This window comes from Streptomyces sp. NPDC048636 (assembly GCF_040650655.1).
Taxonomy (GTDB): Bacteria; Actinomycetota; Actinomycetes; order Streptomycetales; family Streptomycetaceae; genus Streptomyces.
Genome location: NZ_JBEZHR010000007.1, coordinates 57,083 through 114,322 on the forward strand (window position 1 = coordinate 57,083; position 57,240 = coordinate 114,322).

General features: G+C 71.7%; 50 protein-coding genes, 4 tRNA genes and 1 pseudogene (2 of these 55 only partly in view). 23 read left to right on the forward strand and 32 right to left on the reverse strand.

Translation table 11 applies throughout. The features are described 5' to 3' along the window. Together AB0C66_RS20330 and AB0C66_RS20335 are read left to right on the forward strand one after the other, a co-directional pair. Positions 1–166, forward strand: the final stretch of a protein-coding gene (locus tag AB0C66_RS20330; RefSeq protein WP_362440123.1) for a hypothetical protein. 218 nt of this gene lie to the left of the window's left edge; 166 of the gene's 384 nt are visible here — the last part of the coding sequence; its start codon lies beyond the left edge, outside the window; its stop codon occupies positions 164–166. 503 nt (positions 167–669) lie between these two features. Further along, on the forward strand, positions 670–1,107 hold the full coding sequence (locus tag AB0C66_RS20335; RefSeq protein WP_362440126.1) for a peptidase inhibitor family I36 protein: 438 nt from the start codon (positions 670–672) through the stop codon (positions 1,105–1,107). A 283-nt stretch (positions 1,108–1,390) separates the two neighbouring features. On the opposite strand, the gene AB0C66_RS20340 is transcribed toward AB0C66_RS20335, so the two are convergent. Further along, complete coding sequence (locus AB0C66_RS20340; protein WP_362440129.1) at positions 1,391–2,506, reverse strand: ABC transporter permease; 1,116 nt, start codon at positions 2,504–2,506, stop codon at positions 1,391–1,393. Between the two features lie 99 nt (positions 2,507–2,605). Here AB0C66_RS20340 and hrpA point away from each other — a divergent pair, with 99 nt between their 5' ends. From hrpA to AB0C66_RS20355, 3 genes are all read left to right on the forward strand, one after another. Beyond that, positions 2,606–6,532, forward strand: coding sequence for an ATP-dependent RNA helicase HrpA (gene hrpA, locus AB0C66_RS20345; RefSeq protein WP_362440132.1), 3,927 nt, complete (start codon positions 2,606–2,608; stop codon positions 6,530–6,532). A gap of 171 nt (positions 6,533–6,703) precedes the next feature. Then, positions 6,704–6,778: transfer RNA gene (locus AB0C66_RS20350), tRNA-Asp, on the forward strand. 117 nt (positions 6,779–6,895) lie between these two features. Continuing rightward, positions 6,896–7,141: a DUF6274 family protein gene (locus AB0C66_RS20355; protein WP_362440135.1), complete on the forward strand. Its 246-nt coding sequence runs from the start codon at positions 6,896–6,898 to the stop codon at positions 7,139–7,141. A gap of 451 nt (positions 7,142–7,592) precedes the next feature. On the opposite strand, the gene bldC is transcribed toward AB0C66_RS20355, so the two are convergent. Continuing rightward, entirely contained in the window at positions 7,593–7,799 is a 207-nt protein-coding gene (bldC, locus tag AB0C66_RS20360) for a developmental transcriptional regulator BldC (protein WP_003949541.1), read from the reverse strand. 470 nt (positions 7,800–8,269) lie between these two features. Beyond that, a complete protein-coding gene (locus tag AB0C66_RS20365) occupies positions 8,270–9,106 on the reverse strand; it encodes a hypothetical protein (protein ID WP_362440138.1) in 837 nt (278 codons plus the stop codon). Between the two features lie 176 nt (positions 9,107–9,282). Here AB0C66_RS20365 and AB0C66_RS20370 point away from each other — a divergent pair, with 176 nt between their 5' ends. Together AB0C66_RS20370 and AB0C66_RS20375 are read left to right on the forward strand one after the other, a co-directional pair. After that, complete coding sequence (locus tag AB0C66_RS20370; protein ID WP_362440141.1) at positions 9,283–10,440, forward strand: Glu/Leu/Phe/Val dehydrogenase dimerization domain-containing protein; 1,158 nt, start codon at positions 9,283–9,285, stop codon at positions 10,438–10,440. Positions 10,441–10,804: 364 nt separating this feature from the next. Continuing rightward, positions 10,805–11,059, forward strand: coding sequence for a DUF3073 domain-containing protein (locus AB0C66_RS20375; protein WP_362440144.1), 255 nt, complete (start codon positions 10,805–10,807; stop codon positions 11,057–11,059). Between the two features lie 102 nt (positions 11,060–11,161). On the opposite strand, the gene purM is transcribed toward AB0C66_RS20375, so the two are convergent. From purM to purS, 6 genes are all read right to left on the reverse strand, one after another. Further along, a complete protein-coding gene (purM, locus tag AB0C66_RS20380; RefSeq protein WP_362440147.1) occupies positions 11,162–12,238 on the reverse strand; it encodes a phosphoribosylformylglycinamidine cyclo-ligase in 1,077 nt (358 codons plus the stop codon). 43 nt (positions 12,239–12,281) lie between these two features. Beyond that, positions 12,282–13,841 carry an amidophosphoribosyltransferase gene (gene purF, locus AB0C66_RS20385; protein ID WP_362440150.1) on the reverse strand — a complete coding sequence of 520 codons (1,560 nt, stop codon included), beginning with the start codon at positions 13,839–13,841 and terminating at the stop codon, positions 12,282–12,284. A gap of 192 nt (positions 13,842–14,033) precedes the next feature. Then, the gene (locus tag AB0C66_RS20390; RefSeq protein WP_362440152.1) at positions 14,034–14,822 is read right to left on the reverse strand and encodes a sterol carrier family protein; all 789 of its coding nucleotides are present in this window, start codon (positions 14,820–14,822) and stop codon (positions 14,034–14,036) included. Between the two features lie 120 nt (positions 14,823–14,942). Further along, a complete protein-coding gene (gene purL / locus AB0C66_RS20395; RefSeq protein WP_362440155.1) occupies positions 14,943–17,192 on the reverse strand; it encodes a phosphoribosylformylglycinamidine synthase subunit PurL in 2,250 nt (749 codons plus the stop codon). Between the two features lie 85 nt (positions 17,193–17,277). Continuing rightward, the gene (gene purQ, locus AB0C66_RS20400) at positions 17,278–17,958 is read right to left on the reverse strand and encodes a phosphoribosylformylglycinamidine synthase subunit PurQ (RefSeq protein ID WP_362440158.1); all 681 of its coding nucleotides are present in this window, start codon (positions 17,956–17,958) and stop codon (positions 17,278–17,280) included. Further along, a complete protein-coding gene (gene purS / locus AB0C66_RS20405; protein WP_362440160.1) occupies positions 17,955–18,239 on the reverse strand; it encodes a phosphoribosylformylglycinamidine synthase subunit PurS in 285 nt (94 codons plus the stop codon). The genes purQ and purS overlap by 4 nt, the downstream gene beginning before the upstream one ends. Positions 18,240–18,554: 315 nt before the next feature. Here purS and AB0C66_RS20410 point away from each other — a divergent pair, with 315 nt between their 5' ends. The 8 genes and pseudogenes from AB0C66_RS20410 (at position 18,555) to AB0C66_RS20445 (ending at position 23,383) form a co-directional block, all read left to right on the forward strand. Continuing rightward, on the forward strand, positions 18,555–18,872 hold the full coding sequence (locus AB0C66_RS20410; RefSeq protein ID WP_362440163.1) for an Lsr2 family protein: 318 nt from the start codon (positions 18,555–18,557) through the stop codon (positions 18,870–18,872). A gap of 102 nt (positions 18,873–18,974) precedes the next feature. After that, positions 18,975–19,046, forward strand: a tRNA-Gly gene (locus tag AB0C66_RS20415). A gap of 78 nt (positions 19,047–19,124) precedes the next feature. Next, positions 19,125–19,200, forward strand: a tRNA-Gly gene (locus tag AB0C66_RS20420). 140 nt (positions 19,201–19,340) lie between these two features. After that, positions 19,341–20,291, forward strand: a pseudogene (locus tag AB0C66_RS20425) (ABC transporter ATP-binding protein); the annotation flags it as partial. Positions 20,292–20,499: 208 nt separating this feature from the next. Then, positions 20,500–21,147 carry an ABC transporter permease gene (locus tag AB0C66_RS20430; protein ID WP_362440166.1) on the forward strand — a complete coding sequence of 216 codons (648 nt, stop codon included), beginning with the start codon at positions 20,500–20,502 and terminating at the stop codon, positions 21,145–21,147. An 85-nt stretch (positions 21,148–21,232) separates the two neighbouring features. After that, a complete protein-coding gene (locus tag AB0C66_RS20435; protein ID WP_362440169.1) occupies positions 21,233–22,459 on the forward strand; it encodes a histidine kinase in 1,227 nt (408 codons plus the stop codon). After that, the gene (locus tag AB0C66_RS20440; protein WP_362440172.1) at positions 22,456–23,094 is read left to right on the forward strand and encodes a response regulator transcription factor; all 639 of its coding nucleotides are present in this window, start codon (positions 22,456–22,458) and stop codon (positions 23,092–23,094) included. The genes AB0C66_RS20435 and AB0C66_RS20440 overlap by 4 nt, the downstream gene beginning before the upstream one ends. 216 nt (positions 23,095–23,310) lie before the next feature. After that, positions 23,311–23,383, forward strand: a tRNA-Gly gene (locus AB0C66_RS20445). A 52-nt stretch (positions 23,384–23,435) separates the two neighbouring features. On the opposite strand, the gene AB0C66_RS20450 is transcribed toward AB0C66_RS20445, so the two are convergent. The 5 genes from AB0C66_RS20450 to AB0C66_RS20470 all read right to left on the reverse strand — a co-directional run bounded on the left by AB0C66_RS20450 (position 23,436) and on the right by AB0C66_RS20470 (position 29,939). Next, the gene (locus AB0C66_RS20450; protein WP_362440175.1) at positions 23,436–24,356 is read right to left on the reverse strand and encodes a phosphoribosylaminoimidazolesuccinocarboxamide synthase; all 921 of its coding nucleotides are present in this window, start codon (positions 24,354–24,356) and stop codon (positions 23,436–23,438) included. 77 nt (positions 24,357–24,433) lie between these two features. Continuing rightward, the gene (locus AB0C66_RS20455; RefSeq protein ID WP_362440178.1) at positions 24,434–25,945 is read right to left on the reverse strand and encodes a N,N-dimethylformamidase beta subunit family domain-containing protein; all 1,512 of its coding nucleotides are present in this window, start codon (positions 25,943–25,945) and stop codon (positions 24,434–24,436) included. 278 nt (positions 25,946–26,223) lie between these two features. Continuing rightward, complete coding sequence (locus tag AB0C66_RS20460) at positions 26,224–28,134, reverse strand: hypothetical protein (protein WP_362440181.1); 1,911 nt, start codon at positions 28,132–28,134, stop codon at positions 26,224–26,226. Between the two features lie 271 nt (positions 28,135–28,405). Further along, positions 28,406–29,674 (reverse strand): phosphoribosylamine--glycine ligase, encoded by a 1,269-nt coding sequence (purD, locus tag AB0C66_RS20465; protein ID WP_362440184.1) that lies wholly within the window; start codon positions 29,672–29,674, stop codon positions 28,406–28,408. 64 nt (positions 29,675–29,738) lie between these two features. After that, positions 29,739–29,939: a DUF397 domain-containing protein gene (locus AB0C66_RS20470; RefSeq protein WP_362440187.1), complete on the reverse strand. Its 201-nt coding sequence runs from the start codon at positions 29,937–29,939 to the stop codon at positions 29,739–29,741. A 204-nt stretch (positions 29,940–30,143) separates the two neighbouring features. Between AB0C66_RS20470 and AB0C66_RS20475 the strand changes: the two genes are divergently transcribed. Next, the gene (locus tag AB0C66_RS20475) at positions 30,144–30,875 is read left to right on the forward strand and encodes an SLATT domain-containing protein (RefSeq protein ID WP_362440190.1); all 732 of its coding nucleotides are present in this window, start codon (positions 30,144–30,146) and stop codon (positions 30,873–30,875) included. Between the two features lie 39 nt (positions 30,876–30,914). Here AB0C66_RS20475 and AB0C66_RS20480 read toward each other — a convergent pair whose 3' ends face one another. The 6 genes from AB0C66_RS20480 to AB0C66_RS20505 form a co-directional block, all read right to left on the reverse strand. Further along, positions 30,915–31,565, reverse strand: a complete 651-nt coding sequence (locus AB0C66_RS20480; RefSeq protein WP_362440193.1) for a hypothetical protein — start codon at positions 31,563–31,565, stop codon at positions 30,915–30,917. Between the two features lie 114 nt (positions 31,566–31,679). Then, positions 31,680–32,255, reverse strand: coding sequence for a hypothetical protein (locus AB0C66_RS20485; protein WP_362440196.1), 576 nt, complete (start codon positions 32,253–32,255; stop codon positions 31,680–31,682). Positions 32,256–32,260: 5 nt separating this feature from the next. Then, positions 32,261–32,851: a SigE family RNA polymerase sigma factor gene (locus AB0C66_RS20490; protein WP_362440199.1), complete on the reverse strand. Its 591-nt coding sequence runs from the start codon at positions 32,849–32,851 to the stop codon at positions 32,261–32,263. After that, positions 32,848–35,313: a dolichyl-phosphate beta-glucosyltransferase gene (locus AB0C66_RS20495; RefSeq protein ID WP_362441077.1), complete on the reverse strand. Its 2,466-nt coding sequence runs from the start codon at positions 35,311–35,313 to the stop codon at positions 32,848–32,850. Before AB0C66_RS20495 ends, AB0C66_RS20490 begins: the two co-directional genes overlap by 4 nt. 161 nt (positions 35,314–35,474) lie before the next feature. After that, on the reverse strand, positions 35,475–36,167 hold the full coding sequence (locus AB0C66_RS20500; protein WP_362440202.1) for a GntR family transcriptional regulator: 693 nt from the start codon (positions 36,165–36,167) through the stop codon (positions 35,475–35,477). Between the two features lie 181 nt (positions 36,168–36,348). Further along, on the reverse strand, positions 36,349–37,710 hold the full coding sequence (locus tag AB0C66_RS20505; RefSeq protein WP_362440205.1) for an aspartate aminotransferase family protein: 1,362 nt from the start codon (positions 37,708–37,710) through the stop codon (positions 36,349–36,351). 262 nt (positions 37,711–37,972) lie between these two features. Here AB0C66_RS20505 and AB0C66_RS20510 point away from each other — a divergent pair, with 262 nt between their 5' ends. From AB0C66_RS20510 to AB0C66_RS20525, 4 genes are all read left to right on the forward strand, one after another. Continuing rightward, positions 37,973–38,608 carry a DJ-1/PfpI family protein gene (locus AB0C66_RS20510; RefSeq protein WP_362440208.1) on the forward strand — a complete coding sequence of 212 codons (636 nt, stop codon included), beginning with the start codon at positions 37,973–37,975 and terminating at the stop codon, positions 38,606–38,608. Then, positions 38,605–39,093 carry a MarR family transcriptional regulator gene (locus AB0C66_RS20515; RefSeq protein WP_362440211.1) on the forward strand — a complete coding sequence of 163 codons (489 nt, stop codon included), beginning with the start codon at positions 38,605–38,607 and terminating at the stop codon, positions 39,091–39,093. The genes AB0C66_RS20510 and AB0C66_RS20515 overlap by 4 nt, the downstream gene beginning before the upstream one ends. Before the next feature lie 155 nt (positions 39,094–39,248). Beyond that, positions 39,249–39,692 (forward strand): hypothetical protein, encoded by a 444-nt coding sequence (locus AB0C66_RS20520; RefSeq protein WP_362440214.1) that lies wholly within the window; start codon positions 39,249–39,251, stop codon positions 39,690–39,692. A gap of 51 nt (positions 39,693–39,743) precedes the next feature. Continuing rightward, positions 39,744–41,606, forward strand: a complete 1,863-nt coding sequence (locus tag AB0C66_RS20525; RefSeq protein WP_362440216.1) for a DUF4328 domain-containing protein — start codon at positions 39,744–39,746, stop codon at positions 41,604–41,606. Between the two features lie 112 nt (positions 41,607–41,718). Here AB0C66_RS20525 and AB0C66_RS20530 read toward each other — a convergent pair whose 3' ends face one another. Next, entirely contained in the window at positions 41,719–43,002 is a 1,284-nt protein-coding gene (locus AB0C66_RS20530; RefSeq protein WP_362440219.1) for an adenylosuccinate synthase, read from the reverse strand. Positions 43,003–43,159: 157 nt separating this feature from the next. Here AB0C66_RS20530 and AB0C66_RS20535 point away from each other — a divergent pair, with 157 nt between their 5' ends. Further along, positions 43,160–44,215 carry a hypothetical protein gene (locus tag AB0C66_RS20535; RefSeq protein WP_362440222.1) on the forward strand — a complete coding sequence of 352 codons (1,056 nt, stop codon included), beginning with the start codon at positions 43,160–43,162 and terminating at the stop codon, positions 44,213–44,215. Between the two features lie 45 nt (positions 44,216–44,260). Here the strand turns inward: AB0C66_RS20535 and AB0C66_RS20540 are convergent, their stop codons facing one another. Beyond that, positions 44,261–44,785, reverse strand: coding sequence for a MarR family transcriptional regulator (locus tag AB0C66_RS20540; RefSeq protein WP_362440225.1), 525 nt, complete (start codon positions 44,783–44,785; stop codon positions 44,261–44,263). A 92-nt stretch (positions 44,786–44,877) separates the two neighbouring features. On the opposite strand from AB0C66_RS20540, the gene AB0C66_RS20545 reads away from it, so the two are divergent. Next, positions 44,878–45,795, forward strand: a complete 918-nt coding sequence (locus tag AB0C66_RS20545; protein ID WP_362440227.1) for an ABC transporter ATP-binding protein — start codon at positions 44,878–44,880, stop codon at positions 45,793–45,795. Continuing rightward, positions 45,792–47,441: an ABC transporter permease gene (locus AB0C66_RS20550; protein WP_362440230.1), complete on the forward strand. Its 1,650-nt coding sequence runs from the start codon at positions 45,792–45,794 to the stop codon at positions 47,439–47,441. Before AB0C66_RS20545 ends, AB0C66_RS20550 begins: the two co-directional genes overlap by 4 nt. 183 nt (positions 47,442–47,624) lie before the next feature. On the opposite strand, the gene AB0C66_RS20555 is transcribed toward AB0C66_RS20550, so the two are convergent. From AB0C66_RS20555 to AB0C66_RS20600, 10 genes are all read right to left on the reverse strand, one after another. Further along, positions 47,625–48,848 (reverse strand): cytochrome P450, encoded by a 1,224-nt coding sequence (locus AB0C66_RS20555; RefSeq protein WP_362440233.1) that lies wholly within the window; start codon positions 48,846–48,848, stop codon positions 47,625–47,627. Between the two features lie 25 nt (positions 48,849–48,873). Further along, positions 48,874–49,074 (reverse strand): hypothetical protein, encoded by a 201-nt coding sequence (locus tag AB0C66_RS20560; protein WP_362440235.1) that lies wholly within the window; start codon positions 49,072–49,074, stop codon positions 48,874–48,876. Between the two features lie 54 nt (positions 49,075–49,128). After that, positions 49,129–50,061: an alpha/beta hydrolase gene (locus AB0C66_RS20565; RefSeq protein ID WP_362440237.1), complete on the reverse strand. Its 933-nt coding sequence runs from the start codon at positions 50,059–50,061 to the stop codon at positions 49,129–49,131. Next, on the reverse strand, positions 50,058–51,293 hold the full coding sequence (kynU, locus tag AB0C66_RS20570) for a kynureninase (protein ID WP_362440240.1): 1,236 nt from the start codon (positions 51,291–51,293) through the stop codon (positions 50,058–50,060). Before kynU ends, AB0C66_RS20565 begins: the two co-directional genes overlap by 4 nt. After that, complete coding sequence (locus tag AB0C66_RS20575; protein WP_362440243.1) at positions 51,286–52,179, reverse strand: tryptophan 2,3-dioxygenase family protein; 894 nt, start codon at positions 52,177–52,179, stop codon at positions 51,286–51,288. The genes kynU and AB0C66_RS20575 overlap by 8 nt, the downstream gene beginning before the upstream one ends. A gap of 209 nt (positions 52,180–52,388) precedes the next feature. Then, positions 52,389–52,802: a DUF3151 domain-containing protein gene (locus AB0C66_RS20580; RefSeq protein WP_362440245.1), complete on the reverse strand. Its 414-nt coding sequence runs from the start codon at positions 52,800–52,802 to the stop codon at positions 52,389–52,391. A 144-nt stretch (positions 52,803–52,946) separates the two neighbouring features. Beyond that, positions 52,947–54,587 (reverse strand): MFS transporter, encoded by a 1,641-nt coding sequence (locus tag AB0C66_RS20585; protein ID WP_362440248.1) that lies wholly within the window; start codon positions 54,585–54,587, stop codon positions 52,947–52,949. Positions 54,588–54,744: 157 nt separating this feature from the next. Next, positions 54,745–55,770 carry a class II fructose-bisphosphate aldolase gene (gene fbaA / locus AB0C66_RS20590; RefSeq protein WP_362440251.1) on the reverse strand — a complete coding sequence of 342 codons (1,026 nt, stop codon included), beginning with the start codon at positions 55,768–55,770 and terminating at the stop codon, positions 54,745–54,747. A 203-nt stretch (positions 55,771–55,973) separates the two neighbouring features. Continuing rightward, positions 55,974–56,513, reverse strand: coding sequence for an orotate phosphoribosyltransferase (pyrE, locus tag AB0C66_RS20595; RefSeq protein WP_362440254.1), 540 nt, complete (start codon positions 56,511–56,513; stop codon positions 55,974–55,976). 54 nt (positions 56,514–56,567) lie between these two features. After that, positions 56,568–57,240, reverse strand: partial view of an aldose 1-epimerase gene (locus tag AB0C66_RS20600; protein WP_362440257.1) — the 3' portion only. It continues 140 nt past the right edge of the window; only the last 673 of its 813 coding nucleotides appear in the window; its start codon lies beyond the right edge, outside the window; it ends in the stop codon at positions 56,568–56,570.

Genomic DNA, 57,240 nt, shown 5'->3' on the forward strand with positions numbered 1-57,240 from the left:
GGCCCTTCTAGCCCGAGAGCTGCGAACCAGCCGTGGGCTACCTCCCCGAACAGACATCCCAACAAGCGAAGAGGTGGAGAGCGACGTAAACGCGGCCGTCGGAGCCTTCAAACGCGCCGTGCGGGAGGTGCTCGACGCTCCGGACGCGTCCGCAGGCAGAGCCTAAGCATGGTCGAGTCCTACGTTCGCCAACGAATACCCGGACCGTCACTCGTACGGGTTGGCGTACGCCAACCCGTACGCCAACAGCAGCAGACAACCACGATCAACGGAGCACCCCCAGGCACCCCACGACCGGGCCCAGCCGGGCCCCGGCACGGCCTGAAAAGCGGAAGGTCGCCGGTTCGACCCCGGCCCCAGCCACTGCCGCAGAAAGGCCCCGACGGGTTCTCCCGTCGGGGCTTTTTCCGTGCTCACTACGCCACCGCCTTGGCGCGGGACGGCCGCCTCGGACGACGACTCGGAAAATCGGTTGATCAAGAACGGACCGCCTTCCTAAAGTCCTGAACGGCCCCCTTCGGTCAGACCATGCGCGACGCAAGTCGCTTCCGAAGGTGGTCCATCCAGGAGCTCCGCGCCCATCGGCCGCGGCGCTCCGCCCGGAGCCGCCCGGCAATGCGGCGCCAGGGGTACGACCAGTGCCTCATGAGTAAGTTGGGGGAACAAGACATGGCAGGTTCGAAGACGAAGGTCCTCATGGGCCGCCTCGGCCGCGGCGCGGTCCTCGGGTTCGCCGCGACGACCGCGATCGTCGCCCTGGGAGCCGTCCCGGCTCATGCGCAGGAGCGCTCCGCGGTCGAAGCCCAGGGCTGGAGCTGCGACTCGGGCCGCATCTGCATGTACGAGGATGCCAGCTACACCGGGAGCAAGTACGTCAGCTGGAAGCCCACCGGCACCAACAAGAAGTACCAGATCGACGGTTGGGACGGTGACAACGAGATCACGTCGCTGATCAACAACACCGGCTACAACGTCCGGATCTACGACAACGACGACTACTCGGGCTACTCGATCTGCGTCAGGCCGCACACGTCCATCAACAACCTGAAGCGCGGCTGGGTCTTCAACGACAAGGCCGAGAGCGCCAAGACCGTCGCCCGCTGCTGAGCGGAAGTCGTCGGCCGAAGCCCCCTCCGGGATCGTTCGGAGGGGGCTTCCCTCGTCGCCCACGCCGCCGCGGCACGGTTGCCTTTCCGATGATCGGAATGGGGTAGAGTTGATCTCGCAACGCCGCCCCGACGGGCAGCGGTTGATGCGTCGGTCGTCTAAGGAAAGATGCTCGCCTCCAAGCGAGAGATGTAGGTGCAAGGCCTGCTCGGCGCTCCGGTGAAGGTCCCCCTCCGCACAGACGGAGGGGGACCTTCTGCTGTTCCGGACCACCGGCCGTCCGTCACGTCCGCGACGGACGCTCCGGTGCCGCCCTCGGCGGCCGGGCACCCGGGTGCCCATGGCGCCAGATCCAGAAGACCGCCATCGAGACCACCGACCACCCCGCCAGCACCAGGAACGGGAACGCGTGCTGGTGGCCGCCGAAGTAGATCGCCGTGTGCTGGGCGTTCACCGAGGCGCCCGGCGGCAGCCAGCGGCCGACGCGGCCCAGGAGGGACGGGAGCAGCGGCCAGGAGACCGCGCCGCCCGACGAGGGGTTGCCCAGCAGCACCATCAGCCCCCAGGTCGGGATCAGCGCCCAGCGTCCGAAGAGCACGTTGAACATCGAGAAGACCAGCCCGGACGTGAACATGGTCAGGGCCAGGATCGACCAGGACTCCAGGAACGGGAGGTCCAGCGTGCCCAGCCCCCAGTCCACGACCGCCGCGATGGAGAAGCCGCCGAGCACCGCGTAGGCGATCATGAAGCCGATACGTTCGAGCGGTCTCAGCCCCGAGGCGTTCACGCTCAGCTGGACCGCGCCCAGGAAGCCGATGATCACGGCGGCGAGCGTGATGTAGAAGACCGCGAGACCGCGCGGGTCGCCCTCTTGCAGCGGTTTGAGGTCCCTGACCCGGACCGGGACATCGGCCGCCCGGCCCACCTTCCCGGCGGCCGACGTGAGCACCTGGGCGACGGTCGCGCCGGCCGCGGAGGAGACGTCCAGTTCGACGCCGCGGCCGTGCATCCGCAGCACCGCGAAGACCTTCTGGTCCTCGATGGCCCGGTGGGCCGCGGCGAAGGAGGGGTACTCATGCAGCCGGAGCGAGGCGCCCAGGGCCTTCTCCATACCGCCGATGAACGCCATCCGGGAGGCGGTGCCCCGGTCGGCGGGGATCACCGCGGTGGGGATCTGGCGCGGGGTGGGGTTGGCGAACGCGAAGGTGTACGAGCCCGCGAAGAGCCCCGCGCCCGCCGAGATGATCAGCACGATGACGGTGGCCGGGAGAAAGGCCGAGTGCGTGAAGCGCGCCCAGGCCGACGACGCGGAGCGCTTCGCGGCCTCGGCCGCCTCCCCGGGGCCGGGCCGCCGCCCGGGGTCCGGGCCTCCGGCCCTGTCCGCCTTGTCATCCGCCATGCGCTCACGCTAAAGCGGCATCACGGGCATATCGCGCAACACGGCCCGAACGGAAATGGTTCGCCAGCCGATTTCCCGAGGTGAGATCCTGGGGTCCGTATGTCCACCACGCCTGCCCCCGCCCTGCCCGCCCTGCTGGACCGGCTTCCCGAGCTCATGCTGCGTGACCAGCAGCGGCTGGGTCGCCGGCTCGACGGCGCGCGCCGGATCCGTAAGCCCGAGGCCCGTACGGCCGTCCTCGGCGAGATCGCCCAGGAGATCGAGCGCGCCGAGCTGCGGGTCGCGGACCGCCGTGCCGCGGTGCCGGACATCACCTATCCGGAAGAGCTGCCGGTCAGCCAGAAGAGGGACGACATCCTGGCGGCCGTGCGCGATCACCAGGTGGTGATCGTCGCGGGCGAGACCGGCTCCGGCAAGACCACCCAGATCCCCAAGATCTGTCTGGAGCTGGGACGCGGGGTGAAGGGGCTCATCGGCCACACCCAGCCCCGCCGTATCGCCGCCCGTACGGTCGCCGAGCGGATCGCCGAGGAGGTCGGGACGCCGCTGGGCGAGTCGGTCGGCTGGAAGGTCCGCTTCACCGATCAGGTGAGCCCGGACACCCACATCAAGCTGATGACCGACGGCATTCTGCTCGCCGAGATCCAGACCGACCGCGAGCTGCGCCAGTACGACACGATCATCATCGACGAGGCCCATGAGCGCAGCCTCAACATCGACTTCCTGCTCGGCTATCTCGCCCAGCTCCTCCCCCGCCGCCCCGACCTCAAGGTCGTGATCACCTCCGCGACCATCGATCCCGAGCGCTTCTCCCGCCACTTCGGCGACGCGCCGATCGTGGAGGTCAGCGGGCGTACGTATCCGGTCGAGGTGCGCTACCGGCCGCTGCTGGAGGAGGGCGGCGAGGACAGCGACCGCGACCAGATCACCGCGATCTGCGACGCGGTCGACGAGCTCCAGGCCGAGGGCCCCGGCGACATCCTGGTGTTCCTCTCCGGTGAGCGGGAGATCCGGGACACCGCCGACGCGCTGAACAAGAAGCAGCTGCGGTCGACCGAGGTGCTGCCGCTGTACGCGCGGCTGTCCCACGCCGAGCAGCACCGGGTCTTCCAGCGGCACACCGGCAGACGGATCGTGCTCGCCACGAACGTCGCGGAGACCTCGCTGACCGTCCCCGGTATCCGCTATGTGATCGATCCGGGTACCGCCCGGATCTCCCGCTACAGCCACCGCACCAAGGTCCAGCGGCTGCCGATCGAGCCGGTCTCGCAGGCCAGCGCCAATCAGCGCAAGGGCCGCTGCGGCCGTACCAGCGACGGCATCTGCGTCCGGCTGTACTCCGAGGACGACTTCCTCACCCGCCCGGAGTTCACCGACGCCGAGATCCTGCGGACCAACCTCGCCTCCGTCATCCTCCAGATGACCGCCGCCGGGCTCGGTGAAATCGAGAAGTTCCCGTTCATCGACCCGCCGGACCGGCGCAACATCAAGGACGGCGTCCAGCTCCTGGAGGAGCTGCACGCGCTGGACGGCAAGCAGAAGGATCCGCGCAAGCGGCTGACCGCGGTCGGCCGCAAGCTGGCCCAGCTGCCGGTGGACCCGCGGCTGGCCCGGATGGTGCTGGAGGCGGACCGTAACGGCTGTGTGCGCGAGGTCATGGTGATCGCGGCCGCGCTGTCCATCCAGGACCCGCGCGAACGCCCCTCCGACAAACAGCAGCAGGCGGACCAGCAGCACGCCCGCTTCAAGGACGAGTCGAGCGACTTCCTGGCCTTCCTCAACCTGTGGAAGTACATCAGGGAGCGGCAGCGGGAGCTGTCCTCGTCCGCCTTCCGCCGGATGTGCCGTCAGGAGTTCCTCAACTACCTGCGGATACGCGAATGGCAGGACATCTACAGCCAGCTGCGCACAGTCGCCAGGACGATGGACATCCAGCTGTCCGAGCAGGACGCGGCGCCCGATCACATCCATACGTCGCTGCTGGCGGGGCTGCTGTCGCATGTGGGCCTCAAGGACACCGACAAGAACGAGTACCTGGGCGCGCGCAGCGCCAAGTTCGCGGTCTTCCCCGGGTCGGCGCTGTTCAAGAAGGTGCCGCGCTGGGTGATGTCGGCCGAGCTGGTGGAGACGTCCCGGCTGTGGGCGCGGGTCAATGCCAAGATCGAGCCGGAGTGGATCGAGCCGCTCGCCGAGCACCTGGTCAAGCGCACCTACAGCGAACCGCACTGGGAGCAGAAGCAGGCGGCGGTGATGGCGTACGAGCGGGTCACGCTGTACGGCGTACCGATCGTCGCCCAGCGGAAGGTCAACTACGGCCGGATCGACCCGGAGACCTGCCGCGACCTGTTCATCCGTAACGCCCTGGTCGAGGGCGACTGGCGGACCCACCACCAGTTCTTCCAGGACAACCGGAAGCTGCTGGGCGAGGTGGAGGAGCTGGAGCACCGGGCCCGCCGCCGCGACATCCTGGTGGACGACGAGACCCTCTTCGACTTCTACGAGCAGCGCATCCCCGAACACGTGGTGTCCGGCGCCCACTTCGACTCCTGGTGGAAGCACAAGCGCCGCGAGGAGCCGGAGCTTCTCAACTTCGAGAAGTCGATGCTCATCAACGAGCGGGCGCAGGACATCACCAAGGACGCCTATCCGGACTCCTGGCGGCAGGGGAAGCTCAAGTTCCCGGTGACGTACCAGTTCGAGCCGGGCGCGGACGCGGACGGGGTGACCGTCCATATCCCGCTCCAGGTGCTCAACCAGGTCACCGCGGACGGCTTCGACTGGCAGATCCCGGGGCTGCGCGAGGACCTCACCACCGAGCTGATCCGGTCGCTGCCCAAGCCGGTACGGCGCAACTACGTCCCGGCGCCCAATTACGCCAAGCGGTTCCTGGAAAGCGCTGTCCCCCTCCAGGAACCGCTGACCGCGGCGCTCGGCCGGGAGCTCCAGCGGATGGTGGGCGTACGGATCGAGCCGGAGGACTGGGACTGGTCGAAGGTCCCGGACCATCTGAAGATCACCTTCCGGGTGGTCGACGAGCGGCGCCGCAAGCTGGCCGAGGACAGGGACCTGGAGGCGCTGAAGCAGCGGCTGAAGCCCAAGACCCGGGCGGCGATCTCCAAGGCGTTCGAGACCTCGAAGCAGTCGGCCGGGACCGAGCAGCGCAGCGGGCTGACCCGGTGGACGATCGGGGCCCTGTCGCGCACCTTCGAGACCCGCCGCGGGGGCCAGCCGGTCAAGGCGTATCCGGCGCTGGTGGACGAGGGCGCGTCGGTGGCGGTGCGGCTCTTCGACACCGAGGCCGAGCAGCGGGAGGCGATGTGGCGGGGCACCCGTCGGCTGATCCTGCTCCAGCTGCCGGCCAGCCCGGCCAAGTTCGTCCAGGGCAAGCTGTCCAACCAGGCAAAGCTGGCCCTCTCGGCCAGTCCGCACGGCAGTGTGCCCGCCCTCTTCGAGGACTGTGTGGCGGCGTCGGCCGACCGGCTGATCGCGGCGCGTGGCGGCCCGGCGTGGGACGAGGAGTCCTTCCGCAAGCTCTTCGACGCGGTGCGCGCCGATCTGATGGACGCCACGCTGGACACCGTCCGCAAGGTCCAGGAGGTGCTGGCCGCCTGGCAGTCGTGCGAGCGGCGGCTGAAGGCCACCACCAGCCCGGTGCTGCTGTCGTCCCTCCAGGACATCCAGGAGCAGCTCTCACGGCTGATCACGCCGGGCTTCGTGACCGCCCACGGGGTGCGCCGCCTCCCGGACCTCATGCGCTATCTGGTCGCCGTGGACCGGCGGCTCCAGCAGCTCGCGGCCAACGCCGAGCGGGACCGCACCCGGATGGCGAAGGTCCACGAGATGCAGGACGAATACGCCTGGCTGCTGGAGCAATTCCCGGCCGGGCGTCCGGTGCCCCAGGAGGCGCTGGAGATCCGCTGGATGATCGAGGAGCTGCGGGTGAGCTACTTCGCCCATGCCCTCGGCACCGCCTATCCGGTCTCCGACAAGCGGATCGTGAAGGCGATCGACGCGGCGGCGCCCTGACCGCGAGGGGTGTCCCGCGGGGGTGTTCCGAGGGGCCGCTCGGGTGCTGCTCAGGGGCCGCCGGAGGGGCGCCGGGCGCGAGTTCGACCGCACCCCCTGACCTGCTGTAGAGTCTGGGACGCAAGCGCACAACAGCGCGGCGCGGACGGCAGGTCCGTAGGCGCCACTGTTGGTCCTGTGGAGCAGTTTGGAGTGCTCGCCACCCTGTCAAGGTGGAGGCCGCGGGTTCAAATCCCGTCAGGACCGCCTCATCGAAGGCCCGGATTCCCAGTGGATCCGGGCCTTTTGGCATCTTGACGGCCACTCGCGGCCGGCGGTACCCAGACAAGAAGGTGTGGTGGGGGTGCGCGGGAGGTGCGGCGTATGACGACGTCCGCGAAGCATGAGACAAGGGCGCTGCTGCGCGCCCATCTGGCGGCCGCCACGAGCTACCGCCATCTGACCCGGCACTGCCCGATCTGTCATCGGCTGCTGCGGCTGGCGATGGAGCCGACGGCGGCCGCCGAGGGACGGGACGGGGACCGGGAGGAGCCGGTGGCATCGGTGGACCCGGCGGCGCGGGAGTCCGGCCAGGAAGCGGGCCCTTCCGCTCCGTCCTCAACTTGGTAAGCCCTTACCGCAGTTGCCATTACCGCAGCGGCAAGGACAGAAACAAGTACCCGATAGTGTGACGGGAGTCACCGCATGGGTTTCCGGCGAGCCGGAACTTATGCCCCCCTCACAACGGGTCAATTTAATATGTGCAATTGCACGCCCTGTCCGAGCCACCGCCGGAGCCCCTCCGGGACCCCGCGACCGGCCCGGAGCGCCACCCCTCGGGGCGGTGCGGCGACGCTCGGCGACACCTCCGGGGCACCCATCATCCCCCGGTCCCGCAACCCCGCCTCGGCATCGGAAGCGGGCACAAAAAAGATCGCGCTGGACCCGGCGGAGTCCAGCGCGATCGACGACGCACCCATGTCGAGCGGTGATTGGCCTGTTGGGGCAGGCACCCGTCGTATGGAGCCATACAGGCGAAAGCCGGGCTGGGGGGCCCGGAAATGCCCGGTTATGCGGTTGTTCAGGCCTCGCTGCGCTGCTGCGGGATGCCCGCCAGAAGTGCACGGACCTCCGCTTCGCGGTAGCGCCGATGCCCTCCAAGCGTGCGGATGGACGTGAGCTTGCCTGCCTTCGCCCAGCGCGTGACCGTCTTCGGGTCCACGCGGAACATCGTGGCAACCTCAGCCGGGGTCAGCAGCGGCTCGGCATCAGGGGTGCGAGCGGTCATGAGCGGCCTCCTCGGGAGAACCGAACCATCACGGTTCTTTCCTCTAAATTCTGCACCTTGACCCACGTTGCCCGAAATGGCAGACGCGGGCCGAGTCGGTTATAGGACGAACGGCTTGTCCTCGGCACTACAACTACACCATCTGTCCAGCCCCGTCGGCCAAACCGACGGAATTGCCCTCTCAGGTGTTCAACCTCGACGGAAGCCGATGGACCATGCCATAACGGACAGTCACGCGTCCGTGACGATCAGTCACAGCAGGATCAGGGGGCACCAGATCCACCAAGGAGTGCAATACCGAGAAATCCGCCCATACTTGGGCGGAAGGAGCCCTTCCCGGACTCCTTGTCCTATTTTGACACGAGGGTGGGGGATTGCCGCAAGGCCCGAAGTCAGTGCTTTAGGTCACGATTGAGGCAATGGCCCGGATCGGGACCTACGTCCCCGTGTACACCGGATCGGTCCACGCGTCAGCTCGCGTGCTGCCGACCGCGCACATCGCTCCACCGGTCGGTCAGCCGCTCGTAGACACTGCCCGCCCGCTCCCCGTCCCCGTCGCGCAGCGCGGCGAGTCCTTCGGCCACATCCGCGGCCGAGCGGTCGTCCTCCAGGTGCCCGGCGGGCAGCGCGTGCACCAGACCGCCGTAGTCCAGCTCGACCAGTGACCGCGGATGGAATTCCTCGAGCCACCGGCCGACGTCCATCAGGCCGTCGATCAGCGGACCCTCGCCGAGGGATTCCTTCAGTACCTTAAGGCCACGCGCCACCCTGCGTCTGGCCTGGACCATTGGAGTCCGGTAACGCATCAGCGGACCCTCGTCACCCTTGGTGTACTCGCGCTCGTCGTCCGCGAAGAGCACGAACCAGCGCACCGGGACATGCCAGGTCGCGGTGCGGATCCAGGGCCGGGCGTCCGGGTTGCGCTCCAGCCACTGTTCGTAGTCGGAGGCCGCCTGGCGCCGCACCACCGGGGGCAGCACCGCGTCCAGCAGCGGACCGGGAAGCTGCTCGGACAGCTCCTCCAGCGCCAGCCAGCCCCGCAGCCGGGTCCGCCAGGGGCAGACACAGGTGACACCGTCCACGACCGCCACGAAGGCGTCCGCGCTCTCGTGCACGGGCACCGGCACCGGGGGCACCGGCAGCAGGTCGGCCAGCGAGCGGCGCAGTTCGTCCTGCGCGCCCGGGATGTCGTCCCGCTTGGCATAACGCGCCCAGTGCGACCGCTCCGGCTCCGGAAAAGCGGCCAGTGGTTCATAGACCCGGAGATACGCCGCGTACGGGACAATCACCGAAGACGCCAAGGTCACTCGCGCTCCCTCAAGGCTGAGACCACCGCCAGGAGTTGTCTTCACCCGGCTGACCGCATCGTCCCACGCCCGCCATGCGGACTCGTCGGGGACGTCACCGATCCACCGGGTGCCCAGGGCTTACCCTCTTGCCCATCGGCCCTCCCCACCCGTAAGGAGGGCGCCCACCCCGACCTATGGGAGTCACCACCGTGACCGACGTACGTCACACCGTCAGCGCCGACGGTCCGACGGTAAGTCGCGAGCCGAACCCTCTGTCCCCGCTCTCGATACTGTTCCGGTCCGACCTGGGCGGACACGAGCAGGTCCTGCTGTGCCAGGACCGGGAGAGCGGCCTGAAGGCCGTCATCGCCATCCACTCCACCGCTCTGGGCCCGGCCCTCGGCGGCACCCGTTTCCATGCCTACGGCTCCGAGGAGAACCCCGAGGACGCGGCCGTCCTCGACGCGCTCAACCTCGCCCGCGGCATGTCCTACAAGAACGCGCTGGCCGGTCTCGACCACGGCGGCGGCAAGGCCGTGATCCTCGGCGACCCCGGTGAGATCAAGACCGAGTCCCTGCTGCTCGCCTACGGCCGCTTCGTGGCCTCCCTCGGCGGCCGCTACGTGACCGCCTGCGACGTCGGCACCTACGTCTCCGATATGGACGTGGTGGCCCGCGAGTGCCCCTGGACCACCGGCCGCTCCCCCGAGAACGGCGGCGCGGGCGACTCCTCCGTGCTCACCGCCTTCGGTGTCTTCCAGGGCATGCGGGCCAGCGCCCAGGCGTCCTGGGGCGCGCCCACGCTGCGCGGCCGCCGGGTCGGCATCGCGGGCGTCGGCAAGGTCGGCCACCATCTGGTGGACCATCTCCTCGAGGACGGCGCCGAGGTCGTGGTGACCGATGTGCGCGGTGAGTCGGTCGACCGGGTGCTGGCCCGCCATCCGCGAGTCCGGGCCGTCCCGGACACCGCCGCGCTGATCCGCGCGGACCTCGATGTGTACGCGCCGTGCGCGCTCGGCGGCGCGCTCGACGACGACACGGTGCCGGCCCTGACCGCGAAGGTGGTGTGCGGCGCGGCCAACAACCAGCTCGCGCACCCGGGTGTGGAGAAGGACCTCGCCGACCGCGGGATCCTCTACGCGCCGGACTACGTGGTGAACGCGGGTGGCGTGATCCAGGTCGCGGACGAGCTGCACGGTTTCGACTTCGACCGGGCGAAGGCCAAGGCCGCCAAGATCTTCGATACGACTTTGGCCATATTCGATCGGGCGCAGACCGACGGCATCCCGCCCGCGGCGGCGGCCGACCGGCTGGCGGAGCTTCGGATGGCGGAGGGCCGGGCGCGCGCCTGAGTCTCCGGGAAGCGCTGAGAAGCCACTGAGAGCCGTCCGGACGGGCCGTACCGGTCCCCTCCGGACGGTTCCGCGCGGGGCCGCGAGAGCCCCCGCGGAGCCGTCGAGGAGAGATCCCTCACGACCCGTCGGCGGGTCGGCGCACAAGACACGCTAAAATCGCAGCTGACCAGCGGGTAAGGGGCTGCCCGCCGGTCCTGTGACGTGGCACCTCGTGCGGGCGACGTACCGTATGGCCACAGAAGCAGGTACCGTTGAAGCCCTACGGACCGGTCTCTCCCAGGGGAGTCCGCTCCGAGTGATGATCGTGAACGCGTGTCAAGACTCTGGGGCCGTCGAGCCCCGTCGTTGAGGGGGTCGAGCCATGGGGCGCGGCCGGGCCAAGGCCAAGCAGACGAAGGTCGCCCGCCAGCTGAAGTACAACAGCGGTGGGACTGACCTCTCACGCCTGGCCGAGGAGCTGGGCGCATCGACAACGAGCCAGCCGCCGAATGGCGAGCCGCTCGAGGACGATGAGCTGGACGACGACCCGTACGCACAGTACGCGGATCTGTACAACGACGATGAGGACGAGGACGACGAACAGTCCGATCCGTCCCCGCAGCGTCGCCGCGCCTGAACCACTCGTTCCAGGCGTCCGGCTTTTCGCCGCACCTCCGCCGGTCCGGGGCCCACGCCTCGGACCGGCTTCCGTGCTGCCCGCGCACCGCGCGGGGCCAGCTCAGCTCGCGTAGTCACCGGTCAGTGTCACCGCTTCGGTGTCCCCGGCCGCGCGGTCGAGGATCTCGCCGCCGACCCAGGCGTCCACCCCGCGGTCGGCGAGTGTGGCCAGCGCCACGTCCACCGACTCGGCGGGCACGACGGCCATCATGCCGACGCCCATGTTGAGGGTCTTCTCCAGCTCCGGCCGCTCCACCGATCCGGCCTCACCCACCAGCCGGAACACCGGGTCGGGGGTCCAGGTGGAACGGTCGACCTCCGCGCGCAGCCCGTCCGGGATCACCCGGGCCAGATTGCTGGCGAGCCCGCCGCCGGTGATGTGGGAGAAGGCGTGCACCTCGGTGGTGCGGGTCAGGGCCAGGCAGTCGAGCGCGTAGATCCGGGTGGGCTCCAGCAGTTCCGCGCCGAGGGTGCGGCCGAACTCCGGCACCTCGCGGTCCAGCTCCCAGCCGGCCTTGTCGAAGAGCACATGACGGACCAGTGAGTACCCGTTCGAGTGAAGTCCGGAGGACTTCATGGCGATGACCGCGTCACCCGTTCGGATACGATCCGCGCCCAGCACCCGGTCGGCCTCGACCACGCCCGTACCGGCACCGGCGACATCGAAGTCATCGGCGGCCAGCAGCCCGGGGTGCTCGGCGGTCTCGCCGCCCACCAGGGCGCAGCCGGCGAGCGCGCAGCCCTCGGCGATGCCCTTGACGATGGCCGCGACCCGCTCGGGGTAGACCTTGCCGACGCAGATGTAGTCGGTCATGAACAGCGGTTCGGCGCCGCAGACGACGAGGTCGTCCACGACCATGCCGACCAGGTCATGGCCGATGGTGTCGTAGACGCCCATCCGGCGCGCGATATCCACCTTGGTGCCCACGCCGTCGGTGGCGGAGGCCAGCAGCGGGCGCTCGTAGCGGGCCAGCGCGGAGGCGTCGAAGAGCCCGGCGAAACCGCCGAGACCGCCCACGACCTCGGGCCGGGACGCCTTCTTCACCCACTCCTTCATCAGCTCGACGGCGCGGTCGCCCGCCTCGATGTCGACGCCCGCGGCGGCGTAGGTGGACCCGAACTCAGACGGGGGTGTCATGGCGTAGGGATCTTTCCAATCAGGGGATGGCAGGCGGACGGGCCTACGGGCGGCGGAGCGCGTCGGCGCCGCCGACCCCTGCGGTCAGCGTCCGCACACCGTCGGCGTCGGTGCTGCTGGTGACCTGTGTCTCGGACTCCAGCAGATGCTTGCCGAGCAGCTCGGGGTCGGGCAGGTCCATCGGGTACTCGCCGTCGAAGCAGGCGCGGCAGAGGTTCGGCTTGGCGATGGTGGTCGCCTCGATCATGCCGTCGATGGAGATGTAGGAGAGCGAGTCGGCCCCCAGCGACTTGCCGATCTCCTCGACCGACAGTCCGTTGGCGATCAGCTCGGCGCGGGTGGCGAAGTCGATGCCGAAGAAGCACGGCCACTTGATGGGCGGGGACGAGATGCGGATATGCACCTCGGCTGCCCCGGCCTCGCGCAACATCCGCACCAGGGCGCGCTGGGTGTTGCCGCGGACGATCGAGTCGTCGACGACCACCAGGCGCTTGCCCCGGATGACCTCCTTGAGGGGGTTCAGCTTGAGGCGGATGCCGAGCTGGCGGATGGTCTGCGAGGGCTGGATGAAGGTCCGGCCCACATAGCTGTTCTTGACCAGCCCGGAGCCGTACGGAATGCCGCTGGCCTCGGCGTAGCCGACGGCGGCCGGGGTGCCGGACTCGGGCGTCGCTATGACCAGGTCGGCGTCGGCCGGGGCCTCGGCGGCCAGCTTGCGGCCCATCTCGACCCGGGAGAGGTAGACGTTCCGCCCGGCGATGTCGGTGTCGGGGCGCGCCAGATAGACGTACTCGAAGACACAGCCCTTGGGGCGGGCGGCGGCGAAGGTGGTGGAGCGCAGCCCGTTCTCGTCGATGGCGACCATCTCACCGGGCTCGATCTCCCGGATGAAGGACGCGCCCACGATGTCCAGCGCGGCGGACTCGGAGGCCACCACCCAGCCGCGCTCCAGCCGGCCGAGGACCAGCGGGCGGATGCCCTGCGGGTCACGGGCGGCGTAGAGCGTCTGCTCGTCCATGAAGACGAGGCTGAAAGCGCCCTTGACGCGCGGGAGGACGATGGGGGCGGCCTGCTCGACGGTCAGCGGCTTGCCGTCCTCGTCGGTCTGGCCCGCGAGGAGGGCCGTGACGAGGTCGGTGTCGTTGGTCGCCGCGACCTGGGTGGCCCGGCCGCCGTCCCTGGGCAGGGCCGCGACCATGTCGGCCATCTCGGCCGTGTTGACCAGGTTGCCGTTGTGGCCGAGGGCGATGGAGCCGTGGGCGGTCGCCCGGAAGGTCGGCTGCGCGTTCTCCCACACCGAGGCTCCGGTGGTGGAGTAGCGGGCGTGGCCCACCGCGATATGGCCCAGCAGGGAGCCGAGGGAAGTCTCGTCGAAGACCTGGGAGACCAGGCCCATGTCCTTGAAGACGAGGATCTGGGAGCCGTTGCTCACCGCGATGCCCGCGGACTCCTGTCCGCGGTGCTGCAGCGCATACAGCCCGAAATAGGTGAGTTTGGCGACCTCTTCACCCGGTGCCCAGACTCCGAAGACGCCGCAAGCGTCCTGGGGGCCCTTCTCACCGGGGAGCAGGTCGTGGCTGAGTCGTCCGTCACCACGTGGCACGGCATCGAGTCTAGGCCAGGTTCCGAGCACGTCCGAACGAGGGACCTGCCCAGCGGCCCATGTCACACGGGACAGCCCCTCCCGCGGACCGCCGGACCCCGGTCCCACCAGGGGACGACGGGGCCAGGACGGGGGCGAGTGGGGCATGGATCACATCTGCCGCGAACCCGGCCGGGCGGCCCGGCGCGGGGGTTACGCGAGCACCGGGAGGAGGGCCGCGAGATCGGCGCGCTCACCGCTGGCCGACACCTCGGCGGCGTCCAGCGCCTCGGCCCAGCCGGTACGGCCGGTGGCCAGCCGCACCCAGGTCAGCGGGTCGGTCTCCACGACGTTCGGCGGGGTGCCACGGGTGTGCCGGGGGCCCTCGACGCACTGGACCACCGCGTACGGCGGGATCCGGACCTCGACCGAGCCGCCGGGCGCCTTCGCCGCGAGCGCGTCCGCCAGCATCCGGACGGCGGCGGCCATCGCCTGGCGGTCAAAGGCGACCGCCGCGCCGGTGGCGGCCGCGAGGTCGTCGGAGTGCACGACCAGCTCCACACAGCGGGTCACCAGGAAGTCGTCGAGCCGCATGGCGCCCACCGGCACCGCCAGCAGCCGGTCCCCCGGCGCCACGGCGGTCAGCTCGGCGAACCGGGCCCCGGCGCGCTCCAGCAGCTCCCGCGGATCCGCGTCCCGTGCCGCCTCGCGGGTGCCCTCGTCCACCGCTCCGGCGAACGAGGCGACGGCCGCCGCGTAGTCGTTCACCCCGGCCTCCTGGGCGGCCGGGGCGGGCGCCGCCAGCAGCCGGCCCACGGCGTCCACGGTGGCCGCCGTATGCGTCAGCAGCTCGCGCACGGTCCAGTCGCCGAGCCGGGTGGGCGCGTCCAGCGGCTTCTCGTCCAGCTCCGCCACCGTCTCGCGCACATGGCCGAGCTGGGCGGTCACGGCGGCGCGGATTCTGGCGGAGTCGTAGGTGCGGGCGCGGGCGCGGGTCGGCATGGCGGCGAGCCTATCGAGCGCCGCGGGCGGAGCGGACGGCAGCCGGAGCCTCGACAGCGCGCGGCCCCGCCCCCCTGAGAGCGGGGAGCGGGGCCGCGTGACGCCGTCGAGGGCGCGGGATCAGGCCAGCAGCGCCGGGATCGTCGCCTCGTACGCCTCCCGCAGCTCGGCCAGCGGAAGCGAGAACTGTCCCTGGACGTCGATCGCGTCGCCGTCCACCACACCGATTCGCACCGCCGGAAGCCCGCGGGCGCCGCACATGTCGTTGAAGCGGATCTCCTCGCTGCGCGGTACGGAGACCACCGCCCGGCCCGCCGACTCCGAGAAGAGCAGCACGAACGGGTCGAGGGCGTCCGGGACCACGATCCGCGCGCCCTTGCCGCCGCGCAGACATGACTCGGCGAGCGCCTGGATCAGACCGCCGTCGGACAGGTCGTGCGCCGCGTCCACCATGCCGTCACGCGAGGCCGAGATCAGGATCTCCGCGAGCAGCCGCTCACGCTCCAGGTCCACCGCGGGCGGCAGTCCGCCGAGGTGGTCGTGGATCACCTGCGACCAGGCCGAACCGCCCAGCTCCTCCGCGGTGTCACCGAGGAGGTAGAGCAGCTGGCCCTCCTCGGCGAAGGCGATCGGGGTGCGGCGGGCCACATCGTCGATCACCCCGAGGACGGCCACCACCGGGGTCGGGTGGATGGCCACCTCGCCGGTCTGGTTGTACAGCGAGACATTGCCGCCGGTCACCGGGGTGCCCAGGGTCAGACAGCCGTCCGCGAGACCACGGGTGGCCTCCGCGAACTGCCACATGACCGCGGGGTCCTCCGGCGAGCCGAAGTTGAGGCAGTTGGAGATCGCCAGCGGCTTGGCACCGGACGCGGCCACATTGCGGTAGGACTCGGCGAGCGCGAGCTGGGCACCGGTGTACGGGTCCAGCTTGGCGTAGCGGCCGTTGCCGTCGGTGGCGACGGCGACTCCGAGGCCGGTCTCCTCGTCCACCCGGACCATGCCGGAGTCCTCGGGCTGCGCCAGCACCGTGTTGCCCTGGACGAAACGGTCGTACTGATCGGTGACCCAGGACTTGGACGCCTGGTTGGGCGAGGAGATCACCCGGAGCACCTGTGCGCGCAGCTCCTCCGGGGTGGCCGGGCGCGGAAGCTTGGCCGCGTCGTCGGCCTGGAGCGCGTCCTGCCACTCGGGGCGGGCGTAGGGGCGCTCGTAGACCGGGCCCTCGTGGGCGACGGTGCGCGGCGGGACATCGACGATCTGCTCGCCGTGCCAGTAGATCTCCAGCCGCTCGCCGTCGGTGACCTCACCGATCACGGTGGCGATGACGTCCCACTTCTCGCAGATCTCCAGGAAGCGGTCGACCTTGCCGGGCTCGACGATCGCGCACATCCGCTCCTGCGACTCGCTCATGAGGATCTCCTCCGGCGAGAGTGTCGCGTCACGCAGCGGCACGGTGTCCAGCTCGACCCGCATCCCGCCGGAACCGGCCGAGGCCAGCTCGCTGGTGGCGCAGGAGAGCCCGGCGCCGCCGAGGTCCTGGATGCCGTCGACCAGGTCCTCGCGGAAGATCTCCAGGGTGCACTCGATGAGCAGCTTCTCCTGGAAGGGGTCGCCGACCTGGACGGCGGGGCGCTTGGTGGGCTTCGAGTCGTCGAAGGTCTCCGAGGCCAGCACGGAGACGCCGCCGATGCCGTCGCCGCCGGTGCGGGCGCCGTAGAGGATGACCTTGTTGCCCGCGCCGGACGCCTTGGCCAGGTGGATGTCCTCGTGCTTCATCACACCCACGCACAAGGCGTTGACCAGCGGGTTGCCCTGGTAGCAGGGGTCGAAGACCACCTCGCCGCCGATATTGGGCAGCCCCAGGCAGTTGCCGTAGCCGCCGATGCCCGCGACCACACCGGGCAGCACCCGCTTGGTGTCGGGGTGGTCGGCGGCGCCGAAGCGCAGCGGGTCCATGACGGCGACGGGGCGGGCGCCCATGGCGAGGATGTCGCGGACGATGCCGCCCACGCCGGTGGCCGCGCCCTGGTAGGGCTCGATATACGAGGGGTGGTTATGCGACTCGACCTTGAAGGTGACCGCGTAGCCCTGGCCGACGTCGACCACGCCCGCGTTCTCGCCGATGCCGACGAGGAGGGCGTCGTTCTCCGGGGCCTTCTCGCCGAACTGCCGCAGGTGGACCTTGCTCGACTTGTACGAGCAGTGCTCGGACCACATGACGGAGTACATGGCGAGCTCGGCGCCGGTGGGACGGCGGCCGAGGATCGCGCGGACGCGCTCGTACTCGTCCTGCTTGAGGCCCAGCTCGGCCCAGGGCTGCTCGGCGTCCGGGGTCTGCGCCGCGTGCTTGACAGTGTCGAGGGTCACGCTCGGTCGCTCCTTCGCGCCATGTGGATCTGTAGTCGCGGGCTGGGGCGCTCAGTCGCTCCCTCGGCCGTTCCGGCGTCCAGGGTCATGCGCTGACCAGCCTCTTGAGGATCGAGGTGAAGAATCCGAGACCGTCGGTGCGACCGGTGCCGATCAGCGGCTCGACGGCGTGCTCGGGGTGGGGCATCAGACCGACGACATTGCCCGCCGCATTGGAGATGCCGGCGATGTCGCGCAGGGAACCGTTGGGGTTCATCTCCTGATAACGGAAGACGACCCGGCCCTCGGCCTCGAGTTCATCCAGGACCCGCTCATCGGCGACATAACGGCCGTCGATGTTCTTCAGCGGGATGTTGATCTCCTGGCCCTGCTCGTAGGAGCGGGTCCAGGCGGTCTCCGCGTTTTCCACTCGCAACTTCTGGTCGCGGCAGATGAAGTGCAGGTGGTTGTTGCGCAGCATCGCACCGGGCAGCAGATGGGTCTCGGTGAGCACCTGGAAGCCATTGCAGATGCCAAGGACGGGCATACCGCCCTTGGCCTGCTCGATGACCGACCCCATTACCGGCGAGAAGCGGGAGATCGCTCCGGCGCGGAGATAGTCCCCATAGGAGAAGCCGCCCGGCAGGATCACCGCGTCGACCTGCTTCAGGTCCTTGTCGCGGTGCCACAGCGGCACCGCCTCGAGACCGGCGGCGCGGACCGCGCGCTGGGTGTCGCGGTCGTCGAGCGTGCCGGGGAAGGTGATGACTCCGACGCGTGCGGTCACGACTCCGCCTTCACGGCGGCGGTGTCGGCACCGTCGCCGACCTCGACCTTCACGGAGAAGTCCTCGATCACGGTGTTCGCGAGGAAGGTCCCGGCGATCTCATGGATACGGGCGAGGGCGGCGTCGTCGACCGGGCCCTCCACCTCGAGTTCAAAGCGCTTGCCCTGGCGGACGTCGGCGATCCCCTCGAATCCGAGGCGGGGCAGTGCTCGCTGCACCGCCTGGCCCTGGGGGTCGAGGATCTCCGGCTTGAGCATGACGTCGACTACGACGCGTGCCACTGGCACTCCCGGTGGTGTGGTGCTGGTGCGTAAGGCGGTCCCGCAACCCTACCCCGAGGAAAAATCTACGCGGATAGATAGCATGTGGCGGGGAACCGCTCGGTCACGTTTAAGCATCGTCAAGGGCAACCGCTGGGGAAAGAACCGGGGAAAACGTATGGTCCCGATTGCGGCATGACACGCGGGCGGAATTACCGGGGCTTCACAATGCATTGTCGTCCGCTGTACAAATGAAAAAGCATTGTTCGCTTACAACTGGACAGCTGCCATCTTTGCACGTCAACGCAACGATGCAGCCCGAAAGGACCGATATCCGTGGCGCAGCGCGTAGTAGTCACGCTCTCCGATGACATCGACGGCGGGGCTGCCGAGGAGACGGTCGCGTTCGGACTCGACGGCAGGTCGTACGAGATCGACCTCAACTCAGGCAATGCGGAGAAACTGCGCGACGCCCTGGCCCCGTTCGTGGAGGCCGGCCGCAAGCGCTCCCGCTCCGGGAAGGCGTACCGCCGCACCTCCGTCGCACCGGACCCGGCCGCGGTCCGCGCCTGGGCACGGTCGCACGGTATGGAGGTGCCGCCGCGGGGCCGTATCCCCAAGAAGGTGTACGAGGCGTTCAACGCGTCCAGCTGACCGACCCGTTCGGCCGAGTTGCACAGCACCCCGGGTGATCCGCTAGAGTCTGGAGCACGCCGAGGGGCCAGCCGGAAGGCAAAACCCCGAGGTCCACACCATGCGGGTGTAGCTCAGTAGTAGAGCGCCCCCTTTCCAAGGGGGAGGCGCAGTGTGCGATCCCTGTCACCCGCTCTTGTCACTCACTGTTCCCTTCAAGTGGATCAGGTAGAGTGGTGCAGGCGCCGATCGGTGAAAGCCGGTCGGATGCATGCGGACGTGGCTCAGTTGGTAGAGCATCACCTTGCCAAGGTGAGGGTCGCGAGTTCGAATCTCGTCGTCCGCTCCATTCGGGTCAGGCCCCGGTCGAATCGACCGGGGCCTGACCCGTTTTCAGCATGCGTTCGCCGTACGCCCGATGACATTTGTCATCGCGGCCGGTGACAGCTCGCACTGCCCGCGGCCCGGAAGCGGCGGAAGCCTGGAGTCATGCATGCGAGCGACAGCGCGATCAAGGTAAGTGGACTACGGCGCAGGTACGGCCCGGCCGGGGCCGGGGGCTTCGACGCGGTACGGGGCGTCTCCTTCGAGGTGGCGCGGGGCGAGCTGTTCGCCCTGCTGGGTACGAACGGCGCGGGCAAGACCTCCACCGTCGAACTGCTGGAGGGGCTGGCCGAGCCGACCGGCGGTGAGGTGCGGGTGCTCGGCCATGATCCCCACCAGGAGCGGGCCCGGGTCAGGCCGCGGATCGGAGTGATGCTCCAGGAAGGCGGCTTCCCCAGCGAACTGACGGCCGCGGAGACGGTACGGATGTGGGCGGGGTGCACCACCGGTGCCCGGCCGGTGGACGAGGCCCTGGCACTGGTGGGGCTCACCCGGCGGCGGGACGTACGGGTCAAGATGCTCTCCGGTGGTGAGCGCCGCCGCCTCGACCTGGCGCTGGCCCTGCTCGGCCGTCCGGAGGTGCTCTTCCTCGACGAGCCGACCACGGGTCTGGACGCCGAGGGGCGGCGGGAGACCTGGGAACTGGTGCGGACGCTGCGGGACCAGGGCACCACGGTGCTGCTGACCACCCACTACCTGGAGGAGGCCGAGGCGCTGGCGGACCGGCTCGCCATCATGCACGCGGGGCGGATCGCCACCTCGGGCCGGGTCGCGGAGATCGTGGCCGAGCGCCCCGCGCGGCTGTCCCTCACTCTCCCGGCGGAGGTGCGCCCCGAGGAACTGCCGGACGCGGAGCTGCTGGGGGCCGAGGCCGTCGAGCTGCCCGGCACGGGGGACGCGACGGGCGCGGGGGGCCGCACCGTACGGCTGCGCACCGGGGACTTGCAGCGCACCGCCACCGAGGTGCTGATGTGGGCACGCGACCGGCGGATCCGGCTGACCGGTCTGGACGCCCGGTCGGCCTCGTTGGAGGAGGCGTTCCTGCATATCGCGCGGGGGCTGGAGGCCGGGGACGGCGAAGTGCCGGACGACAAGGCGATGGAGGGGCGGCGCGATGAGCGCTTCGATGACGAGTGCGCTGACGGAGACGACCACGGCCACCGGGCGGGCGCTCTCGCTCGGCCGCGCCGAACTGACCCTGCTGCTGCGGAACAGGGCGGCACTGAGCTACGCCCTGGTACTGCCCGGCACGCTGACCCTCAGCATGGCCAGCTTCGCCCAGGACATCGACCTCCAGGGCACCGGGCTCTCACTGGGCACGCTGGTGCTGGCCGGTTCGATCGGGATGGCGCTGGTCCTCGCGGTCTATACGAACCTGGTGGGCGTGTATGTGATCCGGCGTGAGGAGCTGGTCCTCAAACGGCTGCGCGCCGGGGAGGCCACCGACAACGAGATCCTGGCCGGTGCGGCGGTCCCCGCCCTGCTGATGGGGCTGGTCCAGTGTGTGCTGCTGGTGGTGTCGGTGAGTCTGACGATGGACGTACCGGCGCCGGAGGCCCCGTATCTGGCGGTGCTCGGCGTGGCGCTGGGGCTGGGGCAGATGGTGGCGCTGGCCGCGGCGACGGCCGCGTACACCAAGACCGCGGAGTCCGCGCAGCTGACACCGATGCCGATGATGCTGGTGTCGATGATGGCCTCCGGGCTGTTCGTCCCGCTGGAGGTGATGCCGGACCAGGTCGCGGCGGTGTGCGAACGGCTGCCGCTGACTCCGGTGATCGACCTGGTACGGGCGGGCTGGACCGGCGATATGGGCGCGGGCGAGGTGCTGGCCGCGGTGGTCACGGCGACGGCCTGGACGGTACTGGCATGGTGGACGATGCGCCGGCGCTTCCCCTGGGAACCGCGGCGCTGACCGGCGGCGTCGGGCGCCGCGGACGGAAAGAGCGGACGGGGTTCTTGTGATACGGCGATGGCGCGGCCGCAGCCGCCTCAGCAGGGTGGAGCTGTTCACCCGGTGGACCCTGTACACGGTGCCCTGGTTCTTCCAGCTCACGGTGGCCGGCTCACAGCCCTCGGTGGCGCGTGGTGCGGCGCCCGCACTGGTCGGCGCGCTCTGGGGGCTGTCCGTGGTGCAGAACCTGCTGGCGGCCCCCATGCTGCGGCGGGGGCTCGACCATCGGTTGCGGGGCGGTGCCACGGCACCGCGGCTCACGGGGGTGGCCGCGGCGCTGATGGTGGCGGGGCTGGGCGTCACCGTGGCGCTGGAGGCCACCGGGGCGCTCCGTGAACCGGGTTCGGCGGTGCTGGCCATCGCGCTGAGCGTGGCGCCGTTCAGCACCGGGTACGCGGTGCTGGTGTCGGTGCGCCGGTTCACGGCCGTGCACGCGGTGGTCGCGGTGGCTGTGGCGGCGGCGGTGGGGGCGGCTCGGCCGGACCCCGTCGCCCCGGTGTCGGCCCTCCTCGCCGTCTCCCTGGTCGGTGCCGTCTTCCTGTGCACGGTCCGCGGTTCGGTCTGGGTGCTGGTGGTGATGTGGGAGGCGGAAGCGAACCGGGAGACCCAGGCGCGGCTGGCGGTCGCCGAGGAGCGGTTGCGGTTCGCCCGGGACCTGCACGATGTGATGGGGCGGGACCTGGCGGTGATCGCGCTCAAGAGCGAGCTGGCGGTCCAGCTCGCACGGCGTGAACGGCCGGAGGCGGTGGGGCAGATGGAGGAGGTGCAGCGGATCGCGCAGCGGTCGCACAAGGAGGTGCGGGAGGTGGTGCGCGGCTACCGGGACGCGGATCTCCAGGTGGAGCTGGCCGGTGCGCGGTCGGTGCTGACGGCGGCCCGGGTGGAGTGCCGGATCGAGGACGGTGGTGTGGTGGAGCTGCCGGAGGCGGTGCGTTCCGCACTGGGCTGGGTGGTCCGGGAGGGTACGACGAATGTGCTGCGGCACGCGGAGGCCGCGCGCTGCACCGTACGGGTGCGGGTGGACGGCGCGGGGCGGCGGGCGGCGACGGCGGTGCTGGAGATGGAGAACGACGGAGTGGGCGGGACCGAAGGGGCCGAAGGCGCCGCCGGGGAGCCGGATATGGCGCCGGACGGGCCGCGGGCCACTCCCGGCAGCGGCCTCACGGGGCTGCGGGAACGGCTCGCGGTGCTGGGCGGCACGCTGGAGTCCGGGCCCGGGGAGCGCGGCACCTTCCGGCTGCGGGCCGAACTGCCGCTGGAGGCCGCCTCATGACCTCGCCGACCGAGCCGACCGACCGGGCCGTGATCCGGGTGCTGCTGGCCGATGACGAGCATCTGATCCGTGGCGCCCTGGCCGCTCTGCTCGCCCTGGAAGAGGATCTGGTGGTGGTCGCCGAGGCCGCGTCCGGGCCCGAGGCGCTGGCGATGGCGCGGGCGCACCGGCCCGATGTGGCGGTGCTGGACCTCCAGATGCCGGGCAGGGACGGGGTGGGGGTCGCGGCGGCCCTCCGTACCGAACTGCCCGGCTGCCGCTCGATGATCGTGACCAGCCATGGCCGCCCCGGTCATCTCAAACGGGCGCTGGAGGCCGGGGCCCGGGGCTTTGTCCCCAAGACGGCCTCGGCACAGCGGCTCGCCGAGATCATCCGCACCGTGCACCGCGGCAGCCGCTATGTGGATCCGGATCTGGCGGCGGACGCGATCAGCTCGGGGGACTCCCCGCTGACCGTACGCGAGGCGGAGCTGCTGGAGCTGGCCGCGGACGGGGCGTCGATCGCGGACATCGCGCGACGGGCCGCGCTCTCCCAGGGCACGGTGCGCAACTATCTGTCGTCGGCCGCCATGAAGCTGTCCGCGGAGAACCGTCATGCGGCGGCACGGATGGCACGGGAGCGCGGCTGGCTGTAACGCTGGAGGAAGCCCGCACACAAGGCCGGGTACAAGGAGGAGGCGACAGCCATGTCGGCACCATCAGTGATCATCTGGGTCATCGCCGTCGTGATCGTGGCGGCCATCGCACTGAGCGTGTCCAGGAAGAACAAATGAGCACGTCGGAGGCGCGGTAGTGACCCCGCCGGGGGTTTGGTTATAGTAGAGGCGCGCCGTACGGAATGTGCGGCGCATGCGGACGTAGCTCAGTTGGTAGAGCGCAACCTTGCCAAGGTTGAGGTCGCGAGTTCGAGCCTCGTCGTCCGCTCGGTGTGAAGGCCCCGGTCCGGTGGACCGGGGCCTTCCGCGTGTGCCGCGGATCAGGACCAGCGGTTGCCGGTCAGCCGCTCGTACGCCTCGATGTACTTCGCCCGGGTGCGCTCCACGACCTCGTCCGGCAGCGGGGGCGGCGGCTGCTCACCGTGGCGGTCCCAGCCGGAGGCCGGGGAGGTCAGCCAGTCACGGACGAACTGCTTGTCGAAGGACGGCTGCGGGCGGCCGGGCTCCCAGGCGTCGACGGGCCAGAAGCGGGAGGAGTCCGGGGTCAGCACCTCGTCGGCGAGGACCGGCTCCGCGCCCGCCGCGCCCAGCGTCGCCGGTGCGTATCCGAACTCGAACTTGGTGTCGGCCAGGATGATGCCGCGCTCACGGGCGATGTCGCGGGCGCGGGCGTAGATCGCGAGGGTGGCCTGACGGAGCTGAGCGGCGGACTCGGCGCCGATCCGGTGGGCGACCTCCTCGTACGCCACGTTCTCATCGTGCTCGCCGACCTCGGCCTTGGTGGCCGGGGTGAAGATCGGGGTGGGCAGCTGGGAGCCGTCGGTCAGCCCCTCGGGGAGGGCGAGCCCGCAGACCGTACGGGTCTCGCGGTACTCGGCCAGGCCCGAGCCGGTCAGATAGCCGCGGGCGACGCACTCGACCGGGGCCATCTCCAGCGCCCGGCAGATGAGGGTGCGGCCGGCCCAGTCGGCGGGGGCCCCGGCGGGCAGCTCGCTGGAGAGCACGTGGTTGGGGGCCAGATCGGCCAGCAGGTCGAACCACCACAGGGAGAGCTGGGTGAGGACCCGGCCCTTGTCGGGGATCTCGGTGGGCAACACCCAGTCGTAGGCGGAGATCCGGTCGCTGGCGACCATCACCAGCTCGCCCCGCTCGTTCCGGTAGAGGTCGCGCACCTTTCCGGTGTGCAGGTGCTCAAGGCCCGGGACCTCCACCGGCTCGGGCTTCTCGACGAATCCGGACACGCTTCCTCCTGGTGGTTTTGTCCAAGCCACCTCGATTCTGCCGCACGTCACAGCCGGGTCCGGACCCGGCCCGCCCCTCACACCCGCTTGCAGATGCGGTCCAGCAGATTGGCCGTGGCGCGCTGCACCCGCTCGTCCCGGTGGCCGGGCCGGTCCAGCGCCGGTGACCAGGCGAAGGTGCCGGAGGCGAAGACCAGGGCGCCGCTGGGGGCCCGGTAGACGGAGGTCTCCTGGTGCCGGGTGGCGCCTTCGGCGTCCTGGTACGGGGAGTGGGCCAGCAGGATCCGGCCGTCGTGCTCGGGCAGCGGGGTGCGCGGGAAATAGCGGTCGGCCTCGCCCGCGACCAGTCCGGGCAGTTCATCGCCCTCCTCGGCGCCGGTGGACTCCCACAGCCAGTGGCCCGCGTTGCGCACGACCATCGGACGCGGTTCGGGCACCCGGCCCGCGTACTGGATGCCGATCAGCTGTTGTTCGGGCGTGGTTTCGCGCCAGAGCGCGGAGCGGCCGGGGCCGCGGCGCTTTCGGCAGGTCAGCAGCCGGTCCGGGCCGGAGGGCGAAGGGGCCAGCTCGACCTGCCAGTACATGGTGTTGGCGGAGAGGAAGACCAGCGAGGTGCCGCTGTCCCGGGCCAGTTCGACGGTGCGGCGCAGCGGTGCGGACCAGTACTCGTCATGGCCGGGGAAGACCAGTCCGCGGTAGCGGGTGGGGTCGATACCGCCCGCGTGCAGATCGCGGGTCTCGGCGTAGGCGAGGTCATAGCCGTAGCGCTCGGCCCAGCGGATGAAGTCGTAGGCGTGGCCCACGTGGAGCGGCAGCCCCGCGCCCGCGTACGGCCGGTCGAAGGAGACCGTGACCGCGGCCTCGGACTCGCCCAGCAGCCGCCCCCGCTCGTCCCAGGCGTGGTAGAGGCTGGCGCCGGTGCGGCCGTCCTCCGGGTACAGGTTGTACGCCTGCCAGGTGAAGTCCGGGAGGACCAGCAGCAGATCGGCGGGGTGGGCGTCGCGGACGGTGAAGGGGATGTGGCTGCGGTAGCCGTCGGCGGTGGTGAGCACCGCGACATAGGCGCCCAGCTTCCAGTACGTGGGGATCTGGAGCCGCCAGGACAGCCACCAGTGGTGGCAGGAGACGGTGCGGTCGGCGGTGAGCGGGGCGGGCTGGACGATGCCGGACAGCCGGGGACTGGTGGTGATCTTCGAGGCGCCGTCACCGCCGTAGTGGCCGATCCGGTAGATGTCCACGCTGAACTGCTGGGGCGGATCGACCGTGATGCGGAAGTCGATGGCCTCGCCGGGGGCCGCCGCGGAGGCGGAGGTGAAGCCCTTGATCTGCCGGTGGACATCATCGGCGGTACGGGGACCGGGGACCCGGGCGGCACGGCTGCCGCGGGTCCGCAGCACGGTCCGGTCGATCGCCCGGTCGATGGCGCCGGGGGTGTGGACATGGTCCACGTACCACGGGACCACCTGGCCGGTGTCGTCGAAATAGTTCTCACTGCCGCGCAGCCAGGGCAGCGGGCCCTGGCCGAAGGGATCCGTCACCGCGTGGGCCAGTGCGCCCGACTCCCAGCGCCGGATCTGGTCCGTCCCCATCCCCTGCTCCCCTCCCTGCGTCCCCCGGCGGCGGCTCGCCTCGCTGTCTTCACACACCGGGCGCCGCGGTCCGGCCTTGTGGGCTGGACCGCGTGACCGGTCGATGGGCCGGGCCTGTGGGCCGGTCCACTGGGCCGGGTGACAGCGACCGATCCCAGCACATCACATTACGCACCCGCACCGTCACCCATAGTCGCTAATTTGCTGGAACCAGAACCGAACGAGTGAGGGAGAACGGAACGGATGTGCGAACCGGGGAGGTGTCGGCCGGGACCCGGTCACACCAGGCGGACCGGCTTCTCCGGGCGCACTCCCACCTCGCCCAGCCAGGCGCGCAGCGGCTCGGCGTCCCCGTCCTCGACCAGGCTCAGCACCGGATTGGCCAGATCCGCCCGGCGCCGCCCGGCCACCAGCAGCGCGGGGCCGTCCAGCCAGTCCAGACCGGGGCTGGCGCCCGCGGTGTCCACCGCGGCACAGCAGACCATCGCGGTGACATGGTCGGCGAGCAGCTCACGGCCGGTGCGGGGCGGCTGGAGCGGGACCAGCGGGGCGAATCCGTCGATCCAGGGGTCGCCGCCGCCCGCCCCGGCGCCCTCCGCCGCCGCACGGGCCAGATGCGCCCGGCTGGCCTCCTGCTGGACGGCCTCCTCCCGGGCCAGCTCCACGCTGAGCCGGGCCGCGAGCTCCGGGCCGCGCTCCCCCGCGCCCGGTGTCGCCTCCCCGCCGGTGCCTCCGCCGGTGGTGAGGCGATCGATCACCCGCGCGAGGGTGGGCGGAACGGGCGGGGACGCGGGCGCCTGCGGGGTGCCGAGCGGTCCTGACCGCTCGTCCAGGACGCGGTGCAGCCGGGCGGCCTCCAGCCGCCATTTGCGGTCGACGACCTCCTCCGGATACTGCCCCCAGTCCACCGGGGACCAGTCCGGGCCGGGCTCCGGCGGTCCGCCGTGGAAGAGCCGGGCCGCCAGCAGCGAGGTGGCCTCGTCGATCAGCCCGGGCTCCTCCAGCAGATCGCAGGCGGGCCGCTCGCTCAGCCGGGACGCGAACCCCTCGGCCAGCCGGTCCCGGCGGGAGAGCTCGGTGAGGGCGGAGACCACGCCCGCGTCCAGCCGGGAGGGCCAGCGGCCCATCCGCCAGGCGGGCAGCGCGACCCGGGTGAGCAGCCGGTCCCAGCCCGCGTAGGCCAGCCCCACCTGCTCCTGGGCGACGATCCGCAGGCCGTAGTCGACCGTACGGGCGCGCTCCGAGGCGGCCGCGGCGACCGCGCGCTCCATCTTGGCGGCGTGGTCCCGGCAGCCGCGCAGCAGCAGCCGGGCGACCCAGCCGACGAAGGCGAACCCGGGGCGGCGCACCGCCCGCCCGAGCGCCGCCAGGGGGGCGGGCGCCGCTCCCGGCCGGGCGCCATGACCGGAGCCGGGGCCGTACGGGGAGGCGGACAGGGGTTCGCCGCCGCTCATGGCGACGGCCACGGCGGCGTCGAGGCCCCGGACGAAGCGCCGGGCGGCGGCTATGTCGGGGTGCACGGACGGGCCGGTGCCCGCCACCACGGGCGCGAGCAGCGCCCGCAGCTCGGCGACGCGCATCCACCACAGGAACGGCGAACCGATGACCAGCACCGGGGCCTGTGGGGCGCGCCGCTCACGGCGGTCCATGAGCCGGTCGTCGCCCGCGGGGCCCGGCTCCCCTGGCAGCCCCGCCCCGGAGACGGCCCGGGTCCCGTCCGCCGAGAGCGAGCCGCGGTCCCGGCGCCCCAGGTGGGAGCCGTACGCGGGATGGGTGCGGTCCTCCAGCCAGCTGTCGCAGTCGGGCGTGAGCGCTATCGCCGAGGGCGCGGGCACCTCCATCCGCTCGGCCAGATCGCGGACCAGCCGGTAGAGGTCCGGGGCGGTCTCCTCGGCGATGGGCACCGTGGGGGTGAACGCGGGTCTGGCCCGTACGATCACGGCGGCCACCGCCGCCGCCAGCAGCAGGACCAGCAGGGCACCGCCGACCACGGTCCAGCGCAGCGCGGTCCAGCCCTCCTCGTGCGAACCGCCGATGCGGCCCATGGCACTGCCGGCCAACAGCACGACGGCCGCGGCCGCCGGGAGCAGCGCGACCGCGAGTGCGGTGCTCCGGATCCGCAGTACCGCTAGGGCACGGGCGCGTGCCGCCAGTGCACCTGCTTCGGGACCTGCCACGGTTTTCGTCACCCCCTACAGTCCAGTCCGTTTGTGAACGGCGGACGACGGCGGCGTCGTCTTCAACCCCCACTCTCGCACCGGCCGCCGGCATCGCAATGCCGGTGGGCCAGTTGCCGCACCTCGCCTGAGCGGCACATTAGTTGGGGGCCGGGCGTGCGTCAGCAGGATGGGGAAGCGCTCACCCAATGGAATGGCCTTGGGCAAAACCGGGAACCCCGCGATTGCGAATCCTGTCCTGGTGTGAACGACATGTGCGAGAGCCCTGCGAGGGCCCGCGCACTCAGCCCGAGGGGCTGTCCCCGGCCGCCCGGGCGGCGATGTCGGTGCGGTGGTGGGAGCCGTCCAGACCGATCCGGTCCACCGCCCGGTACGCCCGCTCCCGCGCGGTGACCAGGTCGGATCCGGTCGCGGTGACGGACAGCACCCGGCCGCCCGCGCTCACCACTGCGCCGGAGGCGGTGTCCACCTTGGTGCCCGCGTGGAGGACGTACGCGTCGGGGGCGTCCCGCTCCGCGATATCCGCCAGTCCGGTGATCGGGTCACCCGTGCGCGGCGTACCCGGGTAGTTGTGCGAGGCCACCACGACCGTCACGGCCGCGTCGTCGCTCCAGCGCAGCCGGGGCTCGGCGGCCAGCCCGCCGGTCGCGGCCGCCAGCAGCACCCCGGCCAGCGGGGTCTTCAGCCGGGCCAGTACGACCTGGGTCTCGGGGTCGCCGAAGCGCGCGTTGAACTCGATCACGCGCACCCCGCGCGAGGTGATCGCCAGACCCGCGTAGAGCAGCCCGGAGAAGGGCGTGCCACGGCGGCGCAGCTCGTCCACGGTGGGCTGGAGCACGCTGGCCATGACCTCGTCCACCAGCTTGGGATCGGCCCAGGGCAGCGGGGAGTACGCGCCCATGCCGCCGGTGTTCGGGCCCTCGTCGCCGTCGAGGGCGCGCTTGAAGTCCTGGGCGGGCTGGAGCGGGACGACGGTCTCACCGTCGGTGATCGCGAAGAGGGAGACCTCGGGGCCGTCCAGGAACTCTTCGATCACCACCCGGCCGCAGGCCAGCGCGTGCGCACGGGCGGCGGCGACGTCACCGGTCACCACCACGCCCTTGCCCGCGGCCAGACCGTCGTCCTTGACGACATAGGGGGCGCCGAAGGCGTCGAGGGCCCCGTCGACCTCGGCGGCGGTGGTGCAGACGTAGGAGCGGGCGGTGGGGACCCCCGCGGACGCCATGACGTCCTTCGCGAACGCCTTGGACCCCTCCAGCCGCGCGGCCGCGGCGGACGGCCCGAAGGCGGGGATGCCACGCCCCCGCACGGCGTCGGCCACACCCGCGACCAGCGGGGCCTCGGGGCCGATGACCACGAGGTCGGCCGCGAGCGCGGTCGCGAGGTCGGCGACGGCTCCGCCGTCGAGGGCGTCGACGGCGTGCAGCTCGGCGACCTCGGCGATGCCGGCGTTGCCGGGGGCGCAGTGCAGTGCGGTGACGTCGGGGTCGAGAGAGAGTGCGCGGCACAGGGCATGTTCGCGGGCGCCGCCGCCGATGACGAGGACCTTCACGGTGGCCACCCTACGGCGTCGGCGGTGCGCGGCTCCCTCGTGGGGCCGCACACCGCCTCGTGGATCACAGCTCGCCGGACAGCACGCCCTTACGGAAGGCGTCCCACTCGGCGGCCGTGTACCGCAGCGCACCTCCGGCCGGGCCCTGGTCGGCCGATCTGGCCGACCCGGCGACGCTGGTGATCTCGGAGCTGATCGGCAACGCCGTGGCGCACAGCGGCAGTCGATGAGTGCGGGTGACCGGCTCCCGCCCCGAGCCGTGCAAGGTACGGCTGCCGCAGCCTGCTCGTGGCGGGTCGGCGGCCACTCTTTCGGGTGAGGGGGCCGGGGGGCCTATATCCGATGTGCCACCACTAATAGGCGGAAACCCTGTCATCGGGTCCGCGTGGCCAGCCGTTCGGCGGTAGGAATGGGTGCCGCGCGGCAGTCGCGCGTCACGGAGATATGCCGCCGCAGAGGGAGTGCACGGGTGAGTCAGCCGGAGATGCAGCCCGAGGGGCTCCCTCGGCAGGAGGGTGCGAGGAAGCAGGGGGACCTGCTCGGTCGGCCCTTCCCGCACGGCGACTGGGGCGAGCCCGCGGAGCGCCTCGACGAGGTGTACCAGTGGGTGGAGGAGGGCGCGCTGCGGGTGGCCGAGTGGTATCTCGCGGAGCGGCTGTGGAAGCGGCGGACCGCGCAGGGCCTGCGGGTGGGGGCCGCGGCCGGGGCGGTGGTGGGTGCCGCGCTGCCGCTGCTGGATCTGACCCGGGTGCTCGACCGGGGCGCCGGATGGGGCGCGTTCGCCCTGCTGCTCGCGGTGGCCTGCGTCGGAGCCGACCGGTTCTTCGGGCTGACCTCGGGCTGGATGCGGGACATGGCCACGGCGCAGGCGGTGCAGCGGCGGCTGGAGGCGCTCCAGTTCGACTGGGCGTCGGAGAGTGTGCGGGAGGTGCTGGGCCCGACCGAGGGCACCGCGAGCGAGGCCGTGGAGCGGTGCCTGACGGTGCTGCGGCGGTTCTGCGAGGACATGTCCGAACTGGTGCGGACCGAGACCTCGGGGTGGATGGTGGACTTCGGCTCCGGTTCGGCGCCGCTGTTCAGCCAGGCGCTGGTGGGCCAGGGCTCCCGCCCGGACAGCGGGAGCCCCACGAGCCGCTTTCCGCTGCCGCCGGGCGCCCGGCCCAATATGCCGCGGCAGCGGCCTCCCGAGCCGCCCCGCTGAGCGGCCCGTAGGGACCGTTGAGGCCCCTTGCGGAGGTGTCTAGCTGAACACGATCATCGAGCCCTGGCCCAGACTGCGGGTCGCCGCCGCGTGCAGCCCCAGCCACACATGGCGTTCCCGTGCGAACGGGCTGTCCTCGTACGGCGCCGGGACGGCCGGTTCCTCCAGGCTGGTGGGCCGGGACGGGGGCGCGGGAGCGGGCGGCGGGTTGGCCGGGTCGATGCCCAGCGCCGGGGCGACCGCCTCCAGTTCGCGCAACAGCCCGTGGCTGGAGCCCAGCGGGCCGCCGCCCTCGAGGAGTTCATCGTTGGACAGCGGGCTCTGGAAGTCGACCGGGACATAGGCACCGGCGTGGTCGTAGTGCCACACCAGATGGGACTGCTGGGCGGTGGACTCGAACATCTCCAGCAACTGTTCGTAGTCGCCGCCGAGTTCGTCCACCGGCGTCACCGCCAGTCCGCACAGTTGCAGCATGTGGGCGCGGCGCAGGAAGTGCAGCGCGTCGTAGTCGAAGCCCGCGACCGGGGCGACATCCCCCGACAGACCGGGCATATAGCCGAAGACGGGCACGGGTGGCAGACCGGCTTCACCGAGTGCCTTGTCGTACGTGGCGATCTCCTCGGCGAAGGGGTTGTCGGGGCTGTGGCACAACACATCGACGAGCGGGACCAGCCAGAGGTCACATGCCACGCGATCTCTCTCTCGTATCCGTACGGTCGGTGGTCGGCCCAGCGTAGTGCCCCGCGTACGCCGCGCGAAGAGTGCTGTCCGCCGGGCGGCCACCGGCTCGCGGCCGCGCCCGCCTCAGTCCGTACTGGAGGGGGAGTTGGTGGAGGAGGGGTCGGGAGAGGAATCGGGAGAGGAGTCTGGGGAGGTGTCGGGAGAGGAGTCGGGGGAGGAATCCGGAGAAGAGTCGGGTGAGGAATCGGGAGAGGTGTCGGAGGAGGAGTCGGAGGAGGAGTCGGAGGAGGAGTCGGAAGAGGGGTCGGAAGAGGAGGAGTCGCTCGCGCTCGGGCCGTCCGTCGTCGGCGGTCGCAGGGACGATCCGGACGGCGGCGGGAAGGGCGACTCGTCCGAGGACCCGCTCGGGCTCGGCTCGTCCCGGTCCGAGGTGGCCGGGCCGGTGCCCGGCACCTGGTTCGCGGGCGGCGTTCCGCCGTTCTCCGGGAGGAAGCGGACGGCCAGGGCGAACACCATGGCCACCAGCACCACCGCCAGCGCCGCGGCCGCCGGCACCGCCACCTTGCGTCTGCGCGCCCGGCGCCGCCCCTGCCGTACGGCGCGGGCCACATCGACCCCGGGCGCTCCGGCACCCGGCTCCAGGCCGCGCAGCGGGGCGAGCAGCCGGTCGGCCTCCCGCTCCAACTCGTCGTCACGCATAACCGCTACCCCTTCCCCACACTGGTCACGGACGAGGGCAGTTGACCGCCGAGCTGGGCCCGCAGCCGGACCAGACCGCGCGCGGACTGGCTTTTCACCGTGCCCTCCGAGCAGCCGAGGACCCCGGCCACCTCGGCCACCGGCAGATCGCACAGGAACCGCAGCACCAGCACCGCCCGCTGCCGTGCCGGGATCCGGGAGAGCGCGGTGTGCACGACCGTACGGGTCTCGATGTCCGGTCCCCCGGCGGCGGGCGGCAGCCCCGGCGTCTCGTGCGGCGCCCCGGACAGCCGTACCCGCGCCCAGCCGAGCCGCTGCTCGTTGAGGAAACAGCGCATCAGCATGGTGTGTACGTAGCGGTCGGTGTCGGTGGCGGCGCGGGCCCGCCGCCAGTGCACATACAGCTTGGTGAGCGTGGCCTGCACGACGTCGTCGGCCCGGTGCGGGTCCTTGCACAGCAGATGGGCGATCCGGCGGAGCGCGGGCAGCCTCGCGGAGACGTACGCGGTGTACGTCCGCTCCAACTCCGCCTCGGCCCCCGGTTCCTGCCCGGACCATCCGGACGTGGCCGCGGGCCCGGTCTCGCTCCCGCTCACCTTCCCCCGCTCACCTCCTCCCCGCGCACCGGCCAGAGCCAGACGCCACCGACCCACCGGCCCGGCCGCCCCAACAGCCGTTCCAGGGAGACACGCAGCGGCCCCTCGGCCGGTTGCGGTGCGAGCACCACGGCTCCCGCGCGCCAGTGGCGCAGATCCGCCGCCGCGGTGCGGCGCTCGGCGGGACCGGCCCCCAGCGGTCTCCCGGTGCGCACCACTTCGCCCAGGAGGGTGGCGGTGTCACGGGGCTCCGGACCGTAGATCCCGGTCCTGGCCGGGCCGAGCGGACCGTTGAAGTAGCCGCCGGGCAGCGGGAATCCGAGGTCCGCGGCGACCTGCCAGTGCAGGGGTTCGGCGTACGCGGGGTCCGGCACCGGGACGGGGACGAGGGTGCGGCCCTCGGGGACGTACCGCCGCCAGCCGCCGTCGGCGACGAACGGGGGCACCGGGACGCGGTCGGCGGTGGCCAGCGGGGTGGGCACGATCGGCAGCAGGGCGGCCGCGATGGCGGCCCACCCGGCGATCCGCGGCAGGGGGCTCCGGCTCCCATCCTCCAGCCGGTCGACCGCCACGGCCAGCAGGATGCCGAGCACGGGCACCGCGGCCATCGCCACCCGCGACTCGATCACCGACTCCAGCAACGGCAGCCGCGCGAACGGCCACCACGGACCGGGCAGTGTCCGATCGGTCCCCGGCAGCGGGAACGAACGCCCCAGGGACAGCGCCATCATGGCGAACGCCGTCCACGCCAGCGCCCGGACCCGCGGCTCCCGCCACCGCCACACCACCACCGCGACGGTGAGCGCGAGCAGCGGCCAGCCGAAGAAGGCGTTCTGCTCGGTGCGGTTGCGGGCCAGCCCGTCCGCGGTGGCCGGGTCGCCGCCGAGTGAGCGGCCCGCGAACTCCACCAGCGCGCCCGGTGGGTTGGCCGCCGGACCGTGCAGCACACTGGCGTACGCCTGGGCGCCGAAGAACTGCCGGTACAGCGGGTAGGCGAGCAGCGCCACCGCGACGCCCCCGGCGACGGCCAGCCCGCGCAGCAGCGGCCCGCGGACCGCGCGGGCCACCGCGGGGCGTACGACCGCGTAGCCCAGCGCGAAGAACAGCAGCCCGAGCGCGGCGAGCAGCAGCGCCTCCTCGCCCAGGAACACCTGGTAGGTGAGGAAGAGACCGAGGATCACCCCGTCCCGCACGGTACGGCCGCCCGGTGCGCACAGCCGCAGCAGCCGGTCCACGATCAGCGGCATCATGAACAGCACCACGAAGTTGGGGTGGGCGTTGGCGTGGGAGACCATCGCCGGGGCGAACGCGCACAGCGCCCCGCCGAGCGCCGCGGCCGGGCGGGAGGTCACCAAGCGCCGCAGCAGCAGCCAGTACCAGGCGACGGCGGTGGCGGCGAGCCCGGCGGTGAGCACCAGCGCCCAGGTCATGGCGGGGCCGAACACGGCGGTCACCGGCGCGAGCGGGACGGCCAGCCCCAGCATGGTGGTGTTCGCCATGAGGTTCACACCGGACGGCACGTTCTGGAGCGTGGTGAAGAACGGATCGCGGAAGGCGAAGACGTTGTCGGCGGTGACCGCGAAGAACCACTCCCACTGGTTCTGGTCCTGTCCGCCGTCGACGAGGTAGCGGTGGTGGAGATCGCTCCACAGCCCGTGGAACAGCACCACGGACACCAGCAGATAGCCCAGTGCCACGGCCCGGTCGGCAGCCTTGATCCGGGCCCGGGCGCCCGCCGCGCGCAGCCGCACCAGCTCCAGCAGCACCCGGACGTAGTCCGTCGCGCGGACCTTGGAACCGGGCTGATGGGCCCAGCGGACGGGCACCTCGGCGACCGGCCAGCGCGCGCCGTGGAACATCCGCAGGATCTCCACATCGATGCACCAGCCGTCCAGCCGGGACCGCCCGAAGACCGTGCGCGCCCGGTCCCCCTCGAAGAGCTTGAAACCGCACTGGGTGTCGCGGATCCCGGGCACCGCCACCGCCCGGATGATCCGGTTGCCCGCCTCGCCGAGCAGATGGCGCAGCGGGTGGCGGCGCACCGCCCCGGCCGACTCCGGATGGTGGGCCCGGGAGCCGATGGCGGCGGCGTACCCCGCGTCCAGCCGCTCGTGCAGTCCGGCCAGTTCCTCGATGGGGGTGGCCAGATCGGCGTCGGTCACCAGCACCCGGCGGCCGCGCGAGGCGAGCACACCGAGCCGTACGGCGTGGCCCTTGCCGTGGTTGTGGGTCAGGGGCGCCGCGGCGGCGGTATCGGGCGGCGGGCCCAGCAGCCGGATCCGGGGCTCGGTGGCGGCGGCCGCGCGGACGGTGTCGGCGGTGGCGTCCGTGGAGCCGTCGTCGACGACGATGACCTCCCAGCCCGCGTGGTGACGAGGCGAGGACCGCAGATAGCGGCAGATCGCGTCGAGGGTCCGGGGCAGCCGCCGCTCCTCGTTGTACGCGGGGACGACAACCGTCAGCTCGACGGTGTCCGGCGCGCGCGGCGGCGTCGGCGCCGGTGGTCGGCGGCCCGCGGCGGGGCCGGGCGGAGAGAAGGGCACGCGACGGGGACCACCTCGGACCCGTCCGGCGTTGCGTGTTCTGCGTCACACCGTGCCGGGCGCGGGGCGAGGGCGCCGGATCAGCGCGTCTCCGACTCCCCCGCCAGCCGCTCGATCAGGGTGCGGAAGTGGGTGTTGTACGCCCCTATCAGCCGCTCGGAGGTGGCCGGATCGCCCCGGGTCACCGCGGCGGTGAGCTCACAGTGCCCCGCCCACAGCAGTCCGCGCAGATCGGGCACCCGGCGCAGATACGGCACGGTGAACACCCAGGTCTGTACCCGCAGCCGCTGGAGGAAGTCCAGGATGTACGGGTTGCCGACCAGTCCACAGATCTCGCGCCAGAAGCGCAGGTCGTAGCCGATCAGGATGTCGAGGTCACCGGAGCGGGCGGCCCGCTCGGCCTCCTCGGCCCGGCGCCGCACCGAGGCCAGCGCCGCTTGCGTCATGGAGCTCAGCGTCTGGTCGACGTAGTGACGGAACACGCCCTCGACGACCATCGTGCGGGCGTCGACCATATGCCGGAAGTCCTCGATGGTGTACTCGTGGACCTTGAAGCCGCGGTGTTCCTCCACCTCCAGCAGCCCCTGGGAGCACAGGTCGAGCAGCGCCTCGCGGACGGGTGTCGCGGAGACGCCGTACTGGTCGGCGATCTCCTTGACGGTGAACTGACGGCCCGCCGGAAGGCGGCCAGCGAGCACCTCGTCACAGAGCGCGTCGGCGATCTGCTGCCGCAGGGTGTTCCGCTTGACCGGGCTGGTGCCGGGCACGGGCATCGAGGACCGTCTCCTTCCGCGGCCGTCGTGATCACCGATAAGCGGACGGCCCTCGCATCACGATATGCGAGGGCCGTCGCGCTCAGTGCCCTGTGTACGGCGGCGGTCCACACGGGATGACCACACGATGCCCCCCGGGGCCGGGAGGCGTCGGTCACCGGTCAGCCGGTGCGGGCGTCGGTCAGCCGGTGTGGGCGTCGGCCGCGGACAGCGCCTCGTCCAGGATGGCGAGCCCCTCCTTGGCCTCGGTCTCGGTGACGGTGCACGGGGGCACCACATGGGTGCGGTTCATGTTCACGAAGGGCCACAGACCGCCGCGCTTGCAGGCGGCCGCGAAGTCGGCCATGGGCTGGTTGGCCGGGCCGGCGGCGTTGTACGGCACCAGCGGTTCGCGGGTCTCCTTGTCCTTCACCAGGTCCAGCGCCCAGAAGACACCGGTGCCGCGCACCTCGCCCACCGACGGATGCCGCTCGGCGATCTCGCGCAGCCCGGGGCCGATCACGTTCTCGCCGATGGCGGCGGCGTTCTCCACGATGCCCTCCTCGGCCATCGCGTTGAGGGTGGCGACGGCGGAGGCACAGGCCAGCGGGTGGCCGGAGTAGGTGAGACCGCCGGGGTAGGGCCGCCGGTCGAAGGTGGCGGCGATCCCGGCGTTGATGGCCACCCCGCCCAGCGGCACATAGCCGGAGTTGACGCCCTTGGCGAAGGTCAGCAGATCGGGGACGACGTCGAAGTGGTCGGCGGCGAACCAGCGGCCGGTGCGCCCGAAGCCCGCCATCACCTCGTCGAGGACGAAGACGATGCCGTGGCGGTCGCAGATCTCCCGGACACCGGGCAGATAGCCGGGCGGCGGGACCATGATTCCGGCGGTGCCGGGGATGGTCTCCAGCACGATGGCGGCGATGGTCTGCGGACCCTCGAAGGCGATGGTGTCCTCGAGGTGGCGCAGCGCGCGCTCGCACTCCTGGGCCTCGTTCTCGGCGTAGAAGGGCGAGCGGTAGAGGAACGGCGCCCAGAAGTGCACCACTCCGGCCGAGGCGGAGTCGGAGGGCCAGCGGCGCGGGTCACCGGTCAGGTTGATCGCGGTGGAGGTGGCGCCGTGGTACGAGCGGTAGGCCGAGAGCACCTTGGGGCGGCCGGTGTGCAGCCGGGCCATCCGGACCGCGTTCTCCACGGCCTCGGCACCGCCGTTGGTGAAGAAGATCTTGTCCAGGTCGCCGGGGGTGCGCTCGGCGATCAGCCGGGCGGCCTCGGAGCGTACGTCCACCGCGAAGCCCGGGGCGATGGTGCACAGCTTGGCGGCCTGCTCCTGGATCGCGGCCACGACCTTGGGGTGCTGATGGCCGATGTTGGTGTTCACCAGCTGACAGGAGAAGTCGAGGAAGCGGTTGCCGTCGTAGTCCCAGAAGTACGCGCCGTCGGCGCCCGCGACGGCGAGCGGGTCGATCAGACCCTGCGCGGACCACGAGTGGAAGACATGCGCACGGTCCGCGGCCTTGACGGCGGCACCGGCGACGGGGTCGGGAGTGGGCTGCACGGACACGTTCGGTACCTCTGATCGCTCACGGGGCGGGGGTCCGACCAGCGTACGGACCACTCCGCGGGCCCGTCACCGACATCCTGTCCGGCATTTCCCGTGGCTCTCGACACACTGCCGGGCCGGGTGTGGTCCCGAGCTTCCGGGCCCTGAAAGAAACCATTGACAGCACCCTGTCGATACGACAGCCTACTGTCATTCGATGAGGGGCCGAGCGGAGCGCCTCGCGGATCAGGACCGACTCGCGGATCAGGACCGAGGAGAAGCCATGGGACGCCGGACCGTGCACGTGGCCGTCTACGACACGCTCGCCGACTGGGAGATCGGGCATATCACCGCCCACCTCCGCGAGACCGCCTTCCACCGACCGCCCCGCGAGGGCTTCACCGTCAGCTATGTCGCGGCCCGGCCCGGGACGGTGACCACGATGGGCGGTATGCGCGTCGAACCCGATCTGACCCTGGAGGAGCTACGGCCGCGGGACAGCGCGATGCTGATCCTCCCGGGCGCCGGCGCCTGGGAGGGCGATCCGGAGATGGCGCGCTTCACCGGCGCCGCGCGGGAGTTCCTGGCGGCCGGGGTGCCGGTCGCGGCGATCTGCGGCGCCACGGCGGGGCTGGCGCGGGAAGGGCTGCTGGACGGGCGCGAACACACCAGCGCGGCGGCCGAGTTCCTGGCCGCCACCGGCTACCGAGGCGGTGACCACTACCGCGAGGCGGACGCGGTCACCGACGGGAAGAGCGGTCTGATCACGGCCGGACCGACCGAGCCGGTCGCGTTCGCCCGGGAGATCCTGGCCCGTCTGGAGGTGTACGAACCCGAGGTGCTGGACGCCTGGTTCCGGCTGTTCTCGGCGTCGGACGCGTCCGCGTACGGCGTCCTCCAAACGGCGGCCGCACGATGACGGACGGTGTCGACGAGGCCGAGCGGGTACCCGCGTTGCTCAGCGGGACGGCGCTCTCGGTGTTCCGGCTCAACGGGCAGTTCCTCGCCGTCTCCGAGCGGCTGTCCCGTCCGGCCGGGCTGACCGCCGCCCGCTGGCAGGTGCTCGGCGCGGTACTGCGGGAGCCGCTGCCGGTCGCCGGGATCGCCCGCGCCATGGGCATCACCCGGCAGAGCGTCCAGCGCGTCGCGGACCTGCTGGTCGACGCCGGGCTGGCGGAATATCTCCCCAACCCCGCGCATCGCCGGGCCAAACTCCTCACCCCCACCGAGGCGGGGCTCACCGCGGTACGGGCGATCGTGCCCGGCCACCGCGAGTTCGCCGGTCAGCTGGCCGAACAGCTGGGCGGAGCCGCCGCGTTGAGTGAGGTACTCGCCGCCCTGAGCCGACTGACCGAGGCGCTGGACACCCTGGAGTCCGGCGCCATGGACACCCCCGCGAGCTGACCGCCGCGGTCGCGCCACCGTCCCGGGCAGATACGGAACCGATAACGGATCCCCTGCGTCGTCCACTTCGCTCCCGGCCACCCTTATTCTCTCGGGGGGCTGATCAGGGGGATCAGGGGAAGGGACAACACGCATGGAAGACCTGCTCGGCACCGGTGCCGGGGCCGCCACTCCCTGCCCCCGGCTCCGGCGGCTTCGATCCCAGTTGCCCGGGCGGGTCGGGGCCGCCCGCCACCTCCGGTGGCAAGCCCGTCCCGGCCACCTACGAGGGCACCTGGCTGGCCAAGAGGGCGTTCGGACAGGACGACACCACACTCAAGATCACCATCAAGCAGGGCGCGGTCGGCACCGCGGTGGCCGAGGAGGTCGGGGACAGCAAGAAGTACCACTGCGAGGGCAAGCGGCGGCTGGCCTCCGTCTCCAAGGGGCTGGTCCTCAGCCCGGTCGAGGTCACCGACGGCAACCCCAAGGATCTGTGCACATCGGGCGATTCGCTGACATTCACCGCCTCCGGCAAGGACAAACTCCGAGTGGAGTATGACGACCCGGACGACTACAGCGATGAGACGATGACACAGACGTTCACCCGACTCGACTGATAGGCCGATCGGCAGACGGACCATCGGCACACGGACAGGAGCCACACCGCGATGGAGAACCTCGGGGGCCAGGACCCGCGGTGGATAGGCGAGTACCGGCTGCTCGGCAAGCTGGGCGAGGGCGGCATGGGCAAGGTCTTCCTCGCCCGCTCCGCCCGTGGCCGTACCGTCGCCGTCAAACTCGTACAGGCCGAACTCGCCCGCCAGGCCGACTTCCGCGGCCGCTTCCAGCGTGAGGTGGAGGCGGCCAGACGGGTCGGCGGGCAGTGGACCGCGCCCGTCCTCGACGCCGATACCGACGCCGCGGTCCCCTGGGTGGCCACCGGCTATATCGGCGGGCCCTCGCTGCACGAGGTGGTGGCCGAGGGTTTCGGGGCGCTGCCCGAGCGCTCGGTGCGGGTGCTGGCCCACGGACTCTCCCTGGCGCTGCGCGACATCCACGGCGCCGGACTGGTCCACCGGGACCTCAAACCGTCCAACATCCTCATCACCATCGACGGCCCGCGCGTCATCGACTTCGGGATCGCCCGCGCGCTGGACGCGGTCGACAGCACGGCGGGCGGCAATCTGACGATGACCGGCGCGGTCGTCGGCTCGCCCGGTTTCATGTCGCCCGAGCAGGTGCGGGGCGAGACGGTCACCGCGGCGAGCGATGTGTTCTGCCTGGGCTCGGTGCTGGCCTTCGCGGCCACCGGGCGGCAGCCGTTCGGCAGTGTGGACAGCGGGATCCACGCCCTGATGTACCGCATAGCCCAGGAGGAGCCCGAACTGACCGGGCTGCCCGAGGGATTGCACGGTCTCGTCTCGGCCTGTCTCAACAAGGATCCGGCGCTGCGGCCGTCGGTCGCGGACCTCGTCGCGTACACCGAGCGGACCGGGCCGGAGACCGGGACCTGGCTGCCCGGTGAACTGCTCGCCCGGCTGGGGCGCGACGCGCTCCAGCTGCTGGAGGTGGAGACGGAGAACGCCCAGCAGGGCCCGGTGGGACCGCAGTCCGCCACCGCCTACGCCAACCCTGCCGCCCCCTCGACACCCACCCCGCCCACGGCCCACGCCGGGCACGCGCCGCACGCCGGGTATGCCACGCCCTCCGCGTACGGCTCACCCGGCCACCCCCCGCACGCGGGATCGCCCGGCTATCCGATGACCGGGGTGGGGGCGCCCGCCCACCAGCACGGTCAGCCCTGGCCGGGCGGCTATCAGGGGCATATCCCCTACGGCCGTACGGCCGCCGTGCTGCGGTCGGCGCGGGGGCTGTGCACCGGGGTGCTGACGACGTTCGGCATCTGGCTGGTGCTGACCGTCATCCATCTGTATCTGAACCTGTCGCTGTTCGGCGCCTACCGCGATCTCCTCGACGGCACCGGCACCGAGGCGGCGGTCGACCACCGCAAGGACGCGGTGGAGCCGATGGAGATGTTCCTCCTCGCCTGCGCGCTGGCGGTGCTGGTGATGTGGCTGATCTGGTTCCGCCGCGCCTACCTCAACGCCACGGTGCTGACACCGGGACGGCAGCGGTTCAGCAGCGGCTACGCCGTCGGGGCGTGGTTCATCCCGATCGCCCAGCTGTGGCAGCCCAAGCAGATCGCCAATGACATCTGGAACTCCAGCGTCTCCCCGGGCCCCGGCCGGGTCTCCCGCTCGGTGCTGCACTGGTGGTGGGTGCTGTTCGTGGTGATGTTCTGGGTCGAGCCGATCACCGGACTCGTCGACATCGGGTCCGAGACCAGCAGGGAGCGTCAGGTCGCCGCCGGTTTCGTCATCGCGGACGACCTCGTCTCGCTGCTGTGCGCGGTGCTGGCCATGACCGTGGTGGTGCGGATCACCAGGATGCAGGACCAGCGGATGGCGGGGCCCGCCGTACAGCAGCCCGCGCCGCCCGCGGGGATGTTCGGCCCGCCCGCCGGGCACTGACCGCGCGGATCACCTACGAAGTCCCCGGCCGTTCAGGGAACGGCCGGGGACTTCGTCGTCCGGGAGTCCGGAACTCCACAAGCCCGGAAGCCCGGAAGCCCGGAACTGCGGCTCAGAGGAACGAGTTGATCTGGATCGTCTCGTCGCGGCCCGGGCCGACACCGATCGCCGAGATCCGCGCGCCCGACATCTCCTCCAGCGCCTGGACATAGCGCTGGGCGTTCTTCGGCAGATCGTCGAAGGTCTTCGCCTGGCTGATGTCCTCCGTCCACCCCGGCAGCGTCTCGTAGATCGGCTTGGCGTGGTGGAAGTCGGTCTGGCTGTACGGCAGTTCCTCGACCCGCTTGCCGTCGATCTCGTACGCCACACAGACCGGGATCCGCTCCCAGCCGGTGAGCACATCCAGCTTGGTCAGGAAGAAGTCGGTGAGCCCGTTGACCCGGGTCGCATAGCGCGCGATCACCGCGTCGAACCAACCGCAGCGGCGGTCGCGCCCGGTGGTCACACCGCGCTCACCGCCGATGGTGCGCAGCTTCTCGCCGTCCTCGTCGAGCAGTTCCGTCGGGAACGGACCCGCGCCGACGCGCGTGGTGTACGCCTTCAGGATGCCGATCACGCGGCTGATCTTCGTCGGCCCGACGCCCGCGCCGGTGCAGGCACCGCCCGCGGTCGGGTTGGAGGAGGTGACGAAGGGATACGTGCCGTGGTCGACGTCGAGCAGAGTGCCCTGGCCGCCCTCGAAGAGCACGACCTTGCCCTCGTCGATGGCGCTGTTCAGCACCAGGGTGGTGTCCGCGACGAAGCCCCTGAGCTCGTCGGCGTAGCCGAGCAGTTCCTCGACGACCTGGTCGACGGCGATGGCGCGCCGGTTGTAGAGCTTGGCGAGGACCTGGTTCTTGAAGTCCAGGGCGGCCTCGACCTTCTGCCGCAGGATGGACTCGTCGAAGATGTCCTGCACCCGGATGCCCACGCGGTTGATCTTGTCCGCGTAGGACGGTCCGATGCCCCGGCCGGTGGTGCCGATCTTGCGCGTCCCCAGGAAGCGCTCCGTCACCTTGTCGAGGGTGGTGTGGTACGGCGTGATCAGATGCGCGTTACCGCTGATCATCAGCTTGGACGTGTCGACACCGCGCTCGTTGAGCCCGCTCAGCTCGGAGAGCAGGACCGCGGGGTCGACGACGACGCCGTTGCCGATGACCGGGGTGCATCCGGGCGAGAGGATTCCCGAGGGGAGGAGGTGCAGCGCGTACTTCTGGTCGCCGACGACGACCGTGTGGCCTGCGTTGTTGCCGCCCTGGTAGCGCACCACATAATCAACCGAGCCGCCGAGCAGGTCGGTGGCCTTCCCCTTGCCCTCATCACCCCACTGAGCACCGAGCAGCACAAGTGCGGGCACAGGCGTACACCCCTTCCGGGCGGGGCATGTCCAACGTGCGTGGGTGGCGCGCGCGCCACCACCAGAGCCGTCGAACCGGTGCCCCGGATAGACGAAGCCCCTGGCGCAACAGCGACAGGGGCTCTTGCACCGAGAGATTACCTGAGGAAGGACCGAGGTGTCGGCTCCAGATCCCTGGCACTCTCCGCCGGACACCGTCCGGGAGCGCCCCCTGCTTGTGGTCATCGACCCCGCCGCCCGGCGAACGGACGGGGAGTCGGTGCGCATCGCGAAGGATGTGCTGTGTGCGGGCGCACAGACGAAAATCTGTCTGCCGGACGGCCCGGACGAAGTCGAGCGGGCCCTCGCCCGCCGCGGCGCCCGCCGCCCGGTGGTGGTCGGTGACGACCGTGCGCTGCTGCGGGTGGTGGAGCTGCTCCACCGCCGCCGGGAGCTGGCGGACGCCGCGCTGTCGGTGGTTCCGGTCGGCGGCCCGGCCACGGTCGCCCTGGCCCAGTCGCTGGGCGTGCCGACCGATCCGGTCACGGCCGCCCGTACCGTCCTCGACGGGGCCGCGTACCCGCGTGACCTGCTGGTGGACGACAGCGGCGGGGTGGTGCTCGGGGGCCTGCGGATCCCGTCCGGTCCGCGGACGGACTCATCGGTCCGGCCCGGCGGCCAGGAGCCGTACGACCGGCACGGCGCGCAGGAGCCACCGCCGCCCGACAGCGGTCCGCCCGCGGGGCCCGGCACCGGCACCGGCACCGGCTCCCTCAACGGCCACCGGGATCGCCGGGACCCGGGCACGGGGGCCGCGGGCGGTGGCTCGCCACCCTGGTGGACTCCGGCGGCCCGCACCGCGCGCACGGCCCTGACGCTGCTGTCGCTGCCGGTCATCGGGCTGACCGGGGGCTCCCGCCGCCGGGTCCATCCACCACCGCCCCCGCACCGGCTGCGGATCGAGGCGGACGGGGTGCTGCTGACCGATCTGGACCGGCCGGTCACCCGGGTCTCGGTGTCCACGGCGGCCGCGCCGGGCGAGGGCGGCCTGGCCGAGGTCGTGGTCCATCCCCACGCGGCCGGTGGCCCGGTGCGGGCGCTGGCGCGCGCGGTCACCGTCTCCGGCCAGGACTTCCGCTACCGCGCGGACGCCCTGGTCCGCGGCCCGGTGCGCAGCCGCACCTGGACCGTCCTCACGGAGGCGTGGACCCTGATCCTCCCGCACCGCACCTGACCCCCGCCGGAGCCCCACTCGTGTGCGGCCCCGGGCTTCCAGGCCCTAGCGGCCGGGGGCTTCCTCCCGGCGGGCGGTCTGGTGGGCGCGCCAGCGGTCGAGCATCTTGGGCAGCTCCTGCTGCATGAATTCGAAGAACTCGGCGGTCTCGGACACCCGCCGCCCCGCCGGGGTGTCGGGCCCGAGCACCTCGGCGCCGTCGCGCATGGTGCCCTCCCAGCGGATGAGGAGCTGGTCGCGGCGGGTGAGGGTCTCGTACCAGACCTCGTTGTGCAGCCGGTAGCGGTCGCGGCGGGAACCGGGCTCGCGCTCCCGCGCCACCATGGCCACCTGGGTGAGGTAGCGGACCGCTCCCGAGACCGCGGCCGGGCTGATCTGGAGCCGCTCGGCGAGCTCGGCGGAGGTGAGCTGCCCCGAGTCGGAGACGAGCAGGGCCGCGAACACCCGGGCGCCCATCCGCTGCATCCCGGCCTCGGCCAGGTCCGCCGCGAACCGCTCGACGAACCGGGACACCGCCTCTGGGTCCCGCGAGACGCTCGGCGCGCCCTCCGGTTGCGTCGTCTCCCTCACCAGCTCATCATCTCCTCTCTCTGTCACATCATCATAAGTTTATACGGTTCCTTAACTTCACAAATTTCTGAAACTAGCGTAGCTTCGGAAACATGAAGACGGCAATCTCCGCGTCCGGCCTCCACAAGTCCTTCGGCCGGACCCACGCGTTGGACGGCCTCGACCTCGAAGTCGAGGCAGGTGAGGTCCATGGTTTCCTCGGGCCCAACGGTGCCGGGAAGTCCACCACCATCCGGGTCCTGCTGGGGCTGCTGCGAGCCGACGCCGGTGCGGTCCAGCTCCTCGGCAAGGACCCCTGGCACGATGCGGTCGACCTCCATCAGCACATCGCGTACGTCCCCGGAGACGTCACCCTGTGGCGCAACCTCAGCGGTGGCGAGGTCATCGACCTGTACGGGCGGCTGCGCGGCGGGCTGGACACGGCACGGCGCGCCGAGCTGCTGGACCGCTTCGAGCTCGACCCCACGAAGAAGGGGCGCACCTACTCCAAGGGCAACCGCCAGAAGGTCGCCCTGGTCGCCGCGTTCTCGTCCGAGGTCGAGCTGCTGATCCTGGACGAGCCCACCTCGGGGCTCGACCCGCTGATGGAGGAGGTGTTCCGGGAGTGCGTGGCCGAGGAGCGCGACCGTGGCCGCACGGTGCTGCTCTCCAGCCATATCCTCAGCGAGGTCGAGGCGCTGTGTGACCGCGTCAGCATCATCCGCAAGGGCACCCGGGTGGAGTCGGGTTCGCTCACCCAGCTCCGCCATCTGACCCGTACGTCCGTCACCGCCGAGCTGGCCGGGCCGGTCAACGGCCTGTCCGGGCTCCCCGGTGTGCACAACCTGGACGTGCAGGACCAGAAGGTCAAGCTCCAGGTCGACAGCGACCATTTGGACGCCGTGCTGCGCCAGCTCACCCAGTCCGGGGTGCGCAGCCTCATCTCCACCCCTCCGACGCTGGAGGAGCTCTTCCTACGTCACTACCAGGACGACGTCACCCCTGCCGGAGAAGGGGCGGTCGCCCGATGACCACCGTCGCCGACGCACGGGTCACGCCCCGTACCCGAGGCTCGTCCCGGGACCTGGCGGGCACCGGCACCCTGCTGCGGCTCGCGCTGCGCCGCGACCGGATCATGATGCCGGTGTGGGTGCTGTGCCTGGGGCTGACCGCCAGCAGCACCGTCGGCCGCCTCGAGAGCGCGTACGACACCCCCAAGGCCCGCGCCGACCTCGTCGCGGACATGAATGGGAACGGCTCGACGAGAGCCCTGTTCGGCGCCGCCTTCGACGATTCGCTCGGCGCCCTCACCGTCTGGCGGGTGGGCGCGTTCCTCTCCGTGTTCGCCGCGATCATGAGCCTGCTGATCGTGATCCGGCACACCCGCGAGGAGGAGGAGACCGGCCGTCAGGAGGCGCTGTCCGCCTGTATGGTCGGCCGCCGCGCGGGCCTGACCTCGGCCCTGCTCGCCGTGGGCATCGCCAACGCCGCGGTCGCCCTCCTGATCGCGGGCAGTCTCGCGGGCGAGGGCGGCACCGGCGCGCTCGCGCTGGGGCTGTCCGTCGGTCTGTCCGGGATGGCCTTCGGCGGTCTGGCCGCCGTCGCCGCCCAGCTCACCGAGAACGCGCGGCTGGCCCGGGGGCTGACGTCCGCGGCCGTCGGTGTCGCCTTCGTGCTGCGGATGGCGGGCGACGCCGCCGAGGACGGTTCGAAGGGCTCCGGCCATCTGCTGGTCTGGCTCTCACCGCTGGGCTGGGCGGAGTACGCGCGGCCGTTCGCGGACGTGCGCTGGTGGCCGCTGCTGCTGATCGCCGTGCTCGCCGCCGCCTCCCTCGCCCTGGCGTACTCCCTGGCGGGCCGCCGCGATGTCGGCGCCAGCTTCTACGCCACCCGCCCCGGCCCCCCGGCCGCCGGGCCGTTGCTCAACGGGGTCTTCGGCCTCGGCTGGCGGCTCCACCGCGGTGCGCTGCTCGGCTGGAGCGCGGGCTTCGTCTTCGCCGGTCTCATCTTCGGCGCCATCTCCGACGGTGCCGACGACTTCCTCGGCGACAGCGACAAGACCCGCGAGATCATCCAGCGGATGGGCGGCGCCCAGGGGCTGAACGACGCGTTCCTCGCCTCCATGGTCGGCATCCTCGGCACCATCCTGGCCGTCTACACGGCAAGTGCGGTGCTGCGGCTGCGCAGTGAGGAGACCGACCAGCGCGCCGAGCCACTGCTGGCCAACGCGGTCAGCAGGCTGCGCTGGGCCGGCAGCCATCTGGTCATCGCCTATCTCGGCCCGGTCGTGGTGCTCGCCATCGGCGGTCTCGCGCTGGGCGTGGGCTTTGGCGTGGCCGCCGATGACATGGGCGGGATCCCGCGCGCCGTGGGCGCCACGCTCGCGCAGGCCCCCGCGCTCTGGGTGGTCACCAGCGCCGCCGTCTTCCTGGTCGGTGTGGTGCCGAAGTACACGGCCGCGGCCTGGGCCGTGGTCGGCTGGGTGGTGGCCCTGAGCTGGATGGGCCCCGCGCTCGAGGTGTCCCAGTCGGTGATGAACACCTCACCGTTCAGCCACTTGCCGAAGCTGCCCGGTGACGATGTCACAGCCGCGCCCTTCCTGTGGTCGCTGCTGATCTCGGTCGTTCTGACCGCCGGAGGTCTGGTGGGACTGCGCCGTCGCGATATCGGCGGCTGACCCCCGTCAGCCCACCGCCCCCGGCCCCTCGGCGCCGGTCCCGCGCTCCCCGCGGCGGCCGGCGCCGAGCGGCGTTCCGGGGGCGCGCGGCGTTCCGGGGGCGCGCGGCGTTCCGGGGGCGCGACCGTTTCCGTCCACAGGGTGTGGACGGGCGCGCCCTCGGGACTCGGCTCGGATCCCCGCTCAGATCTCGACGGAGAGCTCCGTGAGTCCCCGGATCACGAACCCCGGCCGCCACTCCGGCTCCTTCACCAGCCGCAGCGCGGGCGCCTCGCGGAGCAGCGCGCCGAAGGAGGCCTTGAGTTCAAGGCGGGCCAGCGGGGCGCCCAGGCAGTAGTGGATGCCCGCGCCGAAGCTGACATGCGGGTTGTCCACCCGGGAGAGGTCCAGGGTGTCGGGGTGGTCGAAGCGCGCGGGGTCGCGATTGGCCGAGCCGAAGAGGATCGCCACCTCGCTGCCGCGCGGGATGACCGTGCCGTCCACCTCGATATCGTCCAGCACCCAGCGCTCGAAGAGCTGCAACGGGGTGTCGTACCGCAGCAGTTCGTCCACGGCGGTGGGCAGCAGCGCCTCCGGCTCCGCGCGCAGCGCCGCCAGCTGGTCGGGGTGGCGGAAGAGGGTCCACCAGCCGTTGCCGGTGGAGTTGACCGTCGCCTCATGGCCCGCGTTCAGCAGCAGCACACAGGTGGAGATCATCTCCTGTTCGGAGAGCCGGTCCCCCTCGTCATACGCCGCGATCAGCGCACTGATCAGGTCCTCGCCCGGGTTCTCCCGGCGGGCGGCGATCAACTCCCGCAGATAGGCGGAGAACTCCAGCGACGCGCGCACCGCGCGGCTCGCGGTCTCCTCGCTCGGGTTCAGCTCGAACATCCCGCAGATATCCGCCGACCACGGGCGCAGTGCGGAGCGGTCGGCGGGCGGAATGCCGAGCATCTCGGCGATCACGGCCACCGGCAGCGGTTCGGCGACCGAGGCGATGAGATCGCCGCCGCCGTCCGCGAGGAAGGCGTCGACCAGCTCGTTCGCCAGCCGCTCGATCGTCGGCACCAGCGCCTCGACCGTCCGCGGGGTGAACGCCTTCGAGACCAGCCGCCGGATCCGGGTGTGGTCCGGCGCCTCCAGGTCGAGCATCCCGTTGTCGTTGAGGATGTGGAACGGCTCGTGCTCGGGCGGCGGCGCGGTACGCCCGAACTCCTCGTGGCTGAACCGGTGCAGATAGGTACGGCCGAGCCGACGGTCGGCCAGCAGGGCGCGGGCGTCGTCGAAGTGCGGGATCAGCCACTGCCCGGACGGCTCGAACCAGTGCGCCCGGCCGCGTTCGCGCAGCTCGGCGTAGGCCGGATACGGGTCGGCGACGAACGACGGCCGCCACGGGTCGAAGGCGGGAAGCGGCGCTGTGCTGGTCATGCCGGGACGGTACCTCCCGACGGACTCAGCCTCCAGGGGCTACCGGCCGCGCCTTGTGGCCGCCCGGGTGCGGTCCCGCAGCCCCGGCCCGTCGCACCAGGGGGTGCGCCCGGCCGAGCCGCGGCAGCGGGCGGAACGCGAAGGCGCCCGTGATCAGGTCCTGCCGCGGGCCGGACAGCGCGGTGCGGACCAGGTGGATTTCGGTCCGCGGAAGCGTCTCGGTCACCCGGGTACGGATTCCCGGCCGCACGCCTCAAGCACTACGGACGGGCTTGTGGGGTCACCGGACATCGGGATCCTCGGAGGCGAGGTCAGTGCCGCGGGCGAGGCGGGCGATCTCGGCGACGACCGTACGCACGGCCGGGGCCGTGGGGTCGATCAGCGGGAAGTGCCCGGCCGCGGCGAGACGTACGACTCGTGGCGGCTGCCGGGCGGCCGCGGCCGCCGCCGCGAAGGAGTCCGCGACCTGCGGCGGGACATCGACGTCGGTGCCGCCCTGCACCAGTGTGGTGGGGACCCCGGTGGGCAGCAGTGCGGCGGGGTCGACGAACGGCAGCCGGGCGGCGCCCTCCTCGCCGGTACCGAGGAGTTGGTCCACCGCGTCGGAACAGACGCGCAGCGCGCGGGCGGTGGTGAGGTCCGCGATGGGCGCGAGGGCCACCACCCCGTGGACGCGCGGCGGCGCGGACAGCCGCCAGCGCGACCCCGGCGGCAGCCGGTGCCGCGCGGCAGCCCACAGCGCGGCGTGCCCGCCCGCGGAGTGCCCGACGAGCACCAGCCGTTCGGTGTCCACACCGGGCAGCGCCCGCTCGCGCACCAGCCGCGGCACGGCGTCCACGACGGCGGCGACGTCATCGAACGTCTCCGGCCACCGCCCGGCACCCGGCGCCCCGGTCCCGGGCGGGGCCGGGGGGTGTGGGGAGGTGCCGCGGCGGTATTCGGCCGAGGCGACCGCGAAGCCCCGGGCGGCCAGGTGGGCCGCGAACGGGGACAGGTGGCCGCGGTCGTACGGGGCGCGCCAGGCGCCGCCGTGGAAGAGCAGGACCAGCGGGGCGGGCCCACCCGCCGCCCCCGTGGGCGGCAGGTGGAAGTCCACGACCTGGTCCGGGTGTTCGCCGTACGCGGCGGTGGCGTCCGGTGCCACCGGGGCGAGGCCGAGGAGGGACGCCTCCTCGGCCGCGGCGATCCCGGCGGGGTCCCGTGGGGCCGTCACCCGGCCGCGCCGCCCTCCGCGAGGACATCGGCCAGCACCCGCGCCGCCCGCTCCACATCCGCGAACCCGGTGTACAGCGGGGTGAAGCCGAAGCGCAGCACATCGGGGCGGCGGAAGTCGCCGACCACACCGCGCCGTACCAGCTCCGCCATCACCGGACCCGCGTCCGCGCACCGCAGCGCGACCTGGCTGCCGCGCCGCTCGTGGTCGACCGGGGTGAGCGACTCGACCCGGCCCGCCGGGACATGGCCCTTGACGCAGCGCAGGAAGAAGTCGGTCAGGGCCAGGCTCTTGGCCCGGACGACCTCGATGTCGACGTCGTCCCACACCTCCAGCGCGGCCTCCAGCGCCAGCATGGAGAGGATCTCCGGTGTGCCGACGCGACCGCGGACCGCACCGTCGGCGGGGGTGTACGCGGGGTCCATGCCGAACGGATCGGCATGCGAGTTCCAGCCGGGGAGCGGGGAGTCGAACCGCGGCTGGTGCTCCTGGGCCACGTACAGATACGCGGGCGAACCCGGTCCGCCGTTGAGGTACTTGTAGGTGCAGCCCACCGCGAAGTCGACCCCGTGCGCGTCCAGCCCGACCGGCAGCGCCCCCGCGCTGTGGCACAGGTCCCAGACGACGAGCGCGCCCGCCGCGTGGGCGGCGGCCGTCGTCCCGGGCAGGTCATGGAGCCGACCGGTCCGGTAGTCGACATGGTTGACCAGCGCCACGGCGGTGCGCGGCCCGACCGCGGTGGGAACGTCGCCCGCCGCCACCTGCCGCAGGGTGCAGCCGGTCATCCGGGCGGCGGACTCGGCGATATAGCCGTCGGTCGGGAAGGTGGCCTCGTCGACGAGGATCTGATCGCGGTGGGCGCCGCGCGCCCGCGCGATCCGCACCGCGCCGACGACCGCCTTGAAGACGTTCACGCTCGTGGAGTCGCCCACGACCACCTGGCCGGGGGCCGCCCCGACGAGCCGTCCCACACGGTCGCCGAGCCGCTCCGGCGCGGTCCACCAACCGCTCTCCTCCCAGGAGCGGATGCGCAGGCTGCCCCATTCCCGGGTGATGACGTCGGCCAGCCGGTCGGGGACGGCCTTCGGCAGCGCGCCCAGTGAGTTGCCGTCGAGATAGACGGTGTCGTCGAGGGCGAAGGCGGCGCGCTTGGCGCGCAGTTCATCGGCCTCGTCGAGCCACGCGGCGGCGTCGGTCAGCGTGGGCGCCCCGGAGATCCTGGTGTCAGACATGGCTGCGCGCCGTCCACAGCTCGGGGAAGACGTTCTTCCCGGCGCGCTTCTCCAGCCAGGCGACTCCGGCGGAGCCGCCCGTGCCGGTCTTGGCACCCATCGCCCGCCGGGTGGCCACGAGATGGTCGTTGCGCCAGCGCCACACGAGCTCGGCGACCTCGGTGAGCGCCTCGCCGAGCCGGGTCAGCTCGTCGTCCCGGGGGCCGGAAGCGGAGTAGATCTCCTGCCACACCCGCTCCACACCGGGGTCCGGTACGTACCGCAGGGCGGGGTCGCGGTCCAGTACGACGGCCGGGATGTCGAAGCCGCGGCGGGCCAGGAAGCGCAGCACCTCGTCGTAGAGGCTGGGCTCGGTCAGCGCCTTCTCCAGCTCGGCGTGGACACGCGGGGCGCCCCGGTGCGGCACGAGCATGGACGCGGACTTCTCGCCGAGCAGGAACTCCATCCGCCGGTACATCGCGGACTGGAAGCCGGAGCCGTCGCCGAGCGCGGAGCGGTAGGCGTTGAACTGGCCCGGGGTGAGATGCGCGAGCGGCTTCCAGGAGCTGTTCAGCGACTCCAGCTCGTACGTCGAGCGCTTCAGCGCGGCCATCACGGTGGGCAGGTCGTCCTCGCGCAGCGCCTGCGCCGCGGTGTGCCACTCGTGGACGATGACGGTGAACCACAGCTCCATGACCTGGGTGGTGACCAGGAAGACCATCTCGCCGGGGTCGTCGGAGAGGGGGTGCTGGAGGTGGGTGAGGACGGACGCCTGGACGTAGTCCTCGTACGGGGTGGTGCCCTGGAAGTCGAGGTGGGGCGCCTCGGTCTCGGCGTCCGGCGCCGCGGATTCCGGCGGCGGGACTTCCTGTGGGGCGGTCGGGCTGGGGGCAGGCTGCTGCGACATCGCGTCTCCTGAGTACTGCTCGCTCCCGGGTAGCGGTCCGCCCCATCCCTTCGGTCTCGGAGCCCCGGTCCCCTCAGGGCCCGCACATCAGCAGGCCCTGTTCGCATCATGCGTGTCATGGGGATGTTCGGCAAGTACGGATCATCGACGGATCGGGGCCCGCCGGAACGGATCACCGCCGACAGGCCCCGGCCTCCGAGGGAGGCGGCTCAGGAGAGCGTGTCCGCCGCGGTCGGGGAGCTCTCCCGGAGGAACGTCGAGCAGCGCTCGTACTCCTCCTGCTCACCGATGGACTGGGCGGCGCGGGCGAGCGCGTGCAGGGCGCGCAGGAAGCCGCGGTTGGGCTCATGCTCGAACGGCACCGGGCCGTGGCCCTTCCAGCCGCTGCGGCGCAGGGCGTCGAGCCCGCGGTGGTAGCCGGTGCGGGCGTACGCGTAGGACTCGACCACCCGGCCGGCCTCGAACGCCTCGTCCGCGAGCTGTGCCCAGGCGAGGCAGGAGGCCGGGTGCTCCGCGGCGACCTCGGAGGGGGCCGCGCCGGAGGCGAGCAGCTCCCGGGGTTCCGGGTCGTCGGGCAGATGGGTCGGGGGCGGTCCCCCGAGCAGGTTCTCGTGAATGGCCATGGGTTCCAGTCTGCCTGGTCGGCCCCCACCCCCGATACGCGGCGCGGAGTCTGCCCCAACGCGCCCTCACCCGCGACTGCGCGCCCTCGCGCGGGGCTCCCCCGCGGGCGGGACCCCGAGGCCGCGCCGGAGGCGGTAACGGTGTCAGGTCTGGCGTTCTCCGGGGTCGAGGGGTGGGGCGGTGATGCCGCAGTGGTAGGCGCACTGGGGGCGGGACGGGGCGCATGGACGCTCCTCGCGCCCCGCGGCGGCCGTCACCTCCTCGGGGACCCCGGCGCCCTCCCTCGGCGCCGGAGGTGGCACCTCCGGCGCCTCCGGCACCTTCAGCACATCCGACCGCACCATGCTCCACGCGAGGAACGCGCCCACCACCAGCACCACCGCACAGATCGGCATCGCACGCCGGAAGGCCTCCGAGAAACGGTCCGCGGACCGGTACGCCTCCTCGCTCATCCCCGCCAGCAGCGGCAGCGCCGCCACCGCGACCAGGCCCGCCGCCCGCGCCGCCGCGTTGTTGATTCCGCTGGCCAGGCCCGCCCGTGCGACATCCACCGAGGCCAGCACGGTCGCGGTGAGCGGGGCGACAAGCACCACCATGCCCAGCCCCATCACCAGCAGCGCGGGCAGGATGTCCCGCCAGTAGACGGCGCCCACCCCCGCCCGCGTCATCAGCAGCATCCCGGCCGCGCACAGCAGCGGGCCGACGGTCAGCGGGATCCGCGGGCCGATCCGTTTGCCGAGCTCGCCCGAGCGGGCCGACAGCAGCAGCATCAGCACGGTGGTCGGCAGCAGCGCGGTGCCCGCCTCCAGGGCGGAGTAGCCCACGACCACCTGGAAGTCCAGCACGGACAGGAAGAAGAAGCCGCCGAACGCCGCGTACACGCACAGCGTCACCCCGTTCACGGCGCTGAACTGGCGCGAGGAGAAGAGCGACAGCGGCAGCATCGGCTCGGGCCGCCGCCGCTCCACGGCGATGAAGGCCACCCCCAGCAGCACCCCGAGGACCGCCGGAACCACCACGGCGGGCGATACGCCCCCGGCCGGGGCGGCGATCAGCGCATAGGTCACCAGGGCCAGCGAGAGCGCGCCCAGCGCGGCGCCCAGGACGTCGAACCGGCCGTGCGCCGCCGGATCCCGGGTCTCGGGGACGTGGCGCAGCGCGACCGGCACGCACAGCGCCGCCATCGGCACATTGATGAAGAAGACCCAGCGCCAGCCCGGTCCGTCCACCAGCCAGCCGCCGAGGAACGGCCCGATCGCCGCGCCGACCCCGCCGAAACCGGACCACAGCCCGACCGCCCGCGCCCGGTCATCGGGGTGGATCACGGACTGGATCAGGGCCAGCGAACCGGGGGTGAGCAGCGCGCCGCCGATGCCCTGGAGGGCGCGGGCGGCGATCAGCACCCCGGCGCTCGGCGCCAGCCCGCACAGCAGTGAGGCGAGGGCGAACCACACCACTCCGACCACGAAGACCCGCCGCCGTCCGAACCGGTCCCCGAGCGCCCCGCCGAGCAGGATCAGCCCGGCGAGGGTGAGCATGTAGGCGTTGACGGTCCACTGGAGGACGGCCAGATCGGCGTTGAGGTCGAGCCCGATCCGGGGCAGGGCCACATTGACCACGGTGCTGTCGATCAGCGCCATCGCGGACCCCAGCACGGTGGTGAGCACCACCCAGCGCCCGGCGGGCTCCGAGAGCCGCACCAGCGAGGGGCCCTCCGCGCCGGGCGGGCCGCCGCCCACCGCCGCCCCGCGCGCCGCCGCGGGCCGGGGCGAGGAATCGCTCATACCTGGATCATCCTCGCGCCGCCCGCCCGTGGCCAGCCCACAGCGGAAACCATCGGCGCACCGAGCGACCGGGCGGTGGAACGGGCCGGGCCCGGGGCTCCGCCGCGATGGCGGGACCCCGGGCCCGGAGGGACGCGCGCGCCGAGGCGCGCCCGTGTCACTTGCTCAGCGTCGTACCCGTGGAGCGCAGGTTGGCGCACGCCTGCGTGACGCGCTCGGCCATGCCCTTCTCGGCCAGCTTGCCCCAGCTGCGCGGGTCGTACGTCTTCTTGTTGCCGACCTCGCCGTCGACCTTGAGCACACCGTCGTAGTTGCGGAACATGTGGTCCGCGACCGGGCGGGTGAAGGCGTACTGGGTGTCGGTGTCGAGGTTCATCTTCACGACACCGTTCTCCAGCGCGGTGAGGATCTCCTGCTCGGTGGAGCCGGAGCCGCCGTGGAAGACGAAGTCGAACGGGTCCTGCTGACCGCTCTTCGCGGCGATGCCGTCCTGGAGCTGACGCAGCAGCTCGGGGCGGAGGACCACATTGCCCGGCTTGTAGACGCCGTGGACATTGCCGAAGGACGCGGCCAGCAGGTAGCGGCCCTTCTCACCCAGGCCCAGGGCCTCGGCGGTGCGCTCGACATCGGCGACGGTGGTGTACAGCTCGTCGTTGATCTCGTGCGTGACACCGTCCTCCTCGCCACCGGTCGGGGTGATCTCGACCTCGAGGATGATCCTGGCCTTGACGGCCTCGGCGAGCAGCTCCTGCGCGATGGACAGGTTGTCGTCGAGCTTCTCCGCGGAGCCGTCCCACATATGGGACTGGAACAGCGGGTTCTGCCCGCTGGCCACCCGCTCCTGGGAGACCTTGAGCAGCGGACGGACATAGCCGTCCAGCTTGTCCTTGGGGCAGTGGTCGGTGTGCAGCGCGATGTTGACCGGGTACTTCTTGGCGACGACGTGCGCGAACTCGGCGAGCGCGACCGCGCCCGTCACCATGTCCTTGCTGTACTGACCACCGAGGAACTCGGCACCACCGGTGGAGATCTGGACGATGCCGTCGCTTTCGGCCTCGGCGAAGCCACGCAGCGCCGCGTGGAGGGTCTGGGTCGAGGTCACGTTGATCGCCGGGTAGGCGAACTTGCCTGCCTTCGCCCGGTCGAGCATCTCGTTGTAGATCTCAGGGGATGCGATGGGCATCTGTCCGCTCCTTGTGATGTGCGGGTGAGGTTCTGGGCCCTGACCTAGAGGGGCGACGTCATCGTCATGGCCATCCTTCCAGACTCCACCGGTTGCTCCACCCGGCGCACTCGGGGATGGCACGGAAGGGGGCGGGTGGTTTCACGTGAAACCACCCATGTCAGCGAGTCCGAGACCGCTCGGCTGCCGCCTCCGCGGCCGTCTCAGTCGAGGCCGAGATCGGCCAGCGAGTAGGCGGGAAGGTAGCGCAGCCCGGCCTCGGCGATGGCCGGAGCGGCACCGCGCTCGACGATCGTGGCGACGGCGACGACCTCGGCGCCCGCCTCGCGCGCCGCCTCGACCGCGGTCAGCGGGGAGCCACCGGTGGTGGAGGTGTCCTCGACGACCAGCACCCGGCGGCCGGTGATGTCCGGGCCCTCGATCCGCCGCTGAAGACCGTGGGTCTTCTGCGCCTTGCGGACCACGAACGCGTCGAGGCGGCGGCCCCGCGCGGCGGCCGCGTGCAGCATGGACGTGGCGACCGGGTCGGCGCCGAGGGTGAGCCCGCCCACCGCGTCGTACTCCAGGTCGGCCGTGGCGTCGAGCATGACCTGACCGACCAGCGGCGCGGCCTCGGCGTCCAGGGTGATCCGGCGCAGGTCGATGTAGTAGTCGGCCTCCCGCCCGGAGGAGAGGGTCACCTTGCCGTGGACCACGGCCTTGTCCTTGATCTGCCGCAGCAGGGCGTCACGCGCATCGCTCATGCCGACGAGCTTATGCGGTGTGCCGCGACGCCCCGCGACACCCTCCGGACGGCCCTACGCCAGGCTGCGCCAGCTCCAGGTCATGGCCATCTCCAGCGGGTCGATGGGCGTGACCAGGCGCGGCAGGGTGTTGAGGCCGTTGGGCGGCCCGGACTGCGGCTCGACGCACACCGCCTCGGCCTGCTCGTCGTAGACCACCACCCACTCACTGCGGCTGGCGACCTTCAGCTCCAGCCGTCCGGGCCAGGTGAGCGTGACATCCACCCCGGCGGGCATGCCGAAGCAGTCGTCCCAGGGGCCGGAGCGGGGCGGGATCCGGTGGCCGGTGGGGAGGTGGTCCTCGCCGCGCTCCTCCTGCCACTCGGCGTCGAAGTCGAGCCGGACCTCCGCACCGCCGTCCTCCAGGGTGCGCAGGAACCAGGGGTGCCAGCCCGCCTGGGCCGGGAAGGAGTCGCCCCCGGTCTCCACGCTCATGGTCACGGTCAGCCCGTCCGGGCGGAGCTCGAAGCTCTGGGTGACCCGGCCCTCGTACGGCCACGGGTCCGCGAGGTCGTAGGTGAAGGCGGCGGTGGACGGACCGCTGGCGACCTGGCGCCAGGCCACGTCCCGGCCGGTGCCGTGGATCGCGTGCGGCGGTGCGTTGACGGGCAGTTGATGGGCGCGGCCGCCGTCGCGGAACCGTCCGAGCGCGACCCGCCCGCACCACGGCACCATCGGGAAGGCCCCG

Coding starts and splice junctions, on each gene's coding strand:
- AB0C66_RS20525 (WP_362440216.1), top strand. CDS start 39,744: ATGGAGAACCTCGGGGGCCAGGACCCGCGGTGGATAGGCGAGTACCGG.
- hrpA (WP_362440132.1), top strand. CDS start 2,606: ATGTCCACCACGCCTGCCCCCGCCCTGCCCGCCCTGCTGGACCGGCTT.
- AB0C66_RS20375 (WP_362440144.1), top strand. CDS start 10,805: ATGGGGCGCGGCCGGGCCAAGGCCAAGCAGACGAAGGTCGCCCGCCAG.
- purM (WP_362440147.1), bottom strand. CDS start 12,238: ATGACACCCCCGTCTGAGTTCGGGTCCACCTACGCCGCCGCGGGCGTC.
- AB0C66_RS20340 (WP_362440129.1), bottom strand. CDS start 2,506: ATGGCGGATGACAAGGCGGACAGGGCCGGAGGCCCGGACCCCGGGCGG.
- AB0C66_RS20545 (WP_362440227.1), top strand. CDS start 44,878: ATGAAGACGGCAATCTCCGCGTCCGGCCTCCACAAGTCCTTCGGCCGG.
- AB0C66_RS20500 (WP_362440202.1), bottom strand. CDS start 36,167: ATGCCCGTGCCCGGCACCAGCCCGGTCAAGCGGAACACCCTGCGGCAG.
- AB0C66_RS20440 (WP_362440172.1), top strand. CDS start 22,456: ATGACCTCGCCGACCGAGCCGACCGACCGGGCCGTGATCCGGGTGCTG.
- kynU (WP_362440240.1), bottom strand. CDS start 51,293: ATGTCTGACACCAGGATCTCCGGGGCGCCCACGCTGACCGACGCCGCC.
- pyrE (WP_362440254.1), bottom strand. CDS start 56,513: ATGAGCGATGCGCGTGACGCCCTGCTGCGGCAGATCAAGGACAAGGCC.
- AB0C66_RS20485 (WP_362440196.1), bottom strand. CDS start 32,255: ATGCGTGACGACGAGTTGGAGCGGGAGGCCGACCGGCTGCTCGCCCCG.
- AB0C66_RS20335 (WP_362440126.1), top strand. CDS start 670: ATGGCAGGTTCGAAGACGAAGGTCCTCATGGGCCGCCTCGGCCGCGGC.
- AB0C66_RS20370 (WP_362440141.1), top strand. CDS start 9,283: ATGGGAGTCACCACCGTGACCGACGTACGTCACACCGTCAGCGCCGAC.
- AB0C66_RS20575 (WP_362440243.1), bottom strand. CDS start 52,179: ATGTCGCAGCAGCCTGCCCCCAGCCCGACCGCCCCACAGGAAGTCCCG.
- AB0C66_RS20455 (WP_362440178.1), bottom strand. CDS start 25,945: ATGGGGACGGACCAGATCCGGCGCTGGGAGTCGGGCGCACTGGCCCAC.
- AB0C66_RS20550 (WP_362440230.1), top strand. CDS start 45,792: ATGACCACCGTCGCCGACGCACGGGTCACGCCCCGTACCCGAGGCTCG.
- AB0C66_RS20515 (WP_362440211.1), top strand. CDS start 38,605: ATGACGGACGGTGTCGACGAGGCCGAGCGGGTACCCGCGTTGCTCAGC.
- AB0C66_RS20355 (WP_362440135.1), top strand. CDS start 6,896: ATGACGACGTCCGCGAAGCATGAGACAAGGGCGCTGCTGCGCGCCCAT.
- AB0C66_RS20585 (WP_362440248.1), bottom strand. CDS start 54,587: ATGAGCGATTCCTCGCCCCGGCCCGCGGCGGCGCGCGGGGCGGCGGTG.
- AB0C66_RS20510 (WP_362440208.1), top strand. CDS start 37,973: ATGGGACGCCGGACCGTGCACGTGGCCGTCTACGACACGCTCGCCGAC.
- AB0C66_RS20580 (WP_362440245.1), bottom strand. CDS start 52,802: ATGGCCATTCACGAGAACCTGCTCGGGGGACCGCCCCCGACCCATCTG.
- fbaA (WP_362440251.1), bottom strand. CDS start 55,770: ATGCCCATCGCATCCCCTGAGATCTACAACGAGATGCTCGACCGGGCG.
- AB0C66_RS20430 (WP_362440166.1), top strand. CDS start 20,500: ATGGCCAGCTTCGCCCAGGACATCGACCTCCAGGGCACCGGGCTCTCA.
- AB0C66_RS20390 (WP_362440152.1), bottom strand. CDS start 14,822: ATGCCGACCCGCGCCCGCGCCCGCACCTACGACTCCGCCAGAATCCGC.
- AB0C66_RS20555 (WP_362440233.1), bottom strand. CDS start 48,848: ATGACCAGCACAGCGCCGCTTCCCGCCTTCGACCCGTGGCGGCCGTCG.
- bldC (WP_003949541.1), bottom strand. CDS start 7,799: ATGACCGCTCGCACCCCTGATGCCGAGCCGCTGCTGACCCCGGCTGAG.